The sequence below is a fragment of the Ruegeria sp. CH6 genome (genome assembly GCF_056537005.1).
Genome location: NZ_JBQFQS010000002.1, coordinates 791,824 through 848,022, shown reverse-complemented (window position 1 = coordinate 848,022; position 56,199 = coordinate 791,824). Strand labels below are relative to the sequence as shown.

Below are 56,199 nucleotides of genomic sequence, written 5' to 3'. Positions count from 1 at the left end.
ATTCCATCCAGGGGTCCCTGAGCACCAAAATCCAGCTTTGCCCAGCCATTGCTGAGCATCGAGGGGTCGAGAGCCCCGATGAATGCGATCTGAAGACCCAGATAGATCGCGGCACATAGGATAATTGACAGAATGAGGGCGGCAGGGATGGCGAATTTGGGGTTCTTTACTTCACCAGCCATGTCCACTACGTGACGAAACCCGATGAATGAAAAGATCACGCCCCCGGTCGATACCGCGGCCATGATCCCTTTTACACCGTATGGGGCGAACCCACCGGGTGTTGTGAAATTCTCAACGTTGAAACGGTTGGCGATTAGCAGTGCTGAAAGAAGAATTGGAATGGCTACTTTCGCCCAGGTAAGCACTGCATTCACATGAGCAAAGAATTTAACTCCCAGTGCGTTGATTGCGACGAAGAAAAGCATGAAGAATAATGCAACGGCGATCCCTGCACCGGTCAGATCGCCCGAATCTGCGGCGTGCAGCCAAGGAGCATAGGGGGCGAGATACTTGAGCATCGCCTCTACTTCGATTGGCGCAGTTGTGTTGTAACCGATCCAGGCGGTCCAGCCCATTGCCATCGAAACGATGTTTCCGTGCGAAAACTGAGGCACTCGGGCTATGCCGCCGGGTATCGGTAACATGGCAGAGATTTCGGCAAAGGTGATGGCCAGTATAAACATGGCTACCGCGCCGATGATCCATGACAGGATTGCAGCAGGACCAGCGTGTTGAACCGCCAGCAGTGGCCCGAACAGCCAACCGGAACCGATGATACCGCCGACGGAAATAAAGGTCAGACCAACAAGGCCAATATCCCTTTTCAGTTTGGCCATGCGCTACCTTCTGCTGCTATCCGGGTTCGCTAACGTCTGTTAGAATCAGGATAATCAGCCGATTTGCTTTCTGACAAGCTTTTCCGGCATTGAGCGACAGATATCGTAGAACTCAAAAGTTGGATGGTGGGTGATAAGAGATTTGAACTCCTGACATCTTCGATGTGAACGAAGCGCTCTACCACTGAGCTAATCACCCGCGCCTTTGGGTCTTAGTGCGGGTCATATGAAGTCGCAAGCGCGAACGTCACAATTCAGCCCTTCACCACAGGGGTTCCACCAAAGAATCGGAACAGCGAGGTCAGTTCCTGATCCAATGCCTCACTTTCCACCGGAACCTTTACCGTCGATCCGTTTTGCTGAGGGATCAGGAAGTACAAATCCGCGTCGACACGATACCCCTGAGAGTTTTTTTCTGAGGACATGCGTCGAACGCTCTGGGGCAATTTTTGTGGGAAGCCATCGTAATTGAGAATCAGAAAAGCTGTGGCGTCAGGTGGCAAAGTTTCCCGACACTCGAATACACCAGCACTGACTTGTGCGAAGTTTTCTCCCGGTCCATCGCAGCTGACTTTGAAGGTATCGAACAATCGTTTTGGATATTCGCCGAACTGGGCGCTGCGCGACGAAACGGGTTGTTCCTGTGGTGAGCAGGCCACGAAAATGGCTAGAATGGGAAGTAGACGCAACGACAACATGCTCAACACGAACTCCACTAAAATCTGCCTCTCATAACACCTTATGCCAGACTCAGTCATTTCGCGACGATGATTCTCTGACAAGGTCGTTAACAGGGTGATGGATGATGATTTCCCGGTAACTGTGCCGAGAAAAACAGCAAATCAATCTGAGCCCACCGGTGAGTGGCAGGTTTTTGCCAGATGCCAGCCTGTGGAGGAATCGGTGGAAGACCCTTGGGTGTGCGGCTGCCAGATTTGGTCAACTAAAAAGATTTCAAAAATGACCAAAAAATGGCGTTGACCTACTATGGGTGTATACGTCAAATTGTGGAGGCCGAATAGATTGCCACTAAATCTGGTATAAAATCAGAGATGGCAGCGGGCGAGGGTCGGAAAGCACACCACACTAATGTGCAACCGTTTGGTCGGTTCCGCGCTGTGAGCAGCAGCGACCGGTCACCTATGCCCAGAATTTTGGCGGCAGGCGGCACCCTGCCTGAAGTGATTTGGTGCCAGTAACCGAAATTGGGTTGATTGAAGCTAGGGCGGCGGACATGAAGATTGAAAGAAAATTTACCAAACCGGGGCGGGATGCATATGCAGAGCTCGATTTTGTGTCAGCCACCTCGGAAATCCGCAATCCCGACGGGACAATCGTATTTCGGCTGGACAACATTGAGGTGCCTTCCAGCTGGAGTCAGGTAGCCAGCGACGTCATCGCCCAGAAATACTTCCGCAAAGCGGGCGTTCCATCCAAGCTGAAAAAAGTAAAAGAGAAAGACGTCCCCGAATTCCTGTGGCGCTCGGTTCCGGCTGATGGCGCGGAGTTCGATGGTGAGACCTCTTCCAAGCAAGTGTTCGACCGTTTGGCGGGTGCTTGGGCTTACTGGGGCTGGAAGGGTGGTTATTTCTCGACCGAAGATGACGCGCGCGCCTATTTTGACGAGATGCGCTATATGCTGGCGACCCAGCGCGCCGCGCCGAACTCGCCGCAATGGTTCAATACCGGTCTGCATTGGGCATATGGAATCGATGGCCCGGCGCAAGGGCACCACTACGTCGATTACAAAACCGGCAAACTGACCAAATCGAAATCCGCTTACGAACATCCGCAGCCGCATGCGTGCTTCATCCAGTCGGTCGATGATGATCTGGTGAACGAAGGCGGCATCATGGATCTGTGGGTGCGCGAGGCGCGCCTGTTCAAATACGGCTCTGGTACCGGGACCAACTTCAGCCATCTGCGTGCAGAAGGTGAAGCGCTGTCGGGTGGCGGCAAGTCCTCGGGCCTCATGGGCTTTCTCAAGATCGGCGACCGCGCCGCTGGCGCGATCAAATCAGGCGGAACAACCCGTCGAGCAGCAAAGATGGTGATCGTCGATGCAGATCACCCGGACATCGAGCAATTCATCGAATGGAAGGTGATCGAAGAGCAGAAGGTGGCCTCGATCGTTGCCGGATCAAAGATGCACGAGAAGATGCTGAACGGCATTTTCGAGGCCATCCGCAGCTGGGACGGCGCGCAGGATGATGCGTATGAACCCAATAAGAACGACAGTCTGAAGAAGGCAGTTCGCGAAGCCAAAAAAGTCGCGATCCCAGAGACTTACATCAAGCGTGTTCTCGATTACGCTAGGCAGGGTCACGACAGTATCGAGTTCCCGACCTACGACACGGACTGGGACTCAGAAGCCTACAGCTCGGTCTCGGGCCAGAACTCGAACAACTCGATCCGCGTAACCAACGCGTTCCTGACGGCTGTTGAAAAAGACGCGGATTGGGAACTGATCAACCGGACAGATGGCAAGGTCGCTCGCACCGTCAAGGCGCGTGATCTATGGGAAAAGGTCGGCCACGCCGCATGGGCCTGTGCCGATCCGGGCATCCAGTTCCACGACACTGTGAACGAATGGCACACTTGCCCCGCAGACGGCGAGATTCGCGGCTCGAACCCGTGCTCGGAATACATGTTCCTCGATGACACGGCCTGTAACCTTGCTTCGATGAACCTGCTGACCTTCCTGAAGGATGGTGAGTTCCAGGCGGCGGACTATATGCACGCTTCGCGTCTGTGGACCCTGACATTGGAAATCTCGGTGACCATGGCGCAATTCCCGTCGAAGGAAATCGCGCAGCTGTCCTATGATTTCCGCACATTGGGTCTGGGCTACGCCAATATTGGCGGCCTGTTGATGAACATGGGTTACAGCTATGACTCGGATGAGGGGCGTTCGATCTGCGGCGCACTGACTGCGATTATGACCGGTGTCGCCTATGCGACCTCGGCGGAGATTGCAGGCGAACTTGGCCCGTTCAAAGGGTATGAGCGTAACGCAGACCACATGCTGCGCGTCATCCGCAACCACCGCCGTGCGTCACAAGGAGTGACCGAGGGTTATGAAAAACTGGCTGTTAAGCCGGTGCCGCTGGACCACGACAATTGCCCGGACAAGCGTCTGATCGATCTGGCCATGTCCGCTTGGGATGAGGCGCTGAGCCTCGGCGAGAAAAACGGTTACCGCAACGCGCAGGCCACCGTGATCGCACCAACCGGTACCATTGGTCTGGTAATGGACTGTGATACCACTGGGATCGAGCCGGACTTTGCTCTGGTCAAGTTCAAGAAACTGGCCGGAGGCGGTTACTTCAAGATCATCAACCGCTCGGTGCCTTCGGCGCTGGAAAAGCTGGGCTATTCCTCGTCTCAGATCGAAGAGATCGTAGGTTACGCGGTCGGTCACGGCACCATCGGCAACGCGCCGGGGATCAACCACACCTCGTTGACCGGTCACGGCTTTGGCCCGAACGAACTGGCAAAGGTGGACGCCGCGCTGGAAAGTGCCTTCGACATCCGGTTTGTCTTCAACCAGTGGACGCTGGGTGAGGACTTCTGCACCGGCGTTCTGGGTATCCCGGCGACCAAGCTGAATGACCCGACTTTCGACCTGCTGCGTCATCTGGGCTTTACCAAGGCGGATATCGACGCGGCGAACGACCATGTCTGCGGGACCATGACGCTGGAAGGTGCGCCGCACTTGAAGGAAGAGCACTATTCGATCTTCGACTGCGCCAACCCGTGCGGTAAGAAAGGTAAGCGTTTCCTTGGAGTTGATAGCCACATCACTATGATGGCCGCGGCGCAAAGCTTCATCTCGGGCGCGATCTCGAAGACGATCAACATGCCGAATGACGCAACCATTGAGGACTGTCAGAAGGCGTATGAACTCAGCTGGTCCCTGGGTGTGAAGGCCAATGCGCTCTATCGTGATGGCTCGAAACTGTCGCAGCCTCTGGCCGCGGCGCTGGTCGAAGATGATGACGAAGCAGCGGAAGTGCTGGAAAGCGGTTCGACGCAGGAAAAAGCCGTCGTTCTGGCCGAGAAAGTGATCGAGAAGGTTGTGGTCAAGGAAATGATCCGCAGCCATCGCGAGAAACTACCGCATCGCCGCAAAGGTTATACCCAAAAGGCAATCGTAGGCGGCCACAAGGTTTACCTGCGGACCGGTGAGTTCGAAGACGGCAAGCTGGGCGAGATCTTCATCGACATGCACAAGGAAGGCGCTGGCTTCCGGGCGATGATGAACAATTTTGCCATCGCCGTGTCGGTTGGCCTGCAATACGGTGTACCGCTGGAAGAGTTCGTGGACGCCTTCACCTTTACCAAATTCGAACCGGCAGGGATGGTGCAGGGCAACGACTCGATCAAGAATGCGACGTCGATCCTAGACTATATCTTCCGCGAATTGGCCGTGTCCTATCTGGACCGCACCGATCTGGCCCACGTGAAACCCGAGGGTGCGACCTTCGACGATCTGGGGCGCGGTGAAGAAGATGGTCTGTCGAATGTCTCGGAAATCAGCGACAGCGCGGCCTCCAAGTCCTTGGAAGTACTGAAGCAAATCAGTTCAACCGGCTATCTTCGCAAGCGTCTGCCGCAGGATCTGGTGGTGTTCAACGGCGGTCAACCCGAGGTAAACGGCATGGCGGAACCCGTCGCACAATTCGAGGCTCCGGTTGCGGAAACTGCCGTCGCCACGGGTATGGACGCCCGTACCAAGGCCAAGATGCAAGGGTACGAGGGTGATCCCTGTGGCGAGTGCGGAAACTACACGCTGGTGCGCAACGGCACCTGCATGAAATGCAACACCTGCGGCGCAACGAGTGGGTGTAGCTGAGATGGGTTTGGATACGAAAGACGAACTAGAACGTCAGAACGATGAGGTAGCAAAAGACCCTATCTTGGACTTGCTGATACAAGTTCTGGAAGACCAAGAAAGCAGAGAAAGAGGTGCCAGCATCCCAGCAACCGTTCTGATGAATGGGTTCTTGGTCAGCGGAGATCTGATCACTTTCGAGCAATATGCTCGTTGTCAGGCCCAAGAAGGCCGCATTCCGATCCTTTTTAAAGAGCTTGAAAAGTTGCGCAAAGAAGAACGTGAAAAAAGAACGGAAAAGTCAGAGGGTGTAAAGAAGTACTTTCATATGGAAAACGCGCGCTTCTTCGACTCTAGCAGTCAACCGATACCGAGCGGTAATGGGGTTATTTGGCGTGGATGCCTCTCCGATGTTTCAGGATTTTTTTTGGGTTCTTTGAACGTAGGTCAGACAGAGGCTTAACAAATAACGCCCCGGCAACCCGGGGTGTAGGGGCCGGAAGCTGCCATAGTAACCGGTCCCGACGAATACGGAGCAAGGCAAAGCCTGAGATTTACCAAAGGCGCCTTGTTCCACTCGGTCGACATGCCCGTGTTGGCCGGGAACAGGGTGGGGCGGAATATCAGTCCTTCCCACTCTCTCACGGGACGGGTGCGCTCGTCCCAGGCGACGTCCAGGCCGCAGGCAAAAAAACACCGGGCGGTCAACGAAATGAGCCTGGATGGCGAAACTGACAGGGGGCTTCGGCCCCCTTTCTTTTTGCCACGGTGAGTCGCCTGATTGAGCGGTGGCCTGCCAGATCGCGCTTTGGTCGTAGGGGGAGATTTGCCGAATCGTGATTCTGCGATTTGGGCCAGCAAGAGGCCGCACTGCATCCAGCAGTAAACGGGCGGGCTTTGGCGCGAATCACAGGATTTTCCGACCTAGCGATGACAGCCGTCTCTTAAAGGGTGTTTCTGGTGCCTGTCCGGATGGACTACCACTCAAAACCCCTACGAGGAGATATCACGATGAAACCGCAGAAATTGGCCGTACTCGCCGCATTTGCAGTTGGATTTCCGGCCCTTGCCCTGGCACAGTCGAGTGCAGACGCCAACGGAGACGGCGTTCTGACCATCGAAGAAGTGCAAGCTGTTCTGCCAGATATGGATGCTGATGGCTTCTCGACATTGGATACCAATGGCGACGGTGCGCTTGATCAGGCTGAGATAGCGGCCGCTCAGGAGGCAGGCCTGCTGCCGGCAACAAACGGCTAAATACAGGCTTAGGCAAGGCGGCCCGATTCTTTCGGGCCGCCTGTTTTCAATGGGTTATTGCGGCAAGTGAATGTTGAACTTGCTCCGAAGTTCTGCATCCAGCAGCGGGTCAAATCGCGCCTGTGACGGCGTTGCAAGGATTTCTTCCTTGCGGGCGATTGCTTTTTCAATGAGATCCGGTTTGCCCAGTTCAGACCACTCTTTCGGTGATGTCCGATCGCCGAGTGTTGGATACACATAATCCACCTGCATACGGCCAAGAGTGGCATCAGTGCCCAGATAATGACCGGGTCCGCCAAGGCAAACTTCGGCGATTTGATCCAGCGCCAGTGTGTCGTCGTTTACTTCGATCCCCCGAACACAACGAAGTGCCTGACCAATCAGATCGTCGCTGAGAATGAGGCTTTCGAAACAGAATCCCAGCAGGGATGAATGCATGCCTGCCGCTTCATACACCATGTTCAGACCTGACAGACCGGCCATGACGTTCGAACACATCTGTTCCCAGCCAGCCTGCATATCGGGGAGTTTTGCATCGGATGCGCCTGCAGCTGCACCGCCTGGCAGACCGTAGAACTTATGCATCTGAGCGCAACCAGCGCTCAAGAGCGCTTGTTCACCGGAACCTACCGACATCGCCCCGGTACGCAGGTCCAGACCAAAGGGCCAAGTGCCAAAAATCGCGGGGGCACCGGGCTTTACGGCATTTACATAAACCAAACCTGCCAGGCATTCCGCGGTTGCCTGAGTGATTGCTCCGGCGATTGTAGACGGCGCGGTTGCACCCGCCATACCTGCAGAAAGCAGCAGAACGGGCATGCCGGCCTTGATGCATTCCTCCATAACTTCGCAGCTTTCAGTTGCGAATTTCATTGGTGGAACGACAAAGCAGTTGGAGTTCGACACAAATGGACGTTCGCGCCACTTGTCTTCACCGCCAGCGATCATGTGCAGCATTTCCACCGCCGGAGCGACATAGCTGGGATCGGTGAACGATGTACCGATATGTTTGAACGTACCCGAACAGCAAGCATAGATGGTGTTCAGATCCATCTCGCGGTTGTCCAAAATGTCACGGCAAACCATCGGACGCTGAACGAAATGGATATTGTCCAGACTATCGCAGATACGGGATGCGTCGTGCAGGTCCTGAACCGTTGAATCACGGTACTCGCGACCATGCACATCGACCATGTGTACTGCAGCGCCAGCGGTTCCATAGTGGACGCGGTTGCCCGAAAGCTCGAGGTCAGTTTTGCCATCACGGCTATAAAGCGTGACCGAACGATTTGCTTTGGCCAGCATGTCCTCGACCAATGCGCGCGGGAAGCGGATACGACCGTCATCCCCGAGAATACAGCCTGCGCCGACTAGATAGTCGATGCCGCTTTGCGGTGCATCGGCAAGGCCGATCGTCTCAAGTGCTGTCAGGGCGGCGTTGTGTATACGCTCCATATCCTGCTGGCTGAGAGGTTTGTATGTGCCACCTTCCATGCCTGGGCGCACAGGGCGCAGGTGGTCGGGCAGGGCGGCTGCACGCGCTGCACGACGGGCAGAGCGTCCGCCGCTACGAGAAGAGCTACGGGATTGATCGTTCATGTGAGTGTTCCGAATGTTATTGAGCTAGTTTGGGATTGGCTATCTCAATAGGATTACGGCCGACCACGCGCAGCACGCCCGCGATCTGCGCCGATTGTACGGCTTACCAGACGGATTTTCCAATATTCGCCGCGCATTCCGGCCCTCGGTTGTTCACAGGTTGTGTATGGCACCGCATACCGACGCGATCTATCCTGTTTACGACCTGTTTTTGAGAAACCTGATTTAAGACCGGATCAGCGAAAGCGACCAAGCTTGCGTAACTAAAATGAATACCTGAAGTTTTTTTCCCGTTTTGAGAGAAATCTGTTAAACTATCTTCACTTAGTGAAAGTGAATTGTGAATTGAATTGAGGGTTTAAGCCCCCATATCCGTGCCAAAGCGGTAGTCGCACTTAGGGCCTCAGACGGGTCTGATGCGAAGTACTTGGAGAGGCGTATGAAACGATTGACGGCCATGATTGCTGCGTTGCTGCTTGTCGGCACCGCACCCGCTTTTGCCGAAGATTGGACGGGCGCCTATGCGGGATTCAGCTTTGGTTACACAGATGCCGATGGCCCGAACGGATCCAGCGGAAACGACACCACCTTTGGCCCTCACATCGGGTACGATTACGATTTTGGTGATTTCGTACTGGGTGGCGAGCTTGAATATGATCCATTGAAACTGAGCTTGGGTTCTGAGGGCAGTCTGGACGGCGTCACGCGCCTGAAGCTGCGTGGCGGGTATGATTTCGGTCCTGCGCTTGGTTATGTCGTGGTTGGTGCCGCTCGTGCCGATACATCGAATGACAGTGATACCGCAGCTGTCTATGGTATCGGCGTCGCATATCCCATTGGCGAGAACTTTGTGATCAGCGGCGAAGCTCTGAGGCAGAACTTCAGCGATGTGACTCGCTCGAATGGTGATATCGACGCAAACACCTTTAACTTGCGCACGACATTCCGGTTCTGATCACGTCTATTCGGCGGCGTGCTGACCTGCGAGCTTGGATGCAAAATTACACACAGTCTGTAGCGCAGCAGCAAACCTGTCATCGTCAATTGTCATAGCAACGCGAATATGGCCCGCTGCGGCGGTGCCAAAACTCTCGCCTGGCATGACAGCAATGGCGTGGGTATCGAGTAGGGCATTTGCAAACGCCTCGCCGCTCATTCCGGTCGCTCTTATATCCAGCATCAGGTACATCGCACCCTGTGCAGGAACGAGGCCTACTGTGTTTTGTCCACTCAGAACCTGCATGGCCAAAGAGCGTCTGCGGCGGAACGGCGCTGCGACCTCTTCCTCCAGACCATCACCCGCTGTCAAAGCATAGCTCGCGGCATCCTGGATAAAGCCTGGAACCCCATAAGTGGTGTGTGTGGCCAAGTTGATCAGATGCTGAACAACTTCTTCAGGACCAACAATCCAGCCGCAACGAGAGCCGGTCATCGCGTGGGATTTGGACATGGACCCGACAACAAGCGTACGTTCGGCCATGCCGGGCAGGGCGCGTGGTGACAGGTGCTCACCTTCCCATACCTGCGTATCGTAGACCTCGTCCGAGATCAGCCAGAGATCGCGTCGCTGGCAGAGATCAGCAATTTCGTTCAGCGTTTCGCGGGAATACACAACACCTGTTGGGTTGTTCGGTGTGTTGATCAGCAGCGAAACAGCGCCCTCAACGAGTGGTTCAATCATATCGGCACGTGGCTGAAATGCATCTTCAGCGCGGGTTTGCACCGCTTTTGCAATCGCGCCCGCTCCACGAATGGTGCCGGGGTAGGTCGCATAATAGGGGTCAAGATAAAGGCCCACATCATCCGGGTCACAAACTGCTGTATGAGCCGCGAACAGTGCAGACTGGCCACCAGGTGTGATCAGCACGTTGTGTCGCGTCGTGGGTACCCCGGTACGGTTTTGTACCCGAGCGGCGACTGTATCGCGCAGCAGATCTGTGCCGGGAACCATGGCATATCCAGTATGCCCGTCGCGGGCAGAGCGATCCATTTCAGCCAGAATCGTCGCATCGGTGCGAATGTCATGTTCACCAATCGTCAGCTCAGTCACGGCATGACCTTCTGCGATCATCCGGCGCGCACGATAAAACACATCCCAGCCGTCAGATCCGCCGCCGGTTAAATGCGTGATACGATGCGACAGTTTCATTGCGCGCCTCCCTTGCAGCAATTCAGGCCGAATGGGACAGAGCGCCGGTGATTTGTCAATCAACTTCGCGCCGGTAGTGTCGCCTGCAATTTTTTCGTGAGCGAGGCGCGTACGATATCATAAGACGCGGTCAGCCGGTGGCGCATCTCCTCGGCTTCGGTATCCCATGGCAGCCGAATCCAGCTGCGATGAAAATAGGGGGCTTTGGTGCCGACACCCGCGTCGATCAGCATCTGAGCCGTTTCGATATCCGGCGTCTTTACAGAAACCCCATCCCCCACTGATCCGACGCAGGCAAACATCTTGCCGCCCACTTTCCACGCATCATGTCCGCCACCCCAGGGGTCGGACAGTTCGGCCCCAGGCAGGTCTTCGCAAATGGAGTTCACGTACTCTCGGCTCATGAAAGGCAGGTTGCCGGTGCAATCAGCGAAACTCAAGGCTTGGCTCAGGCAAAATCACGTGATATTCGAACACTATGAACCCGATGACCTGCATCATTATCTGCTGCATTACCTGCTGATTAATCAAGCGGGCCGGTTTCTTTCGTTTTCATCCCTGAGACAAGTTGCTAAGCCCGCGCCAACGCGAGAAGCTATGCTGTTCTTAGGAGCCGACCGATGACGACGATCAAACTGCACAACACACGGACGCGGACGAAAGAGGATTTCGTGCCGATCGATCCAGCAAATGTGCGGATGTATGTCTGTGGGCCTACCGTCTATGACCGGGCACATCTGGGAAACGCCCGACCAGTCGTTGTATTCGACGTGCTCTATCGGTTGCTGCGTCACGTATATGGCACAGATAACGTGACCTATGTGCGCAATTTCACGGACGTGGACGACAAAATCAACGCCACGGCGCTGTCGCGTAAAAAGGCCGGTGCGGAAGGGTCGTTGGAGCAGTTGGTGCAGGAGCGTTCGGACGAAACCATCGGCTGGTATCTGCATGATATGGGTGCACTGGGTGCGATGGAGCCCAATGAGATGCCGCGTGCGACCGAATACATCGCGCAGATGATTGCAATGATCGAGGATCTGATCGCGAAAGGTCATGCCTACGCTGCCGATGGCCATGTCCTGTTTGCCGTAGACACGTGGAAAAAAGACTATGGCAAGCTGTCAGGCCGTTCTGTTGATGACATGATCGCAGGCGCTCGGGTCGAGGTAGCGCCTTACAAGAAGAACCCGATGGACTTCGTACTGTGGAAGCCCTCGACTGACGATCTGCCGGGTTGGGACAGCCCGTGGGGTCGTGGACGTCCAGGTTGGCATATCGAGTGCTCGGCCATGAGTTATGAGCTGCTGGGAGCGAGTTTTGACATCCATGGCGGTGGCAACGACCTGATGTTCCCACATCATGAGAACGAGATCGCCCAGAGCTGCTGCGCGCACCCCGAGGGGGAGTTCGCTCGGTACTGGCTGCATAACGAGATGCTGCAGGTAGAAGGCAAGAAGATGTCCAAATCACTGGGCAACTTCTTCACCGTGCATGACTTGTTGGAACAGGGCGTGCCGGGCGAGGTGATCCGCTTTGTCTTCTTGCAGACCCATTACCGCAAGCCGATGGACTGGACTGAGAAAAAGGCCCGCGAGGCCGAGACGACGCTGCGCAAGTGGCGCGCGATGACCGCGGGCATCGAGCCCGCCACCAGCGCTGCACCTTCGGTTGTTGCAGCATTAAGTGATGACCTGAATACTGCGGGCGCCTTGACCGAACTGCACCGTTTGGCAGCGGATGGAGATGCGGAGAGCTTGTTGGCCAGCGCTCAGGTGTTGGGGTTACTGACTGATGAAATCGGAAGCTGGGCAGATACCGCGTCATTGGACTTGTCTGCTCACGCAACCAAACTTGCCGACGCACGCGCTGTTGCTATGCAAAACAAAGACTTCTCGGAAGTAGACCGGCTAAAGGCCGCGTATCTGGCTGCAGGTCTGGAAGTGCGCATGAGCAAAGACGGTGTGGAATTGGTGCCCGGAGCGGGCTTTGATGCGGCAAAGTTGGAGAATGTCTGATGGCTGATCCAAATCATTCCTGTTGCGACAAGCAGGCGTAATTGATGACTGAGGGCCAGCGGGAGCAAGCAATGACTAAAGAACGCCTCTACCTCTACGACACCACCTTGCGTGACGGACAACAGACGCAGGGTGTCCAGTTCTCGACTGCGGAAAAGGTCCAGATTACGCAGGCTCTGGATGAATTGGGGGTTGATTACATCGAAGGCGGTTGGCCCGGTGCAAACCCCACGGACAGTGCGTTTTTCGATGCGGCTCCTAAAACCTCAGCCACGCTGACCGCATTTGGTATGACCAAACGATCAGGCCGGTCAGCAGACAATGATGATGTTCTGGCAGCTGTGATGAATGCCGGAACGCAGGCGGTGTGTCTGGTGGGCAAATCGCACGACTACCACGTGACCCAAGCGCTTGGCATTACGCTTGAGGAAAACACGGAAAACGTTCGGGCATCGGTCGCACATATCGTGGCGCAAGGGCGCGAGGCGCTGTTCGATGCCGAGCATTTCTTTGATGGCTACAAGGACAATCCGGCCTATGCGACCGAAGTGTGTCAGGCTGCGTTGGAGGCTGGCGCAAGGTGGGTGGTGCTGTGCGATACCAATGGCGGTGCGCTACCTTCAGAAGTGAGCAAGATTGTCTCTGAACTGATCGCTGCAGGTTTGCCGGGGGAACGGTTGGGCATTCACACCCACAACGATACCGAAAATGCGGTCGCCTGCTCTCTGGCTGCCGTTGATGCAGGGGCGCGTCAGATTCAGGGAACATTGAACGGGTTGGGCGAGCGTTGCGGTAATGCCAATCTGACCGCTTTGATCCCGACATTGTTGCTCAAAGAACCGTACGCATCACAGTTTGACATCGGGGTCAGCCGTGAAGCGCTGGTTGGTCTGACGCGGACCAGCCGGATGCTGGATGACATTCTTAACAGGGTGCCCAGCAAGCAATCTGCTTATGTAGGAGCATCGGCCTTTGCCCACAAAGCTGGCCTGCATGCCAGTGCGATCCTCAAGGATCCGACGACGTATGAGCATGTAGATCCGGCCACTGTCGGCAATACGCGCATCATCCCGATGTCCAATCAGGCAGGGCAGTCCAACCTGCGCCGTCGTCTGAGTGAAGCGGGCCTGACTGTCGAGGCGGGTGATCCGGCGTTGGGACGTATTCTGGAGCGGATCAAGCAGCGCGAGGCTAAAGGCTATTCCTACGATACCGCTCAAGCCAGTTTCGAGCTGCTGGCGCGAGATGAACTGGGGCAGTTGCCACAGTTCTTCGAGGTCAAACGCTACAAAGTCACCGTCGAACGGCGCAAGAACAAGTACAACAAGATGGTCAGCCTGTCCGAGGCTGTTGTTGTGGTCAAAGTTGACGGAGAAAAGAAACTGTCCGTCAGTGAGTCACTTGACGATTCCGGCGGTGACCGTGGTCCGGTAAACGCGTTGTCCAAGGCGCTGGCCAAAGATCTGGGGCAATACTCTCCGATATTGGATGATATGCATCTGGTCGACTTCAAGGTGCGTATAACTCAGGGCGGGACCGAGGCGGTCACGCGGGTCATAATCGACAGCGAAGACGGGCAGGGCCGGCGTTGGTCGACTGTCGGCGTCAGTGCGAACATAGTGGATGCCTCGTTTGAAGCACTGCTTGAGGCGATTCAGTGGAAGTTGGTGCGCGACTGCAAAACACAGTCGGCGGCTGCGGAGTGACTGTGAAGTTCGATGATGATGTAAAGGCCTGCGCGGGGCTTGTTCATCGCGCTGATCCCGACCGTTTTCTGGCTGCGATGGCTGCCCCGGTTGCTACGCGATCGGTTTTGTTTCCTTTGTATGCGATGAATGTCGAGGTTGCGCGCGCGCCCTGGGTCACTCAGGAGCCCATGATTGCAGAAATGCGACTGCAATGGTGGCGCGATGCACTGCAGGAAGTTGCCGAGGGGCCGACCGTGCGCAGGCACGAAGTAGTCACACCACTGTCACGTGTGCTATCCCCCCACTTGGCGGCGCAGTTGGATGAATATGTGGCCGTAAGACGTTGGGATATTTATCGAGATCCGTTCGAAGACGAAGAGCATTTCGAAAGCTATATCGATCACAGTGCCGGAACGTTGATGGTTGTCTCGGCACAAGCCCTTGGTGCTGCCGATGAAACGGTTCTGCGTGACTTTGGATACGGTGTTGGTGTCGCCAACTGGTTTCGAGCGATCCCCGATCTAGAGGCGCGAGGTCGTATACCTTTGCTCGATGGCACACCGGATGGTGTTCGCATGTTGGCGCAAAAAGCATTGCAACGATTGATGAACGCTCAATCCAACCGAGCGGCAATTTCAAGGGATGCATGCCCGGCACTTTACGCGGGCTGGCAGGCAGAATGGGTTTTAAAAAAAGTGATCGCACAGCCTGAGCGGGTTGCCCAAGGCGCGCTTGAACAGGGAGAAATTCGTCGCCGCTTGTCTCTGATGACAAAGGCGGCGACGGGGCGCTGGTAGTTATTCCCAGCCACCTTCACGAAGTTCGGCCGAGATCTTGAGCTTTACCGAGTCAGAAGTGCCGGGCGCGAACATGCCAACGCCATAGTCACTGCGTAGCAACAACCCTGTTGCTTCAACACCGACCCAATCACCTTGATAATAATCGAAAAAGCCGCCCAGCGGATGGGTGCCCATGAACTTGAGCTCGATATCCAAAGCTGCAGGTTTGGTCTGATCCTTGATCGTCAGGTCACCGATCATGCGCAATGTGTCTGCACCCGTCTGCACGGCTGAGGTCGAGACAAATCGAATCTCCGGAAAATCCTCGATCGCGAAGAAGTCGTTGCTTTTGAGGTGATCGTTAAGCGGCCCCCAGCCAGTTTCGAGGCTTGAGGCATCAATGGTGATGTCGGCGCTGGTTGCAGCAACGTTTTCTGGATCAAAATCTACGGTACCAGTAAGGGCGGTCCATTCGCCGGATTGTTCGGTCAGCCCGGCGTGATTGTAGTAGAAGCGGACTTCGGTATGGCTTTGGTCGAAGTGATAGGTTTCTGCAACGGCGGGTGAGGCCATTGCGAGTGTTAGAGTGGTTGCGCGCAAAAGGTTCATGGTGTTTCTCAGATTTGCTGTGATTGATAAATAAAGATGTAAATGCATCTATAATGATGCACAAAGAAAAAATACAAAGCTCGCGGAGGCGTGATGAGCGGATTTGAGAAGAGAGAAGCAGCCTGGATCGCACTGAACCGAACGCGCACGCGGATATTTGCAAGAGCAGAACAGGCACTGGTGGCGTCGGGATATCCGCGCCTGCACTGGTATGACGTCTTGTGGGAACTCGAGCGAAAGCCGGAAGGTTTGAGACCTAAACAGCTGGAAGAGCAGTTGCTATTTGATCAATCAAGTTTTTCCAGACAGGTCGCGCGTATGGCGGAAGAGGGCTTGCTGACACGCCACGCTGTCTCAGGTGACGGTCGTGGCCGCATTTTGCGGATAACCGGGAAAGGCCGGAAGTTGCGTCAGCAGATGTGGGAAATCTACCGGATACACATCGACGAAGGTATTGCTGAAGCTCAGCAAAGCAAAGCGTTCACAGCAATAACCGAACTTGGTGACTAAACTGTCCGTGGGCGCATTGTCAGCCACAGTAGCGCGCCACCTGCCAGCGTGAGCAACGGAATCATTGCCAGATTTACAGCCGTCCAACCTTCGATCGGCGAACCGCCAGAGCAGTTCATCAATCCGCCCGAGGCGAGTGAGGCCAGTGTCACGCCGCCAAACACCAGAAGGTCATTCAGGCCTTGCATCCGACCACGTTCATGAACTTCGTGCGATGCCGCCAACATGCTGGTTGCGCCAATAAAACCGAAGTTCCATCCAACGCCCAATAAGATCAGCGCGACGAAGAAGTTTCCGAGATCCACACCCTGCAAGGCCACAACACCTGCGCCTGCCAGGATGGCGAGGCCAAGCGCTACAATCTTTTCAACACCAAAACGCGCGATTAGGTGCCCGGTGAAGAAGCTGGGCACATACATCGCCAGAACATGACTTGTGACAACATCGGCGGCGTCATTCGCAGTATAGCCACACCCGACAACAGCCAGCGGCGTCGAAGTCATGACAAGGTTCATCAAAGCGTAAGAGACCATTGCGCAGATGATGGCGACAGCGATGCGTGGTGTTTTCAACAGTTCCAACCGTGTTCGCCCTTTGGGCGTATCCGCTGTTGGACGGGGTGGCGTTGGAATATCCAGGAAAAAGAACAGCGCCGATCCTATGACGTTAACGGCGATAACGGCGATATAGGTGCCGAGAAACGGAATGACATAGGACTCAGCGGTCAGTTTGACGATCTGCGGACCGATGATTGCCGCTGCCAATCCACCCGCCATGACATACGAAATCGCTTTGGGCCGGAACTCATCCGAAGCGGTGTCGGCGGCTGCAAAACGATAGAACCCATGGGCACTCATGTAGATGCCGGTCAGCAGGCTTCCCAACAGGAATATCGGAAATGACCCAAGGTACAGGCCATAAGCACCTACGACACCACCACAGGCACCAGCGGTCGCACCAACTAGAAATCCGACCCGGCGACCCCAACGTTGCATGATCGCCGAAATCGGCGTCGCAGCCAGCATCGACCCCAGGACGATGAGCGAGATTGGCAGGGTTGCAAGGCAGGGGTTTGACGCCAGTGACTGCCCTGCCAGTCCACCCACGATAAAGATCATCGGCATCTGAGCGCCGAGGATAGATTGCGCAGCTACCAAAACGGCGACGTTGCGTTTGGCTTGTCTGTTGTTGGGCGGAGTGGTGGCGGTCATTGTCATGGGCATATGCGTATCGGCGAAAGCCGTTACTTACAAGCGGGTTGCATATGCGGCAAAGCCGCCTAACGTGCGGCGTGTATCTAAGATGGAGAGCTCATGGCCGTTGGTCGCATTATAGAAACGCCAGAATGCGTGGAAGAGGGGGCTGAGTGGCTGGCAACGGCCTGTCCGCGTATGGCTTATGCGATGCAAAAAACAGGGCCGTTGCCTCTGCGGCGTCGGCCAGACGGATTCGCTCAGTTACTGAGTGCGATAGTCAGTCAGCAGGTCAGTGTTGCCTCGGCCAATGCCATCTGGAAACGCCTTAAGGACGCGAAGCTGACGGGTCCGCGCAAGATCATGTGGTCAACCGATGATGATTTGCGCGCCGTGGGTCTGAGCAGGCAGAAAATCCGGTATGCCCGTGCGTTGGCCGAAGCCCGTATTGACTACACAGCGTTGAGGGATGCGTCCGATGAGGAAGTCGTTGCAGTCCTGACCGAAGTGCCCGGAATCGGTGTTTGGACCGCCGAGATCTACGCCATGTTCTCTCTGGGGCGTGCGGACGTGATCGCGCCGGGTGATTTGGCCCTGCAGGAGGCTGCACGCATACTCTATGACCTGCCGAAACGTCCGACGGACAAGGAATTACGATTGATGGCCGAAGCCTGGTCACCCTGGCGTTCGGTTGCGGCGCGGGTTTTGTGGGCCTATTACCGGGTGGCTAAAGAACGAGAAGGGATCAGATGACACGGGTTTTGAATGCGCTCCGAAAAGAGCCGGTTTCGGGCGATACACGCTCCGTCGTGGTGTTCGTACACGGCTATGGTGCCAACGGGGCCGACTTGCTGGGTCTTGCCGATCCGCTGGGCGAGCATCTGCCGGACACATTATTCGTGGCACCAGATGCTCCGGAACAAATCCCCGGTATGCCCAATGGGTACCAGTGGTTTCCGATCCCCTGGATCGATGGTTCGTCCGAGGAAGAAGCGCGCCGCGGTATGGAAATGGCGGTTGAGGATTTCAACGCTTTCCTCGATGCCCTGATGGTGGACGAGGATGTGTTGCCAGAGCAGGTGGTTCTGTTCGGATTCTCGCAAGGCACAATGATGAGCCTGCATGTTGCTCCTCGCCGGGAAGATCCTGTGGCAGGTATCGTCGCTTTCTCGGGCCGACTGCTGGAGCCCGACTTGCTGCCTGACGAGACTGTCAGTAGGATGCCGGTCCTTCTGGTGCATGGTGACGCTGATGATGTTGTGCCGCCCCAGTCTTTGCCTGAGGCCGCTGAGGCATTGCAAAGCGCAGGGTTCCAGGAAGTTTACGCTCACGTCATGAAAGGCACGGGCCATGGGATTGCACCGGACGGTCTGAGCGTGGCGTTGGCCTTCATGCGCGATAAATTGAGCCTTTAACAATGATCGCCGTTCGCCAGATGATGCGAGAGGATGTGGCAGACGCCTGCCGCATTCTAAATCAGATCATCGCGATCGGCGGTACGACCGCGTTTGAAATCCCATTTTCTGAGCCACTGTTCACGCAGAGCTATCTTGATGGAACAGATAAGATCTGTTGTCATGTTGCCCTTGATGATCAGGGTGAAGTTGCTGGTTTTCAATGGCTTGGGGCGCATGATGCGCTGCCTGATGACTGCGTGGATATAGCCACCTTCACGCGACGCGATCCGGTTCTGAAAGGCGCGGGTCGTGCATTGTTTTCCGAGACCTCAAAAGTGGCTTCAGCGCTAGGATTTTCCGCGATCAATGCCACTATCCGGGCCGATAATGTATCGGGCTTAAGCTACTACGATAAGATGGGATTTCAGGATTACTCGGTCGCGTATGGTGTGCAGCTGCGCGACGGAACGCCGGTAAACCGGATTTCCAAGCGTTTCACCTTGCGTTAATCCCAGAGATGGCCTTCGGCAAACTCGACTGAATTCCCTGCAGGGTCACGAATATACAGTGATTTCGCCCCGCCGGGCCAGTCGAACTCTGCATCGACCGGGATGTTCCAGTTGAGCAGGTGCTTACGCATTGCATCAATTTCATCCCTAGTCAGAACCAGACAAACATGTCCGGCTCCACGCGCACCATGTGGAGGAACAGGCAGTTCTGGGTTGTTTGGCGGTTGCTCGGTTTGTTCCGGGTTGAACAATAACAGGACAGCGCCGCCAACGCGGTAAAAGACGTGACGATCCTCAACACGCTGAATGCGTGTCAGCCCCAGTATCTCACCATAAAACCGTTCAGCTGCATCCAGATCATCGACATACAACGCAGCCTCCAGAATGGCGGAGGGGGTAGGTATCTCCGGCGTCACTTTCATAAAATTAGTTTAGCGGAAATAAGGGCTTCTGTCACCGGCGAGGGCGGCGATCCCTTTTGCGCTGCGGTGCCGAGTTCAATGTGGGCATGGGCAGGCTGTCCCATTGGCCGGGTTCCAACCCCTCCAAAGTCCAATCGCCGATGCGTGCACGGATCAAACGAAGGGTAGGGTGTCCAACCGCTGCCGTCATTCGACGAACCTGACGGTTTCGACCTTCGCGCAAGGTCAGTTCAATCCAGCTGTCCGCAACAGTCTTTCGCTCACGAATTGGCGGGGTGCGTGGCCACAGATCTTCAGGTTCATCTATCGCACGTGCCCGGGCAGGGCGTGTTGGACCTTCCTTGAGTTCAACACCGTCTCGCAACGCCTTGAGGGCGGCAGCATCTGGAACACCTTCGACCTGAACCCAATAGGTCTTGGCCATCTTGTGTTTTGGGTCTGATATCTGGGCTTGTAGGCGGCCATGGTCTGTCAGCAGCATCAGACCTTCGCTGTCCCGATCCAACCGACCAGCCGGATAGACGCCAGGCAGGTCGATAAAATCCGATAACGTGCTACGCGGCGATTCCACGTTCGCACGGTCGGTAAACTGTGGCAGCACATCAAAGGGTTTGTTGAATCGGATGAACCAGGACATGCCCCGCCATAGCCCGAGCGACACACAGTGCGCAACCTGTGGATAACTGTCATGTCACTGTTACGGATTCGGCTTACCCAATCTTCGACATATTGTGGAAACTCAGGGCTTGTCAGAGTTTTAACACGATATATAGTCATAGTAAGACCGGGGCGGGTGCTCCCCGCTCTGGTGTCACAAACGGGCAGCTGAGAGCGAGGAGCGATTCTGTGATGGACGGAGACTTCAGGACCGAATTTGTCAGGGAACCCGGTGCACTAAAGCATCATCCGGCATTGGTTTTGAACGCCGATTACCGCCCCTTGTCATACTATCCGCTTTCGTTGTGGCCGTGGCAGGAGGCGATCAAAGCGGCATGGTTGGACAGGGTCGATATCGTCGCCGAATATGACGAAGTTGTCCGCAGTCCCAGCACCGAAATACGAATACCATCGGTCGTTGTCCTTAAAGACTATGTAAAACCCAGAAAGCGCGTGGCCTTCACGCGCTTTAATTTATTTTTGAGGGATGAATTCCGTTGCCAATACTGTGGCAGCCGTGGGGATCTGACCTTTGACCACGTCGTACCGCGTGCCGCGGGCGGGGTAACAAGCTGGCAGAATGTTGTGGCTGCGTGCAGCCCCTGCAATTTGCGCAAAGGTTCAAAATCGCTCCGGCAGGCGGGTATGACATTGCGCAAACCGCCTCGGCAACCCGATGCCGAGGCTTTACGCAATATCGGCCGTAAGTTTCCGCCAAACCACCTGCACGACAGTTGGATCGACTTCCTGTATTGGGATGCGGAACTGGACGAAATCTAAGAGTTACCGGCTACGCCACGCGGCTATCCAGACCAGTACCAGACACGCAGATAGTACTGCGTTCCACCCGGCCATCGACAGGCCAAACAACTCCCATGGTATGTCGTCACAGCGAACCAGCGGCGCCGACATGATCTGTTCCATCAGCTCTTCCGCGGACAACCCTCCAATATCGCCCGAAGTGCAGCTTGTCGGACCTTCCCACAATCCTCGCTCGACACCTGCATGATACACCCCAATCCCGGCAGTGATCGATGCAGCGAGCGCACCCAGCAGGGGCAGGAAGCGCTGTCCGGGAAAGGCCAGCGCCACAACGCCAATCAGAACGGCTGCGCCATGCGGATAGCGTTGCCAGATGCACATTTTGCATGGCGCCATGCCACCAAGATGTTGAAATCCCCACGCTGCAAGCAACAGAGCGGCTGATCCGCCGGCTGCGAGGAATATGAGTGCGCGTTGTTTCGTCATATGTATTTCACCAACAGGAATCCTCCGATCAGGAGGAAGATGAAGAGTGTAAAGACCAGCCCCAGACGTTTCTCAATGAAATCCCGGATAGGTTCGCCGAACCCCCACAGCAGACCGGCGACGATATAGAATCGCAATGCACGTGCCAGAATCGAGGTTGCGATGAAAGTCCCAAGCGGCATTCCGGTCCAGCCGGACATGATAGTGATGACCTTGTAGGGGAACGGGGTGATCCCGGCGGTCAGCACTGCCCAGAACCCGAAATCATTGAATCGCTGGTTGAATTCTTCCATGGCATGACCTTTGCCCATCGCTTCAAGGATCGGCTGGCCCAGACTTTCATAGAAGAATGCCCCGATCGCATATCCAAGCATGCCACCAAGTACTGAAGCCACCAATGCAACGGTGGCGATCAACCAGGCACGCGATGGGCGCGCAAGAATCATGGGAATCATCAGAACGTCGGGTGGAATCGGAAAGAACGAACTTTCGACAAATGCTACGATTGCCAGCGCCCAGAGGGCATGAGGGTGATCCGCCAGACGAATTGTCCAGTCATAAAGCGATCGCAACATTATATACTATGGTCCCAAGATCAGTTGGGGTTAGGCAAACCACGCACCTGCCAACGCGTCAACCGCTCTTGGTTGAACGAACAGGAAATTGGATGGTTTTTGCCTCTGGACCTTCCCGTTTGAGGACGCTAATCCATTGCACGTGGCCCAAGTGGCGGAATGGTAGACGCAGGGGATTCAAAATCCCCCGCCTTCACGGGCGTGAGAGTTCGAGTCTCTCCTTGGGCACCACAACCCTTACATCGATGTAGAACCAATTGTGTAAGCGTAGCAGCAGGTCTCTCCTTTGCGCTGCTTGCGACCACATACATGCGCTTAGATATGAACAACCTATAGGTGTCACGAGATTTGCGGATGTGTTCGTCAGGCGGGGAAACTCTCGCAAATATCGTCATATCTGAGGCTTTGCGCCCTTGATCCGGGCGCTGGCCTTGACAATCGATGTGTCTGAATGAAACGTCGAATATGTTGGGAGAGTTTGGAAAATTCAGTGAGTTGTACCCGTTGCAAGACGGGCAAGTTTGACTTATCGGCACGGTCCCCGGACGGGGGCAATGCGCCTTTTCCGTCTGCCAAACATAAAAATTGGGAGTTCATAAATGAAAAACAGCAGCAAGCTCAGCCTCGGCGCGGTCATCACCGCTGCCTTCATGGCTCCGGCCGCTTATGCCGAAGAATTCATCACCATTGGTACTGGTGGTGTAACAGGCGTTTACTACCCGACCGGTGGCGCGATCTGCCGTCTGGTGAACAAAGGACGTAAAGAGCATGGCGTGCGCTGCTCGGTCGAATCGACCGGTGGTTCCGTCTACAACATCAACACCATCCGCGAAGGCGAGCTGGAGTTTGGTGTTGCTCAGTCCGATTGGCAGTACCATGCGTATAACGGCAGCTCGAAATTCGAAGAGGCTGGCCCCTTCGAAAACCTGCGCGCCGTATTCTCAGTACACCCTGAGCCGTTCACAGTTGTTGCTCGTGCCGATTCCGGCATCACCAACTTCGAAGACCTGAAGGGCAAGCGCGTCAACATCGGTAACCCCGGTTCCGGTCAGCGCGGCACCATGGAAGTCCTGTTGGGCGAAATGGGCTGGACCACTGACGACTTCGAACTGGCGACGGAACTGAAGGCGGCTGAACAGTCGGCGGCTCTGTGCGACAACCAGATCGACGCAATGGTTTACACCGTTGGTCACCCATCGGGTTCGATCCAGGAAGCCACTACCGCGTGTGACTCGGTTCTGGTGAACGTAAGCGGCGACGCTGTCGACAAGCTGGTCAACGACAACTCGTTCTACCGTACCGCAACCATCCCCGGTGGCATGTATCGTGGTTCGGACGGCGACACCTCGACCTTTGGTGTTGGCGCGACTTTCGTAACCTCGGCTGACGTGTCGGATGACGCGGTTTACGCAGTTGTAAGCTCGGTCTTCGAAAACTTCGATGACTTCAAAAAGCTGCACCCCGCGTTTGCGAACCTGAAGCCCGAAGAAATGATCGCAGACGGCCTGTCGGCTCCGCTGCATCCGGGTGCTGAGAAGTACTACAAAGAAAAAGGCTGGATTCAGTAATCCACCAGTGACTTTGGAACGAGGCGCAGTTTTGCGCCTCGTTTTTACCGGTAGAACACCGGAACAAAAAAAACCGCGCCGGAAACCGGCCGCAGGACGGGGAGAGATTTGATGAGCGCTGATCAACAGGGCAATCGTCCGTTATCCGAAGAAGAGCTGCAGGAACTGGTCGCATCCTCGGATGCGGGTGCACGTGATCCTGCTGGAAACGTAGGGCTGTTTCTGGCAATTGTTGCCGCAATCTGGTCTATTTTTCAGGTGGTTCTGGCATCGCCCATATCCAACTACGTGTTGCCCGGAAGCATTGTTAACAACGCACGCCAGTTTCACCTGGCGTTTGCCATGTTCTTGGCCTTTGCTGCTTATCCGGCTCTGAAATCCAGCCCCCGCGACTATATTCCGATTCAGGACTGGATTATGGGGATAGTAGGCGCTGCTGTTGCGTTGTACGGGTACTTTTTCTATCAAAAAATTGTCGATGCTGGCGGACTCGCCGATGAAACCGACGCAGTCTTTGCTGCCATAGGTCTTCTACTTCTATTTGAAGCTGCTCGCCGTGCGCTTGGGCCCGCAATGGCGATCATTGCATCTATTTTTCTCCTTTACGTATTCTTCGGGTCTTCCGAATGGGTCCCAGAGGTCATCCGCTGGAAAGGCGCGAGCCTCAAAAAGGCCATGAGCCACATGTGGATTACGTCCGAGGGCGTGTTTGGTATTGCCCTGGGCGTTTCCACCAAATTCGTCTTCCTGTTCGTTCTGTTCGGAGCTTTGCTGGATAAGGCCGGGGCAGGGAACTACTTCATCAAGATGGCGTTTGGAGCGCTAGGCCACCTGCGCGGTGGACCGGCCAAAGCGGCCGTTGTTGGTTCTGCTGCGACTGGCCTGATCTCGGGCTCTTCGATCGCCAACGTTGTGACCACTGGTACGTTTACCATTCCGCTGATGAAGCGCGTTGGCTTCTCGAGCGAACAGGCGGGATCGGTCGAGGTTGCCTCGTCGGTCAACGGTCAGATCATGCCACCGGTTATGGGGGCTGCAGCCTTCCTGATGGTTGAATATGTCGGCATCTCTTATGTCGAGGTAATTACGCATGCCTTCTTGCCTGCGGCGATTTCGTACATCGCTCTGGTCTATATCGTTCACCTCGAGGCGGTTAAGCGGAACATGCCGACACTTGGTGATCGCGATGTGCATCTGGCGCGGACGGTCGTTGGCATGTTGTCGTTCTTCCTGATCTTTGCAGGCCTTTGCTATGGCTCGCAATTCCCGGTCGATGCCGTAACGGCATGGGTGCCAACCATGGCCGGCTTGGTGCTTAGCCTTATTGTCTGCGCCGTCTATGTGGTCCTTCTGTACTTCGCGGCTCAGGTTCCGGATCTGGAGCCTGATGATCCGAACGCCAAAGAAGTCACGCTTCCGGTGATCAGTGAAATCTACAAAGCGGGTCTGCACTATCTGCTGCCAATCATCGTGCTGGTGTACTTCCTGATGATCGAGCAGAAGTCACCTGGCCTGTCAGCCTTCTGGGCAACGGCATTGCTGTTCGTGATCCTGCTGACGCAAAAGCCGCTTAAGGCGATCTTCCGTGGTGAAAGCAACCTGCCGGCGTTCTTTGTCGATGGTGTTGCCGATCTGTGGCAGGGCCTGATCGACGGTGCGCGCAACATGATCGGTATCGCGCTGGCAACGGCCACAGCGGGTGTTATCGTGGGTACCGTGACGCTGACAGGTGTCGGACAGGTGATGGCTGATCTGGTGGAGTTCCTGTCGGGCGGTAACCTGATCCTGATGCTTGTGATGGTCGGTCTTCTCAGCCTGATCCTTGGCATGGGTCTGCCCACCACTGCGAACTACATTGTGGTTAGCTCACTCATGGCTGGCGTGGTTGTGGAACTGGGAGCGCAGAGCGGACTGATTGTCCCGTTGATCGCGGTACACCTGTTCGTCTTCTACTTTGGCATCATGGCGGACGTCACACCCCCGGTAGGTCTTGCAAGCTTTGCTGCTGCAGCCGTTTCGGGTGGTGATGCGATCAAGACAGGCTTTACTGCTTTCTTCTATTCGCTTCGTACCGTTGCACTGCCATTTGTGTTCATCTTCAACACGGACCTGCTGCTGATCGATGTGACATGGGTTGAAGGGATTATCGTGGCGATATTCGCGACGATAGCGATCCTTGTCTTCACAGCGGGCACCATGGGTTACTTCCTGACCCATAGCCGTATCTATGAAAGCATCGCGCTGATCTTCGTGGCGTTTGCCCTGTTCAGACCAGATTTCTTCATGGATCGCATCGCGCCTCCATTCACTTCGGTTGAGCCTGCTGCATTTGTTGAGACGATGGGTCAGACACCACCCGGAACAGATGTTCGGATGGTTATCAGTGGGCCTGATTTTGACACCGGCAAGATGGTGGACACCACGGTTGTCGTGCCGGTTGGTTCTGAAGAGGGCGGTGAAGCGCGCGTCGACGCGATGGGGCTGCTGCTGTTCGAAGAAGATGGCCTTGTCAAACTTGAGGAACCGATGTTCGGATCACCAGTTGCCGATGATCTGGCCAACTTTGACTACTACGGTGATGAGGCTGTCCGGCTGAGCTCGGTCAATCTGCCGTCCAGTCAGCCTCCGAAGCAGCTGATCTATATCCCAGCGATGATCCTTCTGGGTCTGATCGCTTTCCTTCAACGCGGTCGTGCCGCAAGACAAGAGGTGCCAGCATGACAAACTCTGTTTTGTGTGCCGTCGATATCAGTAACGGCGATCTTGACGCTCAGGTTCTGAAACAAGCAGCCGAGTTGGCGGGGCATGAAGGGGCGCAGCTTGATGTCGTGACTGTGCTGCCGGACTATGGTGAGTCCTTCGTGAGCAGCTTTTTCGAGCCGCATCATCACGAGCAAGCGCTTGCGGATGCCCATGAAAAACTGACCCATCTCTGTGTTACTGCCTTGGGGGAAGAGCGCAATGCTTCTATCCGCCATGTGGTCGCCACGGGGACAGCCTATCAGGAGATCCTGAAGACGGCTGAGAGTGCGGGCTCGGATCTAATTGTGATCGGGGCACACAAGCCTGATTTCAAAGACTATCTGCTTGGGCCGAATGCCGCGCGCGTGGTGCGGCACTCGACCGTTTCTGTCTACGTGGTCAGATAGGTTAGTTCTGGGCCTTGCTATTCAGCCAGGCCCAGAGCAACCAAATGTTCAAACCCCGACATAACGTCGTTGCTGTCTCGCAGTTCCAGCACCAGCCGGGCCTGTGATGCGGCTTCTGCAATTGCCTCAAAGACAGCCTGCCAGTTTACGCTTCCTTGACCCGGCGCCCAATGTCGGTCTGCATATCCGTCGGCATCTTGCAGGTGGATATGCGCCAGTCGGTCTCCTGCAGCACGGACATAGTAGTCAACTGGTGGTGCGCCCGTAGCGCCATGCGCGTAATGCGCATGACCAGTATCGAGTGATACGCATACGAAGTCGGAATTGAAACTATTGGCGAGGATCACCCGATCGAATGGGTTCTTATCCTCGATGTTCTCGATCACCAGTACGACACCGTATTCCTCAGCCCTTGTAATAACCGGTGCGAGGGTTTCGTGAACGCGCGAAATCTGCGCTTCTCGGGATGTCAGGTCGCTGTCCAGGTTGTGGTAGTCCCACGTTGAATAAGGCGAGTGCAGGACCATTTGCGTTGCACCAAGTTTAGCTGCGACATCCAGCGCCTGGTGCATACGTTTCTGAACAATGATGCGCACTTCGGGATCATGGCAATCCAGCGGCAGATCATAGAACGGGCCATGAATACCCAATCGCCCCGAATACCCTTGCAAAGTGTTCTTAGCGGCGTTGATCAAGTCTTCAGCAGCATCGCCCAAATTGTTCGGAGAAAAGAAATCCTGAATTTCCAGATCACGCTGCCCATCTACAAGCCAATCACGATGGGTCTTGAGATCGGACACCATCAGCGCGGCACCCACTTTGAGTTTTGTCATTTCCAGTCCCTTTACATTTGGGACCGTCATAAAAGGTGGCTGTGACAGTCTGGCGACAGTTGGGTCAGTACCCGGTCATTTCCAGATAGCCCTGACCGCTGTGACTTCCTGAAACGAAAACCGGACCTTCCCAATAGGCAAAGCGCGTTCCCATCCATGATTTGGGTGTAAGGGCGGACACCTCCACATCCAGTTCGCGATCCGGCAGGACCACGCGCCATTGTACCGGGACATTTCTGTCGGCAACGGTTTGGGTTTCCAGAGGTGTGAACGAGACAGCGCCATCCGGCAAAGCAGTTCCAACACCGTATGCATCAATCCATGTAGCCGAAGTGTAGTCTCCGCGATCACCACGCAGGCGGAAGGCCATTAGTTTTTGACCGTCATCAAAGCTCAGCGAAAACCAATCCCAACCGCTTTGATCTGCCGCCAATGGTTGAGATGACCATTCCCGATCTAGCCAGCCCTGGCCTGTGACCACGACATCTCCCTGAGGCAGGTGCAGGACACCTTCGACCTGGTAGCCGGGTTGCGAGTAGTAGTAGCTTGCCTGACCGTCGGCAGACTTGACCGAATACCCATCTTCGCCGTGAAATACCAATGGTCCTGTGGCATCCAGAGACAGGTCATAGCTGAACGCAGCCCCATTGGCCGTCAGGCGCAGCGCATTGATGTCGAGATCAGCTTTCATCTGCCATTCGTCGATCCATGCTTCGAAAGGTTGCGCAGTCACGCCTGCCTGACCAATACCTCCGCGCGACAGCCTCTCGGCATAGTAGTGAGCATCAGGCGTAGTGACCGCTGCATGACCCAGCCATAGTTGCGGGCTTTGCCAGCCATCCTCTTCTGATGGTTTCAAGGCCGAGCGAAACAATGTCCATTGAATGCCGTAGTCTCTTCCATCCTCACCTTTGAGATTTGCGGTTAGGTACCACCATTCAATCCGATAGTCGGGATGCGGGCCGTGGTCATGCGGAAACTGGAACTGATATCCAGGCGTTGGGGCAGTGAAACCATCAGCGTTACCTCCCAAACCGGCGTAACCTTGTGCCATTGCGGCCAGAGGGAACAGCAGGAACATCAAAAACGCTCTAACGTTCATTGGCAAATACCCTGAGAAGATCGGCGGGTGGGATGCGCCGAAGGCGCCATGCGGGCAGGGCGGCTGCTACTGCCGCAGCCAGCAGGGTCAGCAAAAACAGCCGAATCCAATCTGCTGGAAACAGATGCATCGGCAATTGCCATCCAAAGGCCTGAACATTGATCACTGACAAGAGTATCCACGCCAGGATTAACCCCAATGGCAAGGCCAAACAGGCAGTGAGTGCCGCCAGCAGTATACTCCGCAGCAGCTCCAACTGAGCCAATCGCGATCTGGTCATGCCGAGAGACCATACTGGCGCAATCTGTGGCAGTCGCTGGGTCCAGAGGGTCAGCAGACTGGTGAGGATGGCGAAGCCCGCGACCCCAAGCGTCAGCACATTCAGGGCAGAAGTGACGACGAATGTCTTCTCAAAGATCGCCAGAGACTGCTTTTTCATGGCGGCCTGATGCACCACGCTGGAATTTGGAAGATCAAAACGATCCCGTAAGGTCTGGGCCATTTCAGTTGCACGATCAGGGGATAGGCGAATGCCAAAGCGACGCGAAGCAGCGCCGGGCGCTATGAGATCCAGCATTGCCATAGAAACAATCGCCTGACCGGTCGGATTCCCATAATCAGAATAGACGCCAGCGATTTCGAGGGTGTGACGCGGGGCAAGCATCAGACTGTCACCCGGCCACAGGTTTTCCCGGCGCGCCAACTGTTCATTAATGAGGACAGCACCGCCATTCAGAACACTATCCCAAACATTCGGAATTGAAGCTATCAGGGGCCAGTTCTGACGATAGGTATCGTCATCGATTACACCATACAGGAACAGCGGGCCTGTCTCATGAGCAAGTTCAATACTTCGAATTGGCAACACGGCGTTAACTTGGGGCGCAAGCCAGTCGATGATCTGATCCGCCTGTTCGTTATCGGAGGCGGTGACATACAATTCGGATGTCAGGCGTTGATCAAGCCAGCCGATGAACGTCAGCCTGAAGCTGGAAACCATCGTTCCAACACCGATATTGGCCGCAAGAGCCAATAGCAGGGCCATCAGTGCAAGTGACAGCCCGGGAAGCTGCGCGCGCATATCGGCCCATACCCACTGCGTAACTGGCCCTTTTGCACATCGCGCAAACATCGCCAATAGCACGGATAGAATGGCAGGCAGCAACAAGGCGGTTCCGGTGAGAATGCCCGCCAGCATCACAAAACCAGCGATCAGCCCTTTGGCACTGAAGAATACAATCATGCCGCCTATGATAAGTGCCAGACCCGACAGCGCGCTAAGTCTTCGAGCGTTTGTTTGGCCACCCCATGCCTGCATTCCCGGGCTCGCAAGCAAGGGCATCCTGGACAGCCGCCAAAGCGCATGACCGCTGGCGAGCAACGTGCCGCCGATTGCCATTGCCAGACCCGATACGATCCAAAGTGGTCTGAGAGCGAGTTGCCCGTCGACAGGGGCGCCGTACAACCCTCTCAAGGTTACGGCGACATCAGGAAGCAAAGCCGCCGCAATCAGATGGCCAATCACCAAGCCCAGAATACCTCCGATCAGGGCGAACATGATCAACTCGGCCAACGTGATCAATACGAGCCGTCGCATCGAAACACCCAGCGCTCGCAAGGTGCGGATCATTCCACGTCGCTGGGCAAACGCCAGTCCGACCGTCCCATGTACGATGAAAAGGCCCACTGCAAAAGACAAAAGGCCGAATGCTGACAGGTTAAGATGAAAGCTGTCGGTCAGTTGTGCCGTATCGATTTGTGAGGTCGGGCTTTGTCTTTCCAGTTCAGGGGCGATTTCCGATAGCGGTGGCAATGACCCGGGTTGGTCAGGTAACACGACCAGTCTTGAAATTTGTCCGGACCGGTTCAGGAGCCTTTCGGCGACACCGATATCAGTCAGAATGAACTCGGGGGGCAGGGCGCTGCTGACAAGGATAGGCGGCAGATCATCGCGCTCATCGAACAGATCAATGAGATCGGGTGAAATCAACAACCGCCCCGGAGCAGTCAGTATTTCAGAGGGGTCTGGCGGCGTATCGCTCTGTTCCAATTGTGTCATGGCCGGCAAAGCGGGGTAGGCAACCATATCCACCCCCATCAAGCGAAGTGTGCGATCACCGATGCGGACTGGTCCCTCGAGCACCGCCGCTACCTGCCAGCCCGAGCGCCGCAGATCAACGTAGCGCGATAGTGGTATGTAGCCTGTTGGATCGCGTATCTCATCCAACTGTCCAACTGAAAGCTGGGTATTGGCCCGGGCATAGCTGGAACGCGCCTCGGAATTGATGGCCTGAACAGCTGACCAAAGGCCGGTCGCCAGTGCAATGCCGATCAGCAATGTGGCCAATTGCAGCCAGTGCCTGCGCCAGTGGGACAGCAATGCCTGAACCACAGGACCTGTCATGTGATACGACCGTTTGCCAGATGCGCGCGGCGATCCAGTCTGGCAGCGATATCCTGAGAATGTGTAACCAATAGCAATGCGGCGCCCGTATCGGCGACCAGAGACAACATCAGGTCCAGTACCACTGAACTGGCGGTTTCATCCAGGTTCCCGGTGGGTTCGTCCGCCAATAACAGCTTAGGCTTTGCTGCCATCGCTCGGCCAATCGCAACCCTTTGCTGCTGACCGCCAGACAGGCTCTCTGGATAGCGCTCTAGCAGTTCCCCAAGACCCAGCCTTTGCGCAAGATGTGAAATCCACTCAGAGTCGCAATTGCCTGCCAACCGCGCATGGAATGAGAGGTTCTGGTCCACGGTTAGGGATGGGATCAGGTTAAATTGCTGAAAAACCAAGGACACTTTCTGGCGCCGCAGTTCGGCGCGTCCGGGATCATTCAGTGATGATAAGGCTGCACCATCAAGCACAATTTCACCACCATCGAACCCATCCAGCGCAGCTGCCAAATTCAGGAGTGTGCTTTTGCCGCTGCCACTTTCTCCGGTTAGTGCAAGCGTTTCACCAATGTCGAGAGACAGGGAAACGTCCTGTAGCACAGGGCGTCCACCGGGATAGGCTTTTTGAACGCGATCTATAGTCAGCAGCATGTCATCTCACTTTCTGTAGGCCACAATGTGCAACCGTATCCCCGACTGTCCATAGCGCAGACCGCTCGGGTTCCATTCGCCGCACCCACGCACAAAGGATGGCGGGGTTGCTCATACCCGAATGAGAGGTCATTCTGAGGTTGCATTCGCGATCACAAAAAAGCAGGACCATTTCATGACGTTGTCGCAACAGATCCTTTGGGGCAGCATGTATCTTGGTCTTTGCTTTCTGGTCGAAATCGTGCTGCTGACATGGTGCACACTGGTTATTCGCCGGATTGTCGAAAAATGGGAAAGCCAGGGCAAGATATTGGCGACCGCTGGTCCAATCACCATCGCGTTGGCGTTTATTATTGCCACCCATACAATTCAGGTTTGGATATGGGCCATCATCTGGGTTTTGGGTGATGTTCTACCTGATTGGAACTCTGCGCTCTATTTTTCGCTGGTTACATTTACCACGCTGGGCTACGGCGACATTGTGCTTGGAGAAGGCCTTAGAATTTTTGGTGCTTTCGCATCTGTCACCGGCCTGCTGGCCTTTGGATTGTCGACCGCATACATGGTGGCTCTTATGAACCAGGTTTTTCAGGAACGTTTCCCCGACTGACTAAAGAATAGGGGCAAACAACCTCGCGATCGGTGCGCCAAAACGAATATGAGTGGGCTGTTGCGACAAAGTGCGGGTCAGCTCATAGCTGGTTTCAAAGTCCTTGCGCAGCATGTTGTCTACGGCCTCGGCTGCGCGACTGTCGAAAAACAGTGCCATTGCTTCAAAATTCAAACGGAATGATCGGTTGTCGAGATTGGTGGTGCCGACGGCGGCCAAAGTATCATCCACTACGAACGCCTTTTGATGCATGAAGCCATCGGTGTAGCGGAATACACGCACCCCGCATTTTCGGATTTCATCAAAGAACGCGAATGCAGCAAGCCACGGAAGGCGGTGATCAATGACATCGGGAAGAAGGATGCGAACATCAACGCCGCGCAAAGCGGCATGCTGCAATGCGGTCATAATATCGATGTCAGGCACAAAATAGGGTGATGCAATCCAAAGCCGTTCTTTTGCCTCTGCGATCGCGGAAAAGAACATCATCGCGCCTGTTTCGGTTTCATCTCCGGGACCGGTCGCGACGAGCAAGGCGTTCATATCCTGATCGGATTCGTTGCCGGCCCAGTCGAGTGCGTCAATCAAATCTTCGTTCCGGGCCCAATGCCAGTCTTCCGTAAAGATCAGCTGCAACTGCCTGACGATATGGCCCTGCATTTTGATATGGGTGTCACGCCAGTGACCGAATTTCGGATCCTGACCCAGATACTCGACACCAACATTGTGGCCGCCAATAAACCCGACCTCACCATCGATAATTACTGTTTTTCGATGATTGCGGTAATTGAGTTGGAAACGAAAGTTAGGTCCGCGTTGCTCGCGCGGGTCCGCCACGTCGACCCCGGCTTTGCGCAATGTCTCAAGGTAATCCGACGCTAACCCGTAGCTGCCAACGGCGTCGGTCATGAAACGGACATGTACACCTCTTTGAACCGCTGAGATGAGTTTGTCCTGAAGCTCCATACCCAGTTCATCATGGCGCACGATGTAGAATTGCACGAGGACGTAATTCTTCGCAGAATCAATTGCTTCAAAGATGGATTTGAAAGTGCTGTCACCATCAATTAATAGCTGAGCGCCATTGCCACGCGAGACGGGCAGATGCGCCAGGGCCTCGAATGGTCTCGGGTTGATCTTCATTTTTTCCGGATCGGGTTTGGAATAGTCCGCAAAAGTCTTGATGCCCTCAACGACTCTTTCGCTTTCCCGGCGTGCCACGCGATATCCCCGAAAACGGTGGTGCCCGAGAAACAGATAAAGAGGAACCGCCAGCATCGGGGCTGAAAGCAGGAATACCACCCAACCCACTGCGCCCTGTGGGGTACGCGCGGTTTGGGCCGCGCGCACCGAGAAAACCACGGCGACGCAAAAGAGGGCAAATAGAAACAGGGAAACGAGCACTGTCCACATGAATTTTTGGCGTCCTGACTATTCAGTTTTTGCCAGTGTAGATGCGTGACCAATCATTCGCCATATCAACAATCACCCATCCCAAATCCGGGCCTTTGTCCAAACCATCGACCAAACGGCCGATATGACTGTCTCTGTCATACGCCCATTCCCGTTCACCATCTGTATGATGGATTAACAGGCCCATCCGTGGACCAGTTCCGGCAGTCGTCCATTCCAGCATCGCAAAGTCGCCATCTGAGTTGCCAGCTGCGAAGATCGGGCGCTTTCCGATCGTGCGATCAATGTTGATGGGCTTGCCTTCCTTGTCGTCGATAAAGGCTAGGCCGGGTGCCTTTACGATGGTCGGTGTGCCATCGACGATTTCGTAGGTGCTGTCGTTGTAGGTTCCAAGGATTTGCTCGGGCGGAATCCCATAAGCTTTCTCAGCGAAAACGCGCATGAAATGAATGCCGCCGCCTGAGACGATATATGTCGAGAACCCCTCGTCGCGAAGATATCTGAGAAGCTCAACCATCGGCTGGTAAGTCATTTGATCATATGGCAAATTCGTCTTTGGATGCCGCGCCGTATCCAGCCATTCAGCGACGGATGTCTGAAAGTCAGCGACACTGAGGCCGGAATGTGAGGCGTTCACCACCTCGATAAGGGCTTCTTTGCCGCCTGCGGCAATTCCTTCGACATCCCCTTTGGCTGCGGCTTCCAGTGTGGGGCTGGACAGAATGGATGGATCGCTTTCAGCCAGTTCAGCCAGCTTGTCCATGGCGAAGATCAACTGAAAATAGACTGGTTGCTCGGCCCAGAGCGTGCCGTCATTGTCGAACACTGCAATACGGTCTGCGGGCGTGACGTAATCATCGCTGTCAGGATCCGTGACTCCATCAACGAAAGCGACGATCCGGTTTCTGGCCTCGGTATCGGTCCAACTTGGTAGCGGGTCGGCAGACAGTGTGAAAGGAATGAGAGTGGCAACAACGATAGGAATGAGACGCCGCATGAGAATACCCTTTTGATTCAATCGGGAAGGGCCGCCTGTTTATCGGCAGCCCTTCGACCATTCTTAATGAACTTCGACTTAGTTGTTCGTCGGAGTGGTTAGCTTGTCCATCACCTGATCCAGGTTGAAGCTGGCAGCTTTCTGACGCGGTGGGAATTCCTGGAAGGTCGCGAGGAAATTACCAACGTACTGCTGTGCGGGAACAAGGAAGTACGCCCGATCCAGCAGCCAGTCGTAGTAGGTGTTGGATGTGCGATAAGCCCGCTCATACGGGTCGCGGCGCAGGTTGATGATCAATGGAATCCGCAACTCGGTCCAAGGTTCGATCCACGCGCGCAGCGTTGCCCATGCCTTCTGCTCAAGGAAGATCAGCTTCCAGTCGTCAAAGCGAAGGGCGGTCAGGTCACCATCGTCCGAGAAATAAAAAATTTCCCTGCGCGGGCTTTCCGCAGTTTCACCTGTCAGCAGTGGCAGGATGTTGTATCCATCCAGGTGGACCTTGTAGTCGCGGCCCATGCCCGATGACGAATATCCTTCCTTCAGCTTCTCTTTGATCTCGGGATCACCCGCAACCGCCAGATATGTCGGCAGCCAGTCCATGTGGTGCACGATCTCGTTCGTGACAGAACCCGCTTCGATTTGACCCGGCCAGCGAACCATTGAAGGCACACGCCATCCGCCTTCCCAATTGGTGTTTTTCTCACCCCAGAAAGGAGTAGCGGCAGCATCAGGCCAGGTGTTGTAGTGCGGACCGTTGTCGGTCGAATAATGCACGATGGTGTTGTCGGCGATGCCAAGTTCATCCAGCAGGTCAAGCAGTTGGCCAACGTGCATGTCGTGTTCGATCATGCCTGCAGTGTACTCATCAGCCACGCCACCAACGATTTCGTTGGCTTGTGCACGCATGTCGTCTTTGACGTGCGTCCGGAAGTGCATGCGCGTACCGTTCCACCAGACGTAGAAGGGCTGACCTTGCTCGTGCGCGCGCTTGATGAAGTCGATTGCCGCCGCAACGGTTTCCTCATCAACAGTTTCCATACGCTTCTTGGTCAGCGGGCCGGTATCTTCTATTGTGCCATCCGCTTTCGACTTGATCACACCGCGTGGACCATAGGCCTCGCGGAATGTGCGACCATCTGCTAGCACCGCGTCACCGGGATAGTCTTCATTTTCCGGCTCTTCCTCAGCGTTCAGGTGATAGAGGTTTCCGAAAAACTCATCAAATCCGTGGTTTGTAGGCAGATGCTCATCTTTGTCACCCAGGTGGTTTTTGCCAAACTGACCCGTGACATAACCGTGGTCTTTCAGCAGGCCCGCAATGGTGGGGTCTTCGACCTGCATGCCGAGATCAGCACCGGGCAGTCCCACTTTCGACAAACCGGTACGGAAAACTGATTGGCCCATGATGTAGGATGATCGGCCAGCAGTGCACGATTGCTCACCATAATAATCGGTAAAAATCATGCCTTCATTCGCAACACGGTCGATGTTTGGCGTTCGGTATCCCATCAAACCCATCGTATAAGCGGATATGTTTGACTGTCCGATGTCATCGCCCCAGATAACCAAGATGTTGGGCTTTTGATCCTGTGCCCAGGCTGGAACGGCCAGTGCGACAGCGATAGATGCCACAGCGAACCGGCGCAGCCTGCTGCGCCAAATATCTGCAAAAGAACGGGGTGGTGACATGATTTACTCCTGCAATGGGGGGCCAAATCGACCCGGAAGTTATAGAGTATTGGCGACGACACGTTGTGGTCTAAGGGTCATCTGCTACATCGAATTCCCTGCCTAACTAATTGAATGGGCTTTGGAATCGGACACGCTTATTCTAATCGAGCAAACGCTCTTGAAATCTATCATATGATGAGATTGAAACATACTAATGTTTGATAAATTCAGTTACATGCATCTGTTTCAGAAAGACGGCTGGTTCGCAGAGCGCAGCACGTCTTTTCAGAGCGATCTGCTTGGGTGTGCAATATCGAAGACCTTCGGCGTCGGAGAAACACTTTACCATCATGGTGATCCCGCCAACGGCATCTACGCTGTTTTGAAAGGGGGCATTCAGATCACTGCGCCATCTGATGATGGGCGGGATTTTGTGGTGCATCGTGAAGGCGCAGGTTACTGGATCGGTGATCTGGCCTTGTTTTCTGGGTCGCTCAGATTGGTAAGCGTGGTGACGACTCAGGAAACGCAAACCTTGTTCTTTCCCAGTTCACGTGTCGAAAGATTGGTTTACCGCAACCCTGAGTACATCCGTGATTTCTATGCCCTGACGCATGAAAACATGCAGACTGCCCTGCGCATCATGGCGAATTTAGCCGTGACCGGAACAGAAAAGAGGCTGGTGCTCAGGTTGCTGCATCTCGACGAAGGTGCATCTGAGCCCGATGGCTGGATAATCGTTTCTCAGGAAGATCTGGCTGAGATGGTCGCCGTGTCGCAACCAACGCTGCATCGTAACCTGCACCGACTGGCTGATTTGGATCTGATTGAGCTTGGCTACGGTCGTGTGCGGCTTAAGGACAGGCGCGCCCTGATCGAGAGCTGCGTGAGTTAAGATCAGGGGTTAAGCGGAGGTAACATTGCCAGAGTTCCTGGCCTTCGCGTCTTGACCGCCTTGAATGCGAGCAGAGCTTTTGTCCAATCCGCATGAGTTTTGTGATTGTCAGGCGCATATCGGCTCGCCCCAATCTGCGTCATCGTAGCCTCCAGATTAACCAAGTCTTTTGGTTTCTGGCCTCGCGTCTTACACATCTCAAGAGCTGTGTAAGATCCTGACAGATCATGATTTTTTAGCGATGCATATAGCTGGTTCAATGCAAATTCATATGATGCAAGATATCTTGCCCGACGATCGTTTCTCCAAGCCTGATAGCGAGGCCGCGTCAGATGAACCGCCCCCCAGGACAGGACTGAAAATGCACCAAGCAAAAAGACCGCGTATATAAGTGTTTCGGGTGTCGGTGGTTTCCACTTCGGCGCTGCAAGTGTCAGCTGCACAGCATCCAGCTCGGCGGTCTCTATCTCACCCGATTTCAGGTTATACCAGTTGATCGAGATCGCGGGCAGCTGAGTTTGTCCACCTTCACGCGCCACATAAACAGTTTCGTCCACACGCTGGCCTGACAGAATGCCCCGGTCCTCAGTTTCCGTGAAGCGAGGTTCTTTCGGATATGGTTGGAGGAGTGGGTCCGACGCCTCAGGCAACAATGCGGGGATCATGATGGGTGACGTTCCTGTTATCTTTGCAGTCAAATGGCGCGTGATCGCATCACCTGCATTCATATCGGTCTCACCCTCGATTTCTTGCGTCAGTTCAAACCCATTCGCGATGATCAGAGGATCAAGACCTCGCGCTGCGTCCGGAACCGTCGCAGTCAGTGTCGTAGCAGGTAGAGGGACTGATACCTGCTTGGGTTCATTTGTTTCGGGGTCTGCATATGTAACCAGCACTTCCTGAGGTCCAAAGTCGAATACACCCGACGCCAAAGGGTACAGTCGATAACTGCGCTGGACGCCTGACCACGTTTCACCATTCACAGATTCACTGATCGGACCAGATGCACGTTCAGGCAGACGAACCAGCAGGTTTTCCTGCTCAAGTGAAGGAAAAACAGGTGGTGAAGGCATAAAGGTTGGGACCAGTACCTTGATCCTGACAATCGCGGCTTGCCCCACAGTGGTATCATCTTCGGGGGCTTCGATTGTGACCTGCGGGGCCATCGAGTTTTCAACTTGTGCTTCTTGAGCCCAAGACCAGTCAGGCAGCATGATGAAGATAAGAAGCGAGAGGTACCTCATTGGTTTCGCTCCTGATTTTCCAGAACGAACCGGCTGCGGAGGAAATCCTGCATATCGGTATCTATCGCGCTAATCCATTGATCGGCGGACAATGGTGTCGCCTCACCGGTTTGGTCCTGAACGGTTGTGTTCTCACCTCGGCCAGACTCGTTATCGAAAACCACGTCATCAGCCCCGATACCCGCTTCTTCACCCGTGTCAGATTGTTCTCGTGACGATTCAACTTCTTCTAAGATCGCACGCGATACTTCCAGATTGTGCTGGGCTTCGGGCCAGTCAGGCCTACGCTCCAACGCCGTTTCAAAGGCGGTAATTGCCGGGCGGTATTCCCGATTGCGAATTCGGGCCATACCTTCGGCAAAAGCAGCCTCGGGTGTGTCCAGAGCTGTGAAGATTTCTGCAGCTTCCGGGTATTGGCCTGCCTTCAGCATTGCATAACCCTTGTGATACGGATCTTCGAACAGTGTACCAGCCTCGGCGAAATTCTTTTGGTTCATGGCAATCTGACCTTGCTGATCCGGCGTCAGGAACCAATCCTTCCAACCTTCGGCCTGTGCTGGCCCTGCAGCGGGAAAGAGGAGGAACGCCAGAACTGCCCAGCGTATAACCCAACCCTGCCGGAACCACAGAAGGCACAGCAACGCGGCAGGCCAGGCCAGCAACCAGCCTCGATCCTGCCAGTCCAGTCGGTCATCATCGTCAAGCGCTTCGCTATATGCAGATTGGATCTGGCGTTCCAAACGTAACACGTCCTGATCGCTGCCCGTGAAAGGAACGATCATGGCGCTTCTTAATCCATCCAGCTGCGGAATACTCTGACCCTCTGGCAACATAGTCAGAAAGAACATGGGCGATGTTGTATCTTCAAACGCGGGCAGCTGCGACGGATTGATATCATCCAGAACAAAGAGGATCGCTCCGGCTATTTCCGACCCATCCAGAATGCTCTCAGCCAGCTGCAATGCATCACCTGCCGCATCACCTTGTTCCGGCATGACTGCCGGCGTCAGACCTTCAAGCAAGGGGCGGAGAATATTAGCATCTTCGGTGAGCGGAGCCACGCGATGTGGCGTGCCCGCATAAGCAACCAAGGCTGTTGGAGCGCCTGCGCGCGCATTGATCAGGTCTGTAATCTTGAACTTCGCCCGATCAAGGCGTGAGGGGGCAAGGTCCGTCTCCTCCATACTGTCAGTGACCTTCAACGCGATCACAAGTGGCGCTTTATCCGAAATCAGTGGATTGGGTGCCCTTGACCACGTTGGCCCGGCAACCGCGAAAGTCACAAGCATCGCTGCGATCATCAGGATGTCTATGGGGTAGAACCGGCGTTTATCCTCGTCACCCAATTGCAAGGCTTTGGCGAGATGCGGCGCTATGCCCGAGGGGAGGTTTCCATCAACCTTCGGCTTTGGTCGGATTATCCACCAGAGTGCGGCGATTGGAATGAGAAGAACCAGCCAACCTACTCGGATAAAATGAAATTCCGACAGAGCATCAAGCATCAGGCCAGCCTCCGCCGTTGGTGAATGTGAAAACCTGCAGAGCTCAAGAGGATCAGTATGAGTGCGGCAGCAAGCGGGTAATGAGCTAGGCTTTCGCGGGGTCGGTAGCTCTGTGTTTCAACCACTCGGGGATTTTGCGCATCAATGCGCTGATAGACATCTGCCAACGCCCTTTCGTCATCTGCAAAGAAGTATTCTCCGCCCGTTCGGTCTGCGATGTCCCGGAGCGCCTCTAGGTCAACCCGATCCTCGCCAGTTGCATTTGGGTCGCCAACACCGATGGTGTAGATGACAACGCCTTTGTCGGCCGCAATGGCCGATGCATTGACGGGTGTCATTCGGCTGGAGGTATCGGCACCGTCGCTGAGAACGATCATCAAACGCTGTTCGACCTCGCTGGATTCAAAGGTGCGAATACCCAGTCCGATGGCGTCCCCCAAAGCCGTGTTTGGTCCAGCCATGCCCACCGCAGTCTGATCGAGGAAACCATTGAGACTCTGCAGGTCTTCAGTAAATGGGGCCTGCACAAAAGCGCGCGTTCCGAAGATGATCAACGCCATTCGGTCTCCATCGCGCTCGGCAATGAAACTGCGCAAGACGTCCTTCACGGCTTCAAGTCTCTGTTTTGGTCCGCCGTGGGCAGCCTTGAAATCGCGCTGATCCATGGATCCTGATATATCCAGCGCCAACACCACATCTCGCGCTGATTTCTCTGTCACAATGGGTTCACCCAGTCGTTCGGGCCGGGCCATGGCGAATACCAACAGTATCCAGACGATGATGACGATGAATGTTTGTAGGCGTGCACGCGCTGGAATTACCGATCCCGAACTTGGTTCTGCACCAACAGCTTTTGCAACGTGCCGAAAAAAGGGAATGCGGATCGAACTGGCCTTTTCGCGATGAGGCGGCGCAAAGAAGTAAACCAGAACGGGCAGTGGCAAAATCAGAAAGATCCAAGGCGCGGCAAAGGAGAACATCAGCGATCCTTTCCGATTTTATGTGTCAGAATCCAGTTTCTGGCCAGTTCCGTGACACTTGGGTCCGAGATATTTTTGCGATAGGGCGCTTTAACAAGTGCGCGGCCTGCATTGACTGGAATTACTTTGTTATCAGATGTTTGCTGCAAGAAATTCAGCCAATCCTCGCCACATAGTCCGGCAACTTCTGAACGCGGGAATGCCACCAGTGCGGTGCGTTTAAGGATCTCCGCCACTTTGGCACAATCATCGTCGCATTGGCGAAGTTCGGTCAGGGCCAGACGACGGTATGCGTTCGCCTTCCGATGTCGCCAGAACAGGTAAAGGCTGATCGCGATTAAAGCTGCGACCAACATGGCAATGGCGAGCCAACCCCATGTTTGGGGCATCATTGAAATCGGAACTGGTTCCGGGGCGGGCTCTAGCATGTCCAGCAGTTCGACCAGAGATTTGCCTTCGGTATCCACGCTCATCGATGGCCACCGCGATGGCCGAATAGCCGAAGCAGCTGGTCAAGCGCAGGTTTTTCGGTGGTCATCGGGACGATCGGAAAACCATATCGACGAGACCAGATCTGTAGCTGCTCAAGCCGCCGGTCCAGGGCATCTTTGATGCGATCAGATAGATTAGGGCTCGTACCGTCGATCTCGATTTGCTTCTCGCCATCCGAAACTGCAAGCTTGATTTTAGGTAGCATGCCATGTGAACTTGGGTCGGATATATTGAATAAAATCAGATCATTGGAACGTGAAAGTCGTCGCAGAATGGTCTCTGAGTCTTCATCCAACCCATCAAAGTCTGAAAAGACACAGACCAGTGCGTTGGTATGAGCTATCTGCGCTGCCTGTTTCAGGATCTGGTTCATGGCAACGGTGGGTTCTGGCCTCAATTCCGCATGAAGGCTGCAGTTCAAGGCGCCGACGGATGACAAAAACCGGGTAAGAGCTGCAGCGCGACGCTGAGGGCGATGTTCGGCGACATCTGTATCACCGAACACAATTCCACCAACCCTGTCGCCTTGTGCAAGAACGCGATGGGCAGCAATAGCTGCTGCTTCGGCGGCAATGACCGATTTCATGTAGACCTTAGTGCCAAAAAACATCGAAATGCGCTGATCAACCAGCAATAGTGCAGGACGGTCACGCTCTTCGGTATAGACCCGGACATGTGGTTCACCAGTACGCGCCGTAACTTTCCAGTCGATGCTCCGGATGTCATCGCCCGGCAAGTAATCGCGCAGTTCTTCGAAATTCAGTCCTCGTCCACGCAGACGCGATGCGTGGCGGCCGTTCAGGATTGATCGGGCGGGCTGCCGCGGCAACAGGCTGAGCGCACGGGACTGCCTACCGAGGCCAAGCAGGTGTTTCGCGTCGGTGTGTATGCGTGGGTCGCTGGGATATGCGGCGGTCTTTGACACGCGGCTTTCCTTTGTTGCGATCAGGGCAGGGCGACGAGTTTTAGGATTTCAGTTACCACGTCGTCTGCTGTTTTTGCATTTCCTTCTGCCTCAAAGCTCAGCGTGATGCGGTGACGAAACACATCATGAGCGATGGCCCGAACGTCAGCCGGATCAACATAGTCACGACCATTCATCCAGGCATGTGCGCGTCCGCATTTGTCTAGTGCGAGCGAGGCACGTGGGCTTGCGCCGATTTCTACCCAACTGGACAGTTCTTCACTTAGCGCCCGGGGTGTGCGGGTCGCTTGCACCAGGTCCGCCATATATCTGTCCATGGCGTCTGAAACGTGTATCTGCCCGATTTCAGATCGTGCTGTGAATATCGCATTCTGTGGGATGGGTTCTGGTCTTTCCTTGGCTGTGTTTTCACCTGATGCAATCTCTTCCGCTCTCACCAAACGGATCACTTCAACTTCGTCTTCGACAGGCGGGTAGGTGATCTGGACATGCATCAGAAACCTGTCCATCTGAGCTTCGGGCAAAGGATAGGTGCCTTCCTGCTCGATCGGGTTCTGCGTCGCCATCACTATGAACAACGGCTCCATCTTATGAGTTGTACCCGAGATCGTTACCTGCCGTTCTTCCATTGCCTCCAATAGTGCAGCTTGGACCTTCGCTGGTGCACGGTTTATTTCGTCGGCCAGAACTATGTTGGCAAAGATTGGTCCAGGTTCAAAGCGGAACTCACCCCCCTTTGCGGTTTGCTGATACACCTCAGTTCCTGTCACGTCAGAAGGTAACAGATCAGGCGTGAACTGGATGCGGCTAAAGTCCGCATCAAGGTTGCGCGCCATTGCCTTGACGGCCCTTGTTTTTGCAAGTCCGGGCAGGCCTTCGATTAGCAGATTGCCATTGGCCAACAGGCCTATAAGCAAGCGATCAATGACCTGGGTCTGCCCGATAATGGCTTGTCCCATACGTTTTTTCAGGTCGTTTATCTGGTCTATTGCCGCCATCTATTCGGTCCAATCGAGGTCAATGGTTCAAATCTTCCGGTCGGGCCTCGGTATGATTGCAACCGGGTTTTTCCAGTAATGATGGAAGGTTAGCAGCGTTGTTGTATTTGATCCACCATCAAAACACGATCTTGGAATGCTTGGGTGCTGCTGGTTGCTAAGCCATTTATCGATTTAGGTTGTTTTTGTGCTGCGACTGTCGTCTTCGCCCAGTCGGCCATCAAGAGACATCAGAATGGCAACTGGCCGCAGCGCCGGAATGTGGCTGAAAATGATCAGGATACAGACGGTGAGCGGGACGCTAAGAAATGCTCCGATTAGCCCCCAGACCGTAGTCCAGAATGTCAGCGCCAGAATGACAAGAAATGTCGACATGTTCAGTGAACGACCCAGCATTGCAGGATCCAGAAAGTTCCCGATCAGGAACTGAATCGTGCCGCATCCGAATACGATGATCAGAAAGGGGCCAACGCTGTCGAACTGAACCAAAGCGATCATGGCAGGAAAGACAACAGCGATAATGGAGCCGATCGAGGGGATAAAGTTCAGGGCAAAAGTTAAGACGGCCCAAGTCTCGGCATATTCCAGACCGAGAGCCCGAAACACAGAATAGCTGATCCCGGCAGTGATTAGGCTGATGAATGTTTTGACGCCGACATAACGCTGCAGACTGTATGAGATCGCATCCAACACCGTAGCCAGCTCAGCACCTGTAAGTGGGTTTCCAGCTGCCAGTTGGATTTTTTTTCGAAATGCTAGGCGTTCGGCCATTAGAAAGGCGACGTAAAGGCTGATCAGAAAGAACTGGTTCAAAAGCGAGGTTGCGCTGCCCAGCAAGATGCGGGCGACATAAGACATGTCGATACTGACCAGATTGTCCCGAATGAAACTGGTCACGTCGTTACCGACCAAGCCTGTTATGCGGTTAACGGCACCATCGAACTGATTTTCATAGGTTCCGATGGAGCGGGCGAATTGTGTTGCCTGGCTTCCCAGCACGTACATAATCATGAACAAGCCGGCCAAAACCACTGTGACAGCGGCAATATTTGCCAACCATACAGGTGCATGGGTCAGGGAAATTACCCGGTCGCTTAGGGCGATAATCAGGACATTGACCAGCAAAGCCATTGTTAGCGGGATCAGAAAGCTGGCCCCGGCGTAAAGACCCAGAACCACCAACGTGGCAACAATTGAGATATCCCGAACGACCGTCAGTTTCAGACGTGGGCGGGGATTTGTTTCTGGTGCGTCAGAGGTCATGCGCTGGCCCTAGGCATCGGAGCCGTGACTGGAAAATATCTAAGCTCAGTTGATGTTGCGCAGTGATCCTGCACTGGTAGGTTGGTTTATGCAATCCAGTCAGGCAGTTATGAGCGAAAATTCGACCTGACGAAGACTTTGCCGGGTTATACGATCAGGCAAGTCAGGCTAGGCTCCGGTTATGACTCGTCCAATGATTCCTATTTTAGGCCGCTTTGTTCAAGCGCTTTGGCTGGCGATTTGCCGGTTCAACGACAAGAATGGGTTTGTCATGAGCAGCCATGTGGCGATGTCACTGATGATGGCCCTGTTTCCGTTTGTTTTGTTCACCGTGGCGTTGGCCGGTGCTCTGTCGCAAGGGTATGTGACCGAAGAACTGATAGAATTGATCTTTGGCGCTTGGCCAAAGGACGTCGCAGATCCGATCATTTCCGAATTGCGGGCTGTCTTGGAAGGTGCCGGGTCGGGGGTGATTACGTTAGGGGGCTTACTGGCGATCTACTTTTCGTCAAACGGAGTGGCGGCTGTGCGTTTCGCCATGAACCAAGCCTATCACGACAAGGATAGTTGGCCGTTCTGGAAAACCCGTTTGCTGTGTTTTGTCTTAGTCATCTTGGGCGGGGCAGCGATTTTAGCAATCGCCGCGATCGAAGTTGTTCTACCAGTTTACACGCGTTTGGTGTCGGAAAAGACAACCGTCGATGTGTCAGATTGGTTTTCCGTTGATCGGTTGCGTTGGACCTTTACCGTGGCTGTCCCGGCAGGAACCGTGTTGCTGGCGCATTTGATCCTTCCTACGCGACGGCACAGCCTTTTGCAGATTTTGCCCGGGGTAATCTTAACGCTCGCTCTCTGGATTGCTGGGGGCTGGGGTTTTTCAATCTATATCGCTCAATTCGCAACCTACAGTGCAACCTACGCCGGACTTGCAGGCGCCATGGCAGCTTTGATCTTTCTCTATCTTTGCTCGGCCATGCTCATTTTGGGGGCCGAATACAATGGCGCCCTGATGGACCTGCAAAATGGTGGCAATGATGGTGCCATTGAATGAGGTCTTTTTTGAACAAGGTCGCATGTCCCCGTTTGGGTGACATCTTCGGCTCAGCAGTATTCTTAATCGCCGCGTGCACATTTCCGGTCGCAGCGCAGGAATATGTCGGCTCGGACACTTGCATCGAATGTCATGATGAACAGGTCCAATCCTGGTCAGGGTCACACCATGCGAAGGCGTGGACCGAAACATCAGAGAATTCTGTTCGTGCCGACTTTGACGGAACTTCATTTACCCATGATGGGATGACGGTTACATTCACAAGGCCTGAGGGTGCGTATGTGGCCAACGTCACCGAAAAAGACGGCAATACAACAAATTACAATGTGCATTCAGTGGTCGGGATTGAGCCGCTACAGCAATACTTGTTTGAAACCGAGCCGGGACGCCTTCAGAGCTTTGACGTGGTTTGGGATACTGAAGAAAAGAGGTGGTTGCATCTCTATCCCGATCAGGATCTTCCTCCTGACGATGGGCTGCACTGGACTGGTCCCTATAAGAACTGGAACGCCCGCTGTGCGGAATGCCATGCGACTGGTTTTGAAAAGAACTATGATCCTGTTGAACGCCAATATGCATCACGCCAGTCCGAGATTGGGGTGGGGTGCGAGGCCTGTCATGGCCCGGCGTCTCAGCATCTGAACTGGGTTACAGGAAAAGCACCGGCAGATGGGTTGGATGAGTTCGGCTTCGCGATGAGTTGGGGCAAGGGCAATGTCGAAGCTGAGATACAGCAATGTGCCGGCTGTCACTCACGGCGAGAAGCGTTGGAGGATGGTAATCCACTGCCAGGAACGCCTTACCATGATGCCTACAATTTAGCTCTGATGAGACCGGGTTTGTATCATCCTGACGGACAGATACTGGACGAAGTCTATGTCTACGGCTCATTCCTGCAGTCCAAAATGTATGATCGCGGCGTCAGTTGCATGAACTGTCACAATCCACACAGTGGTGAGCTGATTGCCGAAGGGAACGGGATTTGCACCCAATGTCATTCTTTGGCCGGAAACTCGGAGTTTCCAACCTTGAAAAAGGCCGAATATGACAGCGTTGAGCATCACCATCACCCGCTTGGTAGCGATGGGGCTCAGTGTAAGAGCTGTCATATGATCGAGCGGGTTTACATGGGCGTCGATGGACGGCGGGATCATAGCTTCCGTGTGCCGCGACCAGATTTGGGGCTTGGCGTTGATGCTTGCACGGATTGTCATGAGGACCGGGATCAGGATTGGGCTGCATTGCAAATCGAAGAGTGGTTTCCTGACTCGACGCATCGCGGTGCGCACTACGGAACAAGCTTTAGTGCGGCATTGAACGGTCAGCCTGACAGCGCGTCAGACTTGCTTGAGATCGCCCTGAATAAGTCGCAGGCAGGTATCGTTCGTGCCACAGCCCTTTATTTGTTGCAGCCTTTTGCCAATCCTACGATTGCTGATGAAACCGCGCTACTTTTGTCTGATGCCGATCCTCTGGTCCGGGCCAACGCAGCCGCGTTGCAGCGAACCGCGACACTTCCCAACAGGATCATCCGGCTTGAGCCGCTACTCTCTGATCCGCTGCGGAATGTCCGCATCTCAGCCGCCAAGGAGTTCCTGACCATTCCGGGACAAGCTTTGACGGAAGATCAGCGTGCGCTTGCGGGGCAGGGAATGGCGGAGTGGCAGCAGACCATGTCAAACCGCCTAGATTTCCCCGAAACGCATCTGGTTCTGGGTGGAATGGCGCTGAACTTGCGCAATGCCCCTGCTGCAGAGCGTGCTTTTCGCGAGGTGGTGACGCTTGATCCGCAACGGGCAGAAGCTTGGCCTATGCTGGTTCAGTTGGCGCAGATCAATCGTGGCCCGCAAGAGGCGCGGCGTGTGCTGCAGGAAGGATTGAGTATCCTGCCGGACGATCCGGCGTTACTGCAGCTGGAGCTACAGCTTAGCCCCTGAAACGGCACCGAACTGGCCGGATTGCGCCACTTTACCGACCAACTTCAGGATTATGGATCAGATCACGGGGAGAACCCCGTGATGCCAGAGGTGATCCATGTCAGATATATCGGATACGAAGGTAAAGCAGCCCTTACACGCGAAACCGGTTGGAAAACCACCGCTTGACCGGCGGATTGCAGAGCTTCGAGACCGTGCTCCGGTCTACATCAGCCATGGTGATGCTTTGTTGCTGATCGGAAATGCATCTGCGTCGCTGCGCGAGCAACGCCTGACGGATCAGCAGATAGAGCTGGACTGATTTAGCCTCGAAAACCTGTTGCCACCACGAATTTCTCGGAACTGTCCGAGCGGGAGGCTGGGGGTTTTACGTTGGCTACCTTGTCAAATTTCTGTTTGAGCAGCTTTTGCAGATCGCCTTCGGCACCACCAGCCAGAACCTTGGCAACAAAGGTTCCGCCTTCTTCAAGAACATCAAATGCAAAATAGGCAGCTGTTTCGCACAGTGCGATAATGCGCAAATGGTCGGTTTGTTTGTGACCTGATGAGGCTGCGGCCATATCCGACATCACAACATCAGCCTTACCGCCAAGCCAGTCTTTAACCTTTACGTCGGCATCATCTTCCATGAAATCCAACTGATGCACTTCGGCACCGGCGACGGGTTCAACCTCTTGCAGATCGACACCCAGAACCGTTCCGATCCGCTTGCCGCTCTTTTCACCTAGCGCATTAACTCGCTTAACGGCCACTTGCAGCCAACCACCAGGAGCACAGCCCAGGTCAACGACCCGCGCGCCGGGAACAAGGAAACGAAACTTTTCGTCCAATTCCAGTATCTTGAATGCTGCGCGTCCGCGATAGCCTTCGACCTGCGCCCGCTTTACATATGGGTCATTCAGCTGCCTCTCGAGCCAGCGAGTCGAGCTGAGCTTACGCCCGCGCGCAGTCTTGACCTTTACTTTCAGGTCGCGCTGCCCACGGCCTGAGGTATTTTTTCCGCTCGGCGTCTTTGCCATGCGATTGATCTCCTGAAAGTTGACCGGTCCATACCTCCTTATTAGAGGCGTAACAAGGAGGGTCTAATCCCTTATTATCAGGTCTGGCCACGGAGAAGAAACGCCAAACGCCAACCAACCCGCACCATTCAGGATCTGCGATACACAAGTGGACCGGTCCTGAGACGTGGATTCGAAGCTGAGCAACAACTCACGCGCGTCCGAAACCTGTGAAGTCGGAACAGCGATATGAATACCACCAATAGCCAATGCCCAGTGTGGGACCATATTGACCAGGTTAAATCCTGGGCAAAAAACATCATAGCCTGCGGCTTCGAGGAAGCAGATCGTGGTGGCAGCTGTGCTGGTTCGATAGGCGATTGCTACTATTGTGTAGTCAGCTCTCGGCAATCAGAACGGTCCATCTTCCAGCACACCATCTGCGCTCATCTGTGCATAGAGCAGACCTTCGCGCAGGCCCCGGTCCGCTACAGAGAGACGGTCGGTGGGCCAACAGCGCAACAAGGCCTGTAGAATGGCAGAGCCGGACATGATCAGGGCCTGCCTGTCGTCACCGATACGCGGATCACGACGCCGACCCTGAGGGCCGAGTTCCAGATACCCTCGTATGACTTTGTCGATCTGATCACTGGTCATGCGCAGACCGTCCACTTTGGTGCGGTCGTAGCGTTTGAGGCCGAGATGTGAGGCTGCAACTGTGGTTACGGTGCCGCTGGTTCCGACAATCTGAAACCCTTCGCGGGCCTGTTCGTCCTTGTAAGGCGCAAAATCCGCGAGGTTTTCCTCAAAGAACCAGCTCATCAGGGCAAAACGCGCCGAGTCGTCTTCGACGTCATTGAACTGGTCGCGCAGTGTTGCCACACCCAATGGGACGCTGATCCAATCGACAACCTTTGCCGCAGGGAACGGACTGTCAGCCGTATGAAACCCATTATGCAGGCGCATGATCGCCGCCGGACGATCCCGGCGGGGTACCGAAGAGATATCGATCCAGACCAATTCGGTTGAACCACCACCGATATCAACGACCAAAAGCTGCTCGGTTTTGGTAGAAACCAGCGGTGCGCAGGAAATCACTGCCAGACGGGCTTCTTCTTCGGGTTGGATAATTTCCAAGGTCAGACCGGTTTCGCGTTTGACCTGCCGAATGAAATCACGCGAGTTCTTGGCACGGCGGCAGGCTTCGGTCGCGACTAGCCGCATGCGTCTGACTTTATTCCGCTTGAGCTTTTGCTGGCAGATTCGTAGCGCTTGAATGGTGCGCGACATCGATGACCGCGACAATCGCCCGGTCCTTTCCAGGCCAGCGCCCAATTGCACGGACTTGGAAAAACTGTCTACCACATGGAACCCGCTGCCCTTGGGCTGGGCTATCAACATGCGGCAGCTATTTGTCCCCAGATCCAGTGCCGCATATAATGCATCCGGATCGGGTTTTGCCGGCGCGGGGCTTTCGACCGCCTTCGGGAACGCGCCCGCACCTTTGGGACGCTTGGGCGCCATCTTCAACGCCCTCCGATTTTCGAGTTACCCTGACCATAGGTCGCGCATTTCGATCACGCAAGACGCTCATTAAAGTCATGAGGATTTTGATGTGCGCTTTTGTAAAGCAGTCAGGTAAAAGCTCGGTATCCCGTCGTGGGCTAAAAACGTCGCTGTGAATATGTCGGGTGTCGAAATTCGACCGACTGAAGCCCACATAGAAGTTTAGAACCGGCTCATCTGGCTAGGAGGAATCAAACAGGATGCCTGACGTCACAATCGTATATTGGCGCGACATTCCCGCTCAGGTCATCGTCGGCAAAGGCCGGCGCGGGGCCAAGCGGCAATTGGAGGAACGGTTCGAGCAAGCGATCGACCGGGCTGCCATGAAGGTGAATGCCAAGGACAGTGATGCCTACCTGGCCGAATGGCGCAAGGCCGAGCCCTTTGTGGTCGATGGCGACCCGGCAGAGATTGCTGAGGCAGAAGCGGTGCGTTTGGAAACGGAGTATGATCAGGAACGTGTCAAAACCCTGATCGCCAACGACGGTTGGGCATGAGCCCAAGATCTATATGGGAGGCCGCAATGGCTTTGCTGAACTTCAAGAAACGTGATGCCGTTGAAAACGGCCCTGTGAATCCGACCGTCGAAGCCTTTTTGCAGGGCTACTCGATTGAGGTGATGCCACGCACCGCCGAAAAGGTCGAAGATTTCCGCGCGCTGCTGCCCGAAGGAACCCGCGTCTACATCGCCCATATCGAAGGCACGCCCATCGAGGACATGGTCAAGACTGCCAAGCGGATCGCGGATGAAGGCTATCCTGTCATGCCGCACTTCCCGGCACGGATCATCAAGGACGCTGCGACCCTGGAAAACTGGATCTCCATGTATCAGGGCGAAGCGGGTGTAGATCAGGCGCTGCTGCTGGCTGGTGGCGTTGCCAAGCCGCATGGCGAGTTCGACAGCTCGATGCAGTTGCTGGAAAGTGGTCTGTTCGACAAGGCAGGATTCAAGCGCCTGCACGTTGCGGGTCACCCCGAGGGCAACAAAGACATTGACCCTGACGGCTCGACCAAGAACGTCGACGAAGCATTGCGCTGGAAGCAGAAGTTCAACGAGACCACCGATGCGGAGATGGCTCTGGCGACTCAGTTCGCTTTCGATGCCAAACCGATCATCGAATGGGCTGATAGTCTGAAAGAGGCTGGTATCGATATTCCGGTGCATATCGGCATCGCGGGTCCGGCTAAGCTGCAGACCCTGATCAAGTTCGCCATCGCTTGTGGCGTTGGTCCGTCGCTGAAGGTTCTGCAGAAGCGCGCGATGGATGTCTCCAAGCTGCTGCTGCCGTATGAGCCGACCGACGTGATCATCGAACTGGCCAACCACAAAGCGGCCAACCCGGACTTCAACATCACCAATGTACACTTCTTCCCGCTTGGCGGCATCAAGACCAACGCCAACTGGGCAATCAACAACGGCGGCGCCTCGGCAAAGCCTGTAAACTCCTAAGGAACGGACATGACCCGTACAGTCGTAGAATCAAAAACAAAAACCGCCGTTCTGGGCTTTGATGAGCCGTTTTGCGTAATCGGTGAGCGGATCAACCCCACCGGCCGGAAAAAGCTGGCTGCAGAGTTGGAAGCGGGCGATTTCTCGACCGTTGAGAAAGACGCGCTGGCTCAGGTAGCCGCAGGCGCGACCGTCCTGGATATCAACGCAGGTGTTGTTTACAACTCGAACCCCAACCCGAACGAGACCGAGCCACCGCTGATGACCAAGATCGTCGAGCTGGTTCAGGGTCTTGTCGATGTGCCGCTGTGCATCGACTCGTCGGTTCCGGGTGCGCTGGAGGCCGGTCTGGCCGCTGCAGAGGGCCGTCCGCTGCTGAACTCGGTCACCGGTGAAGAAGAACGCCTTGAGATGGTTCTGCCGCTGGTCAAGAAATACAATGTTCCGGTTGTGGCGATCTCGAACGATGACACCGGCATCTCGGAAGACCCGGATGTGCGTTTTGCAGTTGCGAAGACTATCGTTGAGCGTGCCGCGGATTATGGCATTCCGGCGCATGACATCGTCGTCGACCCGCTGGTTATGCCGATTGGTGCAATGGCAACTGCTGGCCAGCAGGTGTTTGCGCTCGTCCGTCGTCTGCGGGAAGAGCTGGGTGTAAACACCACTTGTGGTGCCTCCAACATCTCGTTCGGTCTGCCGAACCGTCATGGCATCAACAACGCCTTCCTGCCGATGGCAATGGGCGCTGGCATGACGTCTGCGATCATGAACCCGGTCGCATTGCCGACCACTCAGAAGAAGATCGCTGAGAAGAAAGAGGCCGTTGCTGCCGCGGGTATCATCCTGCCCGAAGGCATGGACGACGAAACCTTCGTTCAGATGTTTGGCCTTGGTTCGACCAAACCGCGTGCGGGTAAGGAAATGGAGGCCATTCGCGCCGCCAACCTGCTGACCAACAACGACCCGCATGGCGGTGAGTGGATCCGGTTCAACAAAGCGCCTGAAGCGGCTGGTGCCGAAGGTGAGGGTGCACGTGGACGCCGTGGTGGCGGACGTCGCCGTCGCGCCTGATAACTTTGAACAACTCACACAAAAGGCCGGATCAATGATCCGGCCTTTTTCTTGTTTCCATGGGTGGCTCACAAAGCTTGAAAGATCTTGATCACGTTCTGAGAGTGATGATATTCAGTCCAGCGCGGCGGGTATGATGTAATGGTAGCCTGTCAGCTTCCCAAGCTGAACGCGCGGGTTCGATTCCCGCTACCCGCTCCAACTTGTTCAGGTTTATCTGCGCGCCTGAAACAAGTTGATCACAGCAGGTATTTCTAGGTCCTGCCCATTTTCAAAGGAACTGAACGCGTCTGCAACGCCTTCCTGAATGGCATGCACATCTGCTGACGTTCCATCAAAGTGCGAGATAACCCGTGCTGCGGGACCAACGCGTGTACAAAGAATGGCCGAATCCCGAACTGAGCCAATACCCCGCAATCCAAGTGGCACGGCTTGTGCTTGAACGTCAGTAAGTCCAGCTTCGGTCATCATTCCCGTCACGTGATCGATATCGTGAAACGCCAAGGGGCCGGGGGCAAAACGGTCAACTTTAGGCGGGTGTCCGAGGCGAGAAGTTGCCGCGATATGTGGAATCTTAAACCACGGATTATCTGCCAAGGGTCCCCAAGCCGCGAATGTCATCTGGCCACCGGGCTTCAACGCGCGGGCAATATTTGAAAAGGCGGCTACGGAGTCTTCAAAAAACATCACACCAAAGCGTGAAATTGCGGCATCCCGATCGCCTTCAGCAAAATCGTGCGTTTGCGCATCAGCATACTGGAAAGTGATATTGTTCAATTCCTGATCTGACGCACGAGTTCGGGCGCGATCAAGAAATGGCTCGGATATATCTGCGGCCAGCACATGGCCGCTTTCGCCGACCTGTTTTGCTGCAGCAATAGAGCTTACACCAGTACCGCAGCCGATATCGAGTACACGCATGCCCGTTTGCAGACCGGCACGATCAAGCACCAGCTCAAGTACGGGGGACATCAGGTGATCAAGCTGATCTTCGTAGGTCAGCCATTTTGCGCCTGATGCCGACTTGCCCCAGTACTCGGCTTGTTCTTCGTTCACTGTCTGCATACGGGCCTCCTGTGGTCGGCTCGACTATGACCTTCTGCGACGGCGACGGCCAGAATTTTCCTGATCTCCACCCGTGTTAAAGCTTGGATTTGGCAAGGTGACCACCTGCGCCAGTTCCGGGAACGGATCGGTTTTGTGCGGGATGGCGTTGGCGGCCACGAAATGATCCTGGAACTTAGGCTCGATTGCGGTTTCAACCTTGGTGATTTCCCGAACGACACGCTCGATTTCAGCACGCGCTGAGATGTTGCAGAGCGCGATCCGCGCACCAGTACCCGCCGCATTCCCTGCGCTGGAAACCTTGTCCAATGGGGCGTCTGGGATCATTCCCAACACCATCGCATGTTTGGTCGAGATATGCGCACCGAAAGCACCCGCCAGTACCACGCGGTCTACCTTGTCCACTTCCATCTCATCCATCAGCAGCCGTGCACCGGCATAAAGCGCTGATTTCGCAAGCTGAATTGCACGAATGTCACCTTGTGTGACGGTAATGCGCGGACCACCTTCGGCGCTCGCGTCGTGGATCAGGTAGGAATGGGTGCGCCCTTCGGGAGCTGAGCGTGACGTACCGGTTTGCTCGGCCGATCCGATCAGCCCGCTTTCGTCCAACAAGCCCGCGATACGCATTTCGGCGACGGCCTCGATGATGCCCGAGCCACAAATGCCAGTGATACCGGTTGTCGCGACATCCTGATCGAATCCTTCTTCGTCCGACCATCTTTCCGAGCCAATAATCCGGAACCGTGGCTCTTTTGTTACCGGATCGATTTCGATCCGCTCAATCGCCCCGGGGGCGGCGCGTTGACCCGAACTGATCTGGGCACCTTCGAACGCAGGGCCTGTGGGTGAAGAGCAGGCCAGAACACGGCTGGTATTGCCAAGTAGAATTTCAGCGTTTGTGCCCACATCTACGATCAAGACAAGGTCTTCGGATTTGCCGGGTTCCTCGGACAACGCAACCGCGGCACAGTCGGCTCCCACATGACCCGCGATACAGGGCAGGATGTAGACCTGTGCGCGGGGGTTCATATTGGTCAGGTCCATCTCGCGCGCGGGCAGGGACATGCTTTCCGACGTTGCCAGAGCAAACGGTGCCTGACCCAATTCTACCGGGTCAAGACCCAGCAAGAGGTGGTGCATGACCGGGTTACAGACGAAAACCGTTTCGACGATCAGCTCCGCATCAATCCCCGCCTCGTCAGCGATCGAGGTCGTCAGGTCGTTGATGGCCTCGCGGACGGCCTTCGTCATCTCCTGGTCGCCGCCGGGGTTCATCATCGAGTACGAAACGCGGCTCATGAGGTCTTCGCCAAAGCGGATCTGCGGGTTCATCAGACCGGATGATGCTTTAACCTCTCCAGTTTCCAGATCAGTCAGGTGAGCAGCGATGGTGGTCGAGCCGAGGTCGATGGCCAGACCGTAAAGCCCATGTTCATGAAGGCCGGGCCAGATTTCGACGACCTTGGCCACTTCGTCCTTGTGACCCTTGTGGACTGCGACGGTGACTTCCCATTTGCCTTTACGCAGAACGGGCTGCAGCTTTGACATCAGTGAAAGGTCAGCGGTTACGGCCTCGATCTTCCACTGCTCGCGCAGGGCACGCTCCAGCCGTTCCAGATCGCCAGTGGGAGAGTGCATGTCGGGCTCTTCCACCACGACAAAATACAGACGGGTTGCCGGGTCCATGGTGATCGCGCGCGCCGCTGCTGCCTTGCGAACGACCTGACGATGCACCTGGCTTTCGGGCGGAACGTCGATGACGACATCGCCCTGAACTGTCGCCTGACAGCCAAGCCGACGTCCGGGTTTCAGGCCACGCTTGTCATCATATCGCTGCTCGACAGCGTTCCACTCACTCAGGGCATCTTCGGCGACGGTGACACCATGTTTGGGGAATTCACCAAAGCTGGGTGTTATCTGGCATTTCGAACAAATGCCGCGCCCGCCACAAACCGAATCCAGATCAACGCCCAATTGACGGGCCGCAGTCAGAATCGGTGTGCCGACGGGGAAGTGCCCGCGTTTGCCCGAGGGAGTAAAGACGACAAGGGGGTCGGTGGTCATGATCGGCCTGCCTTTTGT

54 protein-coding genes and 3 tRNA genes (1 of these 57 only partly in view) are annotated in these 56,199 nt (G+C 55.1%); 26 read left to right on the top strand and 31 right to left on the bottom strand.

Annotated elements, in window-relative coordinates:
* From ACR0CW_RS08500 to ACR0CW_RS08490, 3 genes are all read right to left on the bottom strand, one after another.
* On the bottom strand, positions 1-839 hold the 5' portion of the coding sequence (locus ACR0CW_RS08500) for an APC family permease (RefSeq protein WP_480787449.1). Its footprint begins 610 nt before the window's first position; only the first 839 of its 1,449 coding nucleotides appear in the window; its start codon is at positions 837-839; the stop codon falls past the left edge of the window.
* Between the two features lie 124 nt (positions 840-963).
* A tRNA-Val gene (locus ACR0CW_RS08495) sits at positions 964-1,038 on the bottom strand.
* Between the two features lie 55 nt (positions 1,039-1,093).
* Positions 1,094-1,597 carry a hypothetical protein gene (locus tag ACR0CW_RS08490; protein ID WP_480787448.1) on the bottom strand — a complete coding sequence of 168 codons (504 nt, stop codon included), beginning with the start codon at positions 1,595-1,597 and terminating at the stop codon, positions 1,094-1,096.
* Positions 1,598-1,637: 40 nt separating this feature from the next.
* Between ACR0CW_RS08490 and ACR0CW_RS08485 the strand changes: the two genes are divergently transcribed.
* The 4 genes from ACR0CW_RS08485 to ACR0CW_RS08470 all read left to right on the top strand — a co-directional run bounded on the left by ACR0CW_RS08485 (position 1,638) and on the right by ACR0CW_RS08470 (position 6,930).
* Entirely contained in the window at positions 1,638-1,820 is a 183-nt protein-coding gene (locus tag ACR0CW_RS08485) for a hypothetical protein (RefSeq protein WP_480787447.1), read from the top strand.
* A 253-nt stretch (positions 1,821-2,073) separates the two neighbouring features.
* Positions 2,074-5,694, top strand: coding sequence for a vitamin B12-dependent ribonucleotide reductase (locus tag ACR0CW_RS08480; RefSeq protein ID WP_480787446.1), 3,621 nt, complete (start codon positions 2,074-2,076; stop codon positions 5,692-5,694).
* Between the two features lies 1 nt (position 5,695).
* A complete protein-coding gene (locus ACR0CW_RS08475) occupies positions 5,696-6,136 on the top strand; it encodes a hypothetical protein (protein WP_480787445.1) in 441 nt (146 codons plus the stop codon).
* Positions 6,137-6,684: 548 nt separating this feature from the next.
* Positions 6,685-6,930 (top strand): EF-hand domain-containing protein, encoded by a 246-nt coding sequence (locus ACR0CW_RS08470; protein WP_480787444.1) that lies wholly within the window; start codon positions 6,685-6,687, stop codon positions 6,928-6,930.
* Positions 6,931-6,984: 54 nt separating this feature from the next.
* Here ACR0CW_RS08470 and ACR0CW_RS08465 read toward each other — a convergent pair whose 3' ends face one another.
* On the bottom strand, positions 6,985-8,529 hold the full coding sequence (locus tag ACR0CW_RS08465) for a trimethylamine methyltransferase family protein (protein WP_170333109.1): 1,545 nt from the start codon (positions 8,527-8,529) through the stop codon (positions 6,985-6,987).
* Positions 8,530-8,968: 439 nt separating this feature from the next.
* On the opposite strand from ACR0CW_RS08465, the gene ACR0CW_RS08460 reads away from it, so the two are divergent.
* On the top strand, positions 8,969-9,484 hold the full coding sequence (locus ACR0CW_RS08460; protein WP_480787443.1) for an outer membrane protein: 516 nt from the start codon (positions 8,969-8,971) through the stop codon (positions 9,482-9,484).
* A gap of 6 nt (positions 9,485-9,490) precedes the next feature.
* Here the strand turns inward: ACR0CW_RS08460 and ACR0CW_RS08455 are convergent, their stop codons facing one another.
* The gene (locus ACR0CW_RS08455; RefSeq protein WP_480787442.1) at positions 9,491-10,678 is read right to left on the bottom strand and encodes a pyridoxal phosphate-dependent aminotransferase; all 1,188 of its coding nucleotides are present in this window, start codon (positions 10,676-10,678) and stop codon (positions 9,491-9,493) included.
* 59 nt (positions 10,679-10,737) lie between these two features.
* On the bottom strand, positions 10,738-11,082 hold the full coding sequence (locus ACR0CW_RS08450; protein ID WP_170333114.1) for an MmcQ/YjbR family DNA-binding protein: 345 nt from the start codon (positions 11,080-11,082) through the stop codon (positions 10,738-10,740).
* Positions 11,083-11,298: 216 nt separating this feature from the next.
* On the opposite strand from ACR0CW_RS08450, the gene cysS reads away from it, so the two are divergent.
* The 3 genes from cysS (at position 11,299) to ACR0CW_RS08435 (ending at position 15,181) form a co-directional block, all read left to right on the top strand.
* Positions 11,299-12,696, top strand: a complete 1,398-nt coding sequence (gene cysS, locus ACR0CW_RS08445) for a cysteine--tRNA ligase (RefSeq protein WP_480787441.1) — start codon at positions 11,299-11,301, stop codon at positions 12,694-12,696.
* Between the two features lie 71 nt (positions 12,697-12,767).
* A complete protein-coding gene (cimA, locus tag ACR0CW_RS08440; RefSeq protein WP_480787440.1) occupies positions 12,768-14,402 on the top strand; it encodes a citramalate synthase in 1,635 nt (544 codons plus the stop codon).
* Positions 14,403-14,404: 2 nt separating this feature from the next.
* Positions 14,405-15,181, top strand: a complete 777-nt coding sequence (locus ACR0CW_RS08435; protein ID WP_480787439.1) for a squalene/phytoene synthase family protein — start codon at positions 14,405-14,407, stop codon at positions 15,179-15,181.
* On the opposite strand, the gene ACR0CW_RS08430 is transcribed toward ACR0CW_RS08435, so the two are convergent.
* Positions 15,182-15,772, bottom strand: a complete 591-nt coding sequence (locus tag ACR0CW_RS08430) for a YceI family protein (RefSeq protein WP_480787438.1) — start codon at positions 15,770-15,772, stop codon at positions 15,182-15,184.
* 93 nt (positions 15,773-15,865) lie between these two features.
* Between ACR0CW_RS08430 and ACR0CW_RS08425 the strand changes: the two genes are divergently transcribed.
* A complete protein-coding gene (locus tag ACR0CW_RS08425) occupies positions 15,866-16,282 on the top strand; it encodes a MarR family winged helix-turn-helix transcriptional regulator (RefSeq protein ID WP_480787437.1) in 417 nt (138 codons plus the stop codon).
* On the opposite strand, the gene ACR0CW_RS08420 is transcribed toward ACR0CW_RS08425, so the two are convergent.
* Entirely contained in the window at positions 16,279-17,499 is a 1,221-nt protein-coding gene (locus tag ACR0CW_RS08420) for an MFS transporter (protein WP_170333124.1), read from the bottom strand. The genes ACR0CW_RS08425 and ACR0CW_RS08420 overlap by 4 nt on opposite strands.
* A gap of 96 nt (positions 17,500-17,595) precedes the next feature.
* Here ACR0CW_RS08420 and ACR0CW_RS08415 point away from each other — a divergent pair, with 96 nt between their 5' ends.
* The 3 genes from ACR0CW_RS08415 to ACR0CW_RS08405 are packed head-to-tail and all read left to right on the top strand — an operon-like array spanning position 17,596 to position 19,381.
* A complete protein-coding gene (locus ACR0CW_RS08415; protein WP_480787436.1) occupies positions 17,596-18,228 on the top strand; it encodes a DNA-3-methyladenine glycosylase family protein in 633 nt (210 codons plus the stop codon).
* Positions 18,225-18,890, top strand: coding sequence for an alpha/beta hydrolase (locus ACR0CW_RS08410; RefSeq protein ID WP_170333127.1), 666 nt, complete (start codon positions 18,225-18,227; stop codon positions 18,888-18,890). The genes ACR0CW_RS08415 and ACR0CW_RS08410 overlap by 4 nt, the downstream gene beginning before the upstream one ends.
* A gap of 2 nt (positions 18,891-18,892) precedes the next feature.
* The gene (locus tag ACR0CW_RS08405) at positions 18,893-19,381 is read left to right on the top strand and encodes an N-acetyltransferase family protein (RefSeq protein WP_480787435.1); all 489 of its coding nucleotides are present in this window, start codon (positions 18,893-18,895) and stop codon (positions 19,379-19,381) included.
* On the opposite strand, the gene ACR0CW_RS08400 is transcribed toward ACR0CW_RS08405, so the two are convergent.
* The gene (locus ACR0CW_RS08400; protein ID WP_480787434.1) at positions 19,378-19,803 is read right to left on the bottom strand and encodes a VOC family protein; all 426 of its coding nucleotides are present in this window, start codon (positions 19,801-19,803) and stop codon (positions 19,378-19,380) included. The genes ACR0CW_RS08405 and ACR0CW_RS08400 overlap by 4 nt on opposite strands.
* A 31-nt stretch (positions 19,804-19,834) precedes the next feature.
* Positions 19,835-20,440, bottom strand: coding sequence for a pseudouridine synthase (locus ACR0CW_RS08395; protein WP_480787433.1), 606 nt, complete (start codon positions 20,438-20,440; stop codon positions 19,835-19,837).
* Between the two features lie 212 nt (positions 20,441-20,652).
* Here ACR0CW_RS08395 and ACR0CW_RS08390 point away from each other — a divergent pair, with 212 nt between their 5' ends.
* The gene (locus tag ACR0CW_RS08390) at positions 20,653-21,240 is read left to right on the top strand and encodes an HNH endonuclease (protein ID WP_155141950.1); all 588 of its coding nucleotides are present in this window, start codon (positions 20,653-20,655) and stop codon (positions 21,238-21,240) included.
* 3 nt (positions 21,241-21,243) lie between these two features.
* Here the strand turns inward: ACR0CW_RS08390 and ACR0CW_RS08385 are convergent, their stop codons facing one another.
* Together ACR0CW_RS08385 and ACR0CW_RS08380 are read right to left on the bottom strand one after the other, a co-directional pair.
* Positions 21,244-21,708: a disulfide bond formation protein B gene (locus tag ACR0CW_RS08385; RefSeq protein ID WP_480787432.1), complete on the bottom strand. Its 465-nt coding sequence runs from the start codon at positions 21,706-21,708 to the stop codon at positions 21,244-21,246.
* Positions 21,705-22,283 (bottom strand): YqaA family protein, encoded by a 579-nt coding sequence (locus ACR0CW_RS08380; protein ID WP_155141934.1) that lies wholly within the window; start codon positions 22,281-22,283, stop codon positions 21,705-21,707. Before ACR0CW_RS08380 ends, ACR0CW_RS08385 begins: the two co-directional genes overlap by 4 nt.
* 145 nt (positions 22,284-22,428) lie before the next feature.
* Between ACR0CW_RS08380 and ACR0CW_RS08375 the strand changes: the two genes are divergently transcribed.
* From ACR0CW_RS08375 to ACR0CW_RS08360, 4 genes are all read left to right on the top strand, one after another.
* Positions 22,429-22,514: transfer RNA gene (locus ACR0CW_RS08375), tRNA-Leu, on the top strand.
* Positions 22,515-22,882: 368 nt separating this feature from the next.
* Entirely contained in the window at positions 22,883-23,851 is a 969-nt protein-coding gene (locus ACR0CW_RS08370; protein ID WP_155141932.1) for a TAXI family TRAP transporter solute-binding subunit, read from the top strand.
* Positions 23,852-23,962: 111 nt separating this feature from the next.
* Complete coding sequence (locus tag ACR0CW_RS08365) at positions 23,963-26,572, top strand: TRAP transporter permease (protein WP_480787431.1); 2,610 nt, start codon at positions 23,963-23,965, stop codon at positions 26,570-26,572.
* Positions 26,569-27,000 (top strand): universal stress protein, encoded by a 432-nt coding sequence (locus ACR0CW_RS08360; RefSeq protein WP_480787430.1) that lies wholly within the window; start codon positions 26,569-26,571, stop codon positions 26,998-27,000. The genes ACR0CW_RS08365 and ACR0CW_RS08360 overlap by 4 nt, the downstream gene beginning before the upstream one ends.
* A gap of 17 nt (positions 27,001-27,017) precedes the next feature.
* Here the strand turns inward: ACR0CW_RS08360 and ACR0CW_RS08355 are convergent, their stop codons facing one another.
* From ACR0CW_RS08355 to ACR0CW_RS08340, 4 genes are all read right to left on the bottom strand, one after another.
* Positions 27,018-27,833, bottom strand: coding sequence for a sugar phosphate isomerase/epimerase family protein (locus ACR0CW_RS08355; RefSeq protein WP_480787429.1), 816 nt, complete (start codon positions 27,831-27,833; stop codon positions 27,018-27,020).
* 64 nt (positions 27,834-27,897) lie between these two features.
* A complete protein-coding gene (locus ACR0CW_RS08350; RefSeq protein WP_480787428.1) occupies positions 27,898-28,935 on the bottom strand; it encodes a lipocalin-like domain-containing protein in 1,038 nt (345 codons plus the stop codon).
* Positions 28,925-31,339: an ABC transporter permease gene (locus ACR0CW_RS08345; protein ID WP_480787427.1), complete on the bottom strand. Its 2,415-nt coding sequence runs from the start codon at positions 31,337-31,339 to the stop codon at positions 28,925-28,927. The genes ACR0CW_RS08350 and ACR0CW_RS08345 overlap by 11 nt, the downstream gene beginning before the upstream one ends.
* Positions 31,336-31,983 (bottom strand): ABC transporter ATP-binding protein, encoded by a 648-nt coding sequence (locus tag ACR0CW_RS08340; RefSeq protein WP_480787426.1) that lies wholly within the window; start codon positions 31,981-31,983, stop codon positions 31,336-31,338. The genes ACR0CW_RS08345 and ACR0CW_RS08340 overlap by 4 nt, the downstream gene beginning before the upstream one ends.
* 175 nt (positions 31,984-32,158) lie before the next feature.
* Here ACR0CW_RS08340 and ACR0CW_RS08335 point away from each other — a divergent pair, with 175 nt between their 5' ends.
* Complete coding sequence (locus ACR0CW_RS08335; RefSeq protein ID WP_155141919.1) at positions 32,159-32,593, top strand: potassium channel family protein; 435 nt, start codon at positions 32,159-32,161, stop codon at positions 32,591-32,593.
* Here the strand turns inward: ACR0CW_RS08335 and cls are convergent, their stop codons facing one another.
* The 3 genes from cls to ACR0CW_RS08320 all read right to left on the bottom strand — a co-directional run bounded on the left by cls (position 32,594) and on the right by ACR0CW_RS08320 (position 36,692).
* The gene (gene cls / locus ACR0CW_RS08330) at positions 32,594-34,006 is read right to left on the bottom strand and encodes a cardiolipin synthase (protein ID WP_170333147.1); all 1,413 of its coding nucleotides are present in this window, start codon (positions 34,004-34,006) and stop codon (positions 32,594-32,596) included. It abuts the gene before it with no gap.
* Positions 34,007-34,028: 22 nt separating this feature from the next.
* On the bottom strand, positions 34,029-35,003 hold the full coding sequence (locus tag ACR0CW_RS08325) for an HAD family hydrolase (protein WP_480787425.1): 975 nt from the start codon (positions 35,001-35,003) through the stop codon (positions 34,029-34,031).
* A gap of 78 nt (positions 35,004-35,081) precedes the next feature.
* A complete protein-coding gene (locus tag ACR0CW_RS08320) occupies positions 35,082-36,692 on the bottom strand; it encodes an arylsulfatase (RefSeq protein ID WP_155141913.1) in 1,611 nt (536 codons plus the stop codon).
* A 196-nt stretch (positions 36,693-36,888) separates the two neighbouring features.
* Between ACR0CW_RS08320 and ACR0CW_RS08315 the strand changes: the two genes are divergently transcribed.
* Complete coding sequence (locus ACR0CW_RS08315; RefSeq protein ID WP_480787424.1) at positions 36,889-37,569, top strand: Crp/Fnr family transcriptional regulator; 681 nt, start codon at positions 36,889-36,891, stop codon at positions 37,567-37,569.
* A 2-nt stretch (positions 37,570-37,571) separates the two neighbouring features.
* On the opposite strand, the gene ACR0CW_RS08310 is transcribed toward ACR0CW_RS08315, so the two are convergent.
* From ACR0CW_RS08310 to ACR0CW_RS08280, 7 genes are all read right to left on the bottom strand, one after another.
* Positions 37,572-38,813, bottom strand: coding sequence for a hypothetical protein (locus ACR0CW_RS08310; protein WP_480787423.1), 1,242 nt, complete (start codon positions 38,811-38,813; stop codon positions 37,572-37,574).
* Positions 38,810-40,315: a VWA domain-containing protein gene (locus ACR0CW_RS08305; protein WP_480787422.1), complete on the bottom strand. Its 1,506-nt coding sequence runs from the start codon at positions 40,313-40,315 to the stop codon at positions 38,810-38,812. The genes ACR0CW_RS08310 and ACR0CW_RS08305 overlap by 4 nt, the downstream gene beginning before the upstream one ends.
* Entirely contained in the window at positions 40,315-41,295 is a 981-nt protein-coding gene (locus tag ACR0CW_RS08300; protein WP_480787421.1) for a vWA domain-containing protein, read from the bottom strand. The genes ACR0CW_RS08305 and ACR0CW_RS08300 overlap by 1 nt, the downstream gene beginning before the upstream one ends.
* Positions 41,295-41,768: a DUF4381 domain-containing protein gene (locus ACR0CW_RS08295; RefSeq protein ID WP_480787420.1), complete on the bottom strand. Its 474-nt coding sequence runs from the start codon at positions 41,766-41,768 to the stop codon at positions 41,295-41,297. Before ACR0CW_RS08295 ends, ACR0CW_RS08300 begins: the two co-directional genes overlap by 1 nt.
* On the bottom strand, positions 41,765-42,712 hold the full coding sequence (locus ACR0CW_RS08290; protein WP_480787419.1) for a DUF58 domain-containing protein: 948 nt from the start codon (positions 42,710-42,712) through the stop codon (positions 41,765-41,767). The genes ACR0CW_RS08295 and ACR0CW_RS08290 overlap by 4 nt, the downstream gene beginning before the upstream one ends.
* 20 nt (positions 42,713-42,732) lie before the next feature.
* Positions 42,733-43,710: an AAA family ATPase gene (locus ACR0CW_RS08285; protein ID WP_480787418.1), complete on the bottom strand. Its 978-nt coding sequence runs from the start codon at positions 43,708-43,710 to the stop codon at positions 42,733-42,735.
* Between the two features lie 174 nt (positions 43,711-43,884).
* Positions 43,885-44,973, bottom strand: coding sequence for an AI-2E family transporter (locus tag ACR0CW_RS08280; RefSeq protein ID WP_155141897.1), 1,089 nt, complete (start codon positions 44,971-44,973; stop codon positions 43,885-43,887).
* A gap of 193 nt (positions 44,974-45,166) precedes the next feature.
* Between ACR0CW_RS08280 and ACR0CW_RS08275 the strand changes: the two genes are divergently transcribed.
* The 3 genes from ACR0CW_RS08275 (at position 45,167) to ACR0CW_RS08265 (ending at position 48,262) form a co-directional block, all read left to right on the top strand.
* A complete protein-coding gene (locus ACR0CW_RS08275; RefSeq protein WP_480787417.1) occupies positions 45,167-46,024 on the top strand; it encodes a YihY/virulence factor BrkB family protein in 858 nt (285 codons plus the stop codon).
* Entirely contained in the window at positions 46,021-47,961 is a 1,941-nt protein-coding gene (locus ACR0CW_RS08270; protein ID WP_480787416.1) for a multiheme c-type cytochrome, read from the top strand. The genes ACR0CW_RS08275 and ACR0CW_RS08270 overlap by 4 nt, the downstream gene beginning before the upstream one ends.
* Positions 47,962-48,058: 97 nt before the next feature.
* Positions 48,059-48,262, top strand: a complete 204-nt coding sequence (locus ACR0CW_RS08265; protein WP_155141891.1) for a hypothetical protein — start codon at positions 48,059-48,061, stop codon at positions 48,260-48,262.
* A 1-nt stretch (position 48,263) separates the two neighbouring features.
* On the opposite strand, the gene ACR0CW_RS08260 is transcribed toward ACR0CW_RS08265, so the two are convergent.
* From ACR0CW_RS08260 to ACR0CW_RS08250, 3 genes are all read right to left on the bottom strand, one after another.
* Positions 48,264-48,980 (bottom strand): RlmE family RNA methyltransferase, encoded by a 717-nt coding sequence (locus ACR0CW_RS08260; RefSeq protein WP_155141889.1) that lies wholly within the window; start codon positions 48,978-48,980, stop codon positions 48,264-48,266.
* A gap of 63 nt (positions 48,981-49,043) precedes the next feature.
* Positions 49,044-49,370 carry a hypothetical protein gene (locus tag ACR0CW_RS08255; RefSeq protein ID WP_480787415.1) on the bottom strand — a complete coding sequence of 109 codons (327 nt, stop codon included), beginning with the start codon at positions 49,368-49,370 and terminating at the stop codon, positions 49,044-49,046.
* The gene (locus ACR0CW_RS08250) at positions 49,371-50,483 is read right to left on the bottom strand and encodes a Ppx/GppA phosphatase family protein (RefSeq protein ID WP_480787414.1); all 1,113 of its coding nucleotides are present in this window, start codon (positions 50,481-50,483) and stop codon (positions 49,371-49,373) included.
* A gap of 242 nt (positions 50,484-50,725) precedes the next feature.
* Between ACR0CW_RS08250 and ACR0CW_RS08245 the strand changes: the two genes are divergently transcribed.
* The 4 genes from ACR0CW_RS08245 (at position 50,726) to ACR0CW_RS08230 (ending at position 53,250) form a co-directional block, all read left to right on the top strand.
* Positions 50,726-51,022, top strand: coding sequence for a virulence factor (locus tag ACR0CW_RS08245; RefSeq protein ID WP_155141885.1), 297 nt, complete (start codon positions 50,726-50,728; stop codon positions 51,020-51,022).
* Positions 51,023-51,048: 26 nt separating this feature from the next.
* Positions 51,049-51,975: a methylenetetrahydrofolate reductase gene (locus ACR0CW_RS08240; protein WP_480787413.1), complete on the top strand. Its 927-nt coding sequence runs from the start codon at positions 51,049-51,051 to the stop codon at positions 51,973-51,975.
* Between the two features lie 9 nt (positions 51,976-51,984).
* Positions 51,985-53,049 (top strand): methyltetrahydrofolate cobalamin methyltransferase, encoded by a 1,065-nt coding sequence (locus ACR0CW_RS08235; protein WP_155141881.1) that lies wholly within the window; start codon positions 51,985-51,987, stop codon positions 53,047-53,049.
* Positions 53,050-53,176: 127 nt separating this feature from the next.
* A tRNA-Gly gene (locus tag ACR0CW_RS08230) sits at positions 53,177-53,250 on the top strand.
* A 12-nt stretch (positions 53,251-53,262) separates the two neighbouring features.
* Here ACR0CW_RS08230 and ACR0CW_RS08225 read toward each other — a convergent pair.
* Together ACR0CW_RS08225 and ACR0CW_RS08220 are read right to left on the bottom strand one after the other, a co-directional pair.
* Positions 53,263-54,114 (bottom strand): class I SAM-dependent methyltransferase, encoded by an 852-nt coding sequence (locus ACR0CW_RS08225; protein ID WP_480787412.1) that lies wholly within the window; start codon positions 54,112-54,114, stop codon positions 53,263-53,265.
* Positions 54,115-54,138: 24 nt separating this feature from the next.
* Positions 54,139-56,181: an ASKHA domain-containing protein gene (locus ACR0CW_RS08220; RefSeq protein ID WP_480787411.1), complete on the bottom strand. Its 2,043-nt coding sequence runs from the start codon at positions 56,179-56,181 to the stop codon at positions 54,139-54,141.
* Positions 56,182-56,199: the final 18 nt, after the last annotated feature.

Excerpts from the sequence above, each read along its gene's own strand:
- ACR0CW_RS08490 (WP_480787448.1), bottom strand. The coding sequence starts at position 1,597 with ATGACTGAGTCTGGCATAAGGTGTTATGAGAGGCAGATTTTAGTGGAG.
- ACR0CW_RS08485 (WP_480787447.1), top strand. The coding sequence starts at position 1,638 with ATGGATGATGATTTCCCGGTAACTGTGCCGAGAAAAACAGCAAATCAA.
- ACR0CW_RS08480 (WP_480787446.1), top strand. The coding sequence starts at position 2,074 with ATGAAGATTGAAAGAAAATTTACCAAACCGGGGCGGGATGCATATGCA.
- ACR0CW_RS08475 (WP_480787445.1), top strand. The coding sequence starts at position 5,696 with ATGGGTTTGGATACGAAAGACGAACTAGAACGTCAGAACGATGAGGTA.
- ACR0CW_RS08470 (WP_480787444.1), top strand. The coding sequence starts at position 6,685 with ATGAAACCGCAGAAATTGGCCGTACTCGCCGCATTTGCAGTTGGATTT.
- ACR0CW_RS08465 (WP_170333109.1), bottom strand. The coding sequence starts at position 8,529 with ATGAACGATCAATCCCGTAGCTCTTCTCGTAGCGGCGGACGCTCTGCC.
- ACR0CW_RS08460 (WP_480787443.1), top strand. The coding sequence starts at position 8,969 with ATGAAACGATTGACGGCCATGATTGCTGCGTTGCTGCTTGTCGGCACC.
- ACR0CW_RS08455 (WP_480787442.1), bottom strand. The coding sequence starts at position 10,678 with ATGAAACTGTCGCATCGTATCACGCATTTAACCGGCGGCGGATCTGAC.
- ACR0CW_RS08450 (WP_170333114.1), bottom strand. The coding sequence starts at position 11,082 with ATGAGCCGAGAGTACGTGAACTCCATTTGCGAAGACCTGCCTGGGGCC.
- cysS (WP_480787441.1), top strand. The coding sequence starts at position 11,299 with ATGACGACGATCAAACTGCACAACACACGGACGCGGACGAAAGAGGAT.
- cimA (WP_480787440.1), top strand. The coding sequence starts at position 12,768 with ATGACTAAAGAACGCCTCTACCTCTACGACACCACCTTGCGTGACGGA.
- ACR0CW_RS08430 (WP_480787438.1), bottom strand. The coding sequence starts at position 15,772 with ATGAACCTTTTGCGCGCAACCACTCTAACACTCGCAATGGCCTCACCC.
- ACR0CW_RS08425 (WP_480787437.1), top strand. The coding sequence starts at position 15,866 with ATGAGCGGATTTGAGAAGAGAGAAGCAGCCTGGATCGCACTGAACCGA.
- ACR0CW_RS08420 (WP_170333124.1), bottom strand. The coding sequence starts at position 17,499 with ATGACAATGACCGCCACCACTCCGCCCAACAACAGACAAGCCAAACGC.
- ACR0CW_RS08415 (WP_480787436.1), top strand. The coding sequence starts at position 17,596 with ATGGCCGTTGGTCGCATTATAGAAACGCCAGAATGCGTGGAAGAGGGG.
- ACR0CW_RS08410 (WP_170333127.1), top strand. The coding sequence starts at position 18,225 with ATGACACGGGTTTTGAATGCGCTCCGAAAAGAGCCGGTTTCGGGCGAT.
- ACR0CW_RS08405 (WP_480787435.1), top strand. The coding sequence starts at position 18,893 with ATGATCGCCGTTCGCCAGATGATGCGAGAGGATGTGGCAGACGCCTGC.
- ACR0CW_RS08400 (WP_480787434.1), bottom strand. The coding sequence starts at position 19,803 with ATGAAAGTGACGCCGGAGATACCTACCCCCTCCGCCATTCTGGAGGCT.
- ACR0CW_RS08395 (WP_480787433.1), bottom strand. The coding sequence starts at position 20,440 with ATGTCCTGGTTCATCCGATTCAACAAACCCTTTGATGTGCTGCCACAG.
- ACR0CW_RS08390 (WP_155141950.1), top strand. The coding sequence starts at position 20,653 with ATGGACGGAGACTTCAGGACCGAATTTGTCAGGGAACCCGGTGCACTA.
- ACR0CW_RS08385 (WP_480787432.1), bottom strand. The coding sequence starts at position 21,708 with ATGACGAAACAACGCGCACTCATATTCCTCGCAGCCGGCGGATCAGCC.
- ACR0CW_RS08380 (WP_155141934.1), bottom strand. The coding sequence starts at position 22,283 with ATGTTGCGATCGCTTTATGACTGGACAATTCGTCTGGCGGATCACCCT.
- ACR0CW_RS08370 (WP_155141932.1), top strand. The coding sequence starts at position 22,883 with ATGAAAAACAGCAGCAAGCTCAGCCTCGGCGCGGTCATCACCGCTGCC.
- ACR0CW_RS08365 (WP_480787431.1), top strand. The coding sequence starts at position 23,963 with ATGAGCGCTGATCAACAGGGCAATCGTCCGTTATCCGAAGAAGAGCTG.
- ACR0CW_RS08360 (WP_480787430.1), top strand. The coding sequence starts at position 26,569 with ATGACAAACTCTGTTTTGTGTGCCGTCGATATCAGTAACGGCGATCTT.
- ACR0CW_RS08355 (WP_480787429.1), bottom strand. The coding sequence starts at position 27,833 with ATGACAAAACTCAAAGTGGGTGCCGCGCTGATGGTGTCCGATCTCAAG.
- ACR0CW_RS08350 (WP_480787428.1), bottom strand. The coding sequence starts at position 28,935 with ATGAACGTTAGAGCGTTTTTGATGTTCCTGCTGTTCCCTCTGGCCGCA.
- ACR0CW_RS08345 (WP_480787427.1), bottom strand. The coding sequence starts at position 31,339 with ATGACAGGTCCTGTGGTTCAGGCATTGCTGTCCCACTGGCGCAGGCAC.
- ACR0CW_RS08340 (WP_480787426.1), bottom strand. The coding sequence starts at position 31,983 with ATGCTGCTGACTATAGATCGCGTTCAAAAAGCCTATCCCGGTGGACGC.
- ACR0CW_RS08335 (WP_155141919.1), top strand. The coding sequence starts at position 32,159 with ATGACGTTGTCGCAACAGATCCTTTGGGGCAGCATGTATCTTGGTCTT.
- cls (WP_170333147.1), bottom strand. The coding sequence starts at position 34,006 with ATGTGGACAGTGCTCGTTTCCCTGTTTCTATTTGCCCTCTTTTGCGTC.
- ACR0CW_RS08325 (WP_480787425.1), bottom strand. The coding sequence starts at position 35,003 with ATGCGGCGTCTCATTCCTATCGTTGTTGCCACTCTCATTCCTTTCACA.
- ACR0CW_RS08320 (WP_155141913.1), bottom strand. The coding sequence starts at position 36,692 with ATGTCACCACCCCGTTCTTTTGCAGATATTTGGCGCAGCAGGCTGCGC.
- ACR0CW_RS08315 (WP_480787424.1), top strand. The coding sequence starts at position 36,889 with ATGTTTGATAAATTCAGTTACATGCATCTGTTTCAGAAAGACGGCTGG.
- ACR0CW_RS08310 (WP_480787423.1), bottom strand. The coding sequence starts at position 38,813 with ATGAGGTACCTCTCGCTTCTTATCTTCATCATGCTGCCTGACTGGTCT.
- ACR0CW_RS08305 (WP_480787422.1), bottom strand. The coding sequence starts at position 40,315 with ATGCTTGATGCTCTGTCGGAATTTCATTTTATCCGAGTAGGTTGGCTG.
- ACR0CW_RS08300 (WP_480787421.1), bottom strand. The coding sequence starts at position 41,295 with ATGTTCTCCTTTGCCGCGCCTTGGATCTTTCTGATTTTGCCACTGCCC.
- ACR0CW_RS08295 (WP_480787420.1), bottom strand. The coding sequence starts at position 41,768 with ATGAGCGTGGATACCGAAGGCAAATCTCTGGTCGAACTGCTGGACATG.
- ACR0CW_RS08285 (WP_480787418.1), bottom strand. The coding sequence starts at position 43,710 with ATGGCGGCAATAGACCAGATAAACGACCTGAAAAAACGTATGGGACAA.
- ACR0CW_RS08280 (WP_155141897.1), bottom strand. The coding sequence starts at position 44,973 with ATGACCTCTGACGCACCAGAAACAAATCCCCGCCCACGTCTGAAACTG.
- ACR0CW_RS08275 (WP_480787417.1), top strand. The coding sequence starts at position 45,167 with ATGATTCCTATTTTAGGCCGCTTTGTTCAAGCGCTTTGGCTGGCGATT.
- ACR0CW_RS08270 (WP_480787416.1), top strand. The coding sequence starts at position 46,021 with ATGAGGTCTTTTTTGAACAAGGTCGCATGTCCCCGTTTGGGTGACATC.
- ACR0CW_RS08265 (WP_155141891.1), top strand. The coding sequence starts at position 48,059 with ATGTCAGATATATCGGATACGAAGGTAAAGCAGCCCTTACACGCGAAA.
- ACR0CW_RS08260 (WP_155141889.1), bottom strand. The coding sequence starts at position 48,980 with ATGGCAAAGACGCCGAGCGGAAAAAATACCTCAGGCCGTGGGCAGCGC.
- ACR0CW_RS08250 (WP_480787414.1), bottom strand. The coding sequence starts at position 50,483 with ATGGCGCCCAAGCGTCCCAAAGGTGCGGGCGCGTTCCCGAAGGCGGTC.
- ACR0CW_RS08245 (WP_155141885.1), top strand. The coding sequence starts at position 50,726 with ATGCCTGACGTCACAATCGTATATTGGCGCGACATTCCCGCTCAGGTC.
- ACR0CW_RS08240 (WP_480787413.1), top strand. The coding sequence starts at position 51,049 with ATGGCTTTGCTGAACTTCAAGAAACGTGATGCCGTTGAAAACGGCCCT.
- ACR0CW_RS08235 (WP_155141881.1), top strand. The coding sequence starts at position 51,985 with ATGACCCGTACAGTCGTAGAATCAAAAACAAAAACCGCCGTTCTGGGC.
- ACR0CW_RS08225 (WP_480787412.1), bottom strand. The coding sequence starts at position 54,114 with ATGCAGACAGTGAACGAAGAACAAGCCGAGTACTGGGGCAAGTCGGCA.
- ACR0CW_RS08220 (WP_480787411.1), bottom strand. The coding sequence starts at position 56,181 with ATGACCACCGACCCCCTTGTCGTCTTTACTCCCTCGGGCAAACGCGGG.